The 57,671-nt window shown below is 60.0% G+C and carries 35 protein-coding genes, 2 rRNA genes and 1 riboswitch (1 of these 38 cut by a window edge); of the genes, 30 read left to right on the plus strand and 7 right to left on the minus strand.

Annotated features, from left to right (window positions below; all coding sequences use genetic code 11):
• Positions 1 to 44: 44 nt before the first annotated feature.
• The 3 genes from CJ178_RS29235 (at position 45) to CJ178_RS29245 (ending at position 5,074) form a co-directional block, all read left to right on the plus strand.
• Positions 45 to 3,177 (plus strand): 23S ribosomal RNA (locus tag CJ178_RS29235).
• Between the two features lie 141 nt (positions 3,178 to 3,318).
• Positions 3,319 to 3,435: ribosomal RNA gene (gene rrf / locus CJ178_RS29240) — 5S ribosomal RNA — on the plus strand.
• A 304-nt stretch (positions 3,436 to 3,739) separates the two neighbouring features.
• On the plus strand, positions 3,740 to 5,074 hold the full coding sequence (locus CJ178_RS29245) for a plasmid pRiA4b ORF-3 family protein (RefSeq protein WP_257013520.1): 1,335 nt from the start codon (positions 3,740 to 3,742) through the stop codon (positions 5,072 to 5,074).
• Positions 5,075 to 5,143: 69 nt separating this feature from the next.
• Here the strand turns inward: CJ178_RS29245 and CJ178_RS29250 are convergent, their stop codons facing one another.
• A complete protein-coding gene (locus CJ178_RS29250; protein ID WP_033235982.1) occupies positions 5,144 to 5,719 on the minus strand; it encodes a TerD family protein in 576 nt (191 codons plus the stop codon).
• Between the two features lie 112 nt (positions 5,720 to 5,831).
• Positions 5,832 to 9,059, minus strand: a complete 3,228-nt coding sequence (locus CJ178_RS29255) for a DEAD/DEAH box helicase (protein WP_095888560.1) — start codon at positions 9,057 to 9,059, stop codon at positions 5,832 to 5,834.
• A gap of 110 nt (positions 9,060 to 9,169) precedes the next feature.
• Between CJ178_RS29255 and CJ178_RS29260 the strand changes: the two genes are divergently transcribed.
• Entirely contained in the window at positions 9,170 to 10,264 is a 1,095-nt protein-coding gene (locus tag CJ178_RS29260; RefSeq protein ID WP_095888561.1) for an alpha/beta hydrolase, read from the plus strand.
• 120 nt (positions 10,265 to 10,384) lie between these two features.
• On the plus strand, positions 10,385 to 11,479 hold the full coding sequence (locus CJ178_RS29265) for an alpha/beta hydrolase (protein ID WP_095888562.1): 1,095 nt from the start codon (positions 10,385 to 10,387) through the stop codon (positions 11,477 to 11,479).
• Between the two features lie 58 nt (positions 11,480 to 11,537).
• On the opposite strand, the gene CJ178_RS29270 is transcribed toward CJ178_RS29265, so the two are convergent.
• Positions 11,538 to 12,908, minus strand: a complete 1,371-nt coding sequence (locus tag CJ178_RS29270; protein ID WP_033236112.1) for a dicarboxylate/amino acid:cation symporter — start codon at positions 12,906 to 12,908, stop codon at positions 11,538 to 11,540.
• Positions 12,909 to 13,227: 319 nt separating this feature from the next.
• Here CJ178_RS29270 and CJ178_RS29275 point away from each other — a divergent pair, with 319 nt between their 5' ends.
• Positions 13,228 to 14,145: a phosphodiesterase gene (locus tag CJ178_RS29275; protein ID WP_095888563.1), complete on the plus strand. Its 918-nt coding sequence runs from the start codon at positions 13,228 to 13,230 to the stop codon at positions 14,143 to 14,145.
• Positions 14,146 to 14,151: 6 nt separating this feature from the next.
• Here CJ178_RS29275 and CJ178_RS29280 read toward each other — a convergent pair whose 3' ends face one another.
• A complete protein-coding gene (locus tag CJ178_RS29280; protein ID WP_372472296.1) occupies positions 14,152 to 15,567 on the minus strand; it encodes a stealth family protein in 1,416 nt (471 codons plus the stop codon).
• A 535-nt stretch (positions 15,568 to 16,102) separates the two neighbouring features.
• Between CJ178_RS29280 and CJ178_RS29285 the strand changes: the two genes are divergently transcribed.
• The 16 genes from CJ178_RS29285 (at position 16,103) to CJ178_RS29360 (ending at position 41,877) form a co-directional block, all read left to right on the plus strand.
• A complete protein-coding gene (locus CJ178_RS29285) occupies positions 16,103 to 16,609 on the plus strand; it encodes a hypothetical protein (RefSeq protein ID WP_133637968.1) in 507 nt (168 codons plus the stop codon).
• Positions 16,610 to 16,614: 5 nt separating this feature from the next.
• Complete coding sequence (locus CJ178_RS29290) at positions 16,615 to 19,353, plus strand: vWA domain-containing protein (RefSeq protein ID WP_257013521.1); 2,739 nt, start codon at positions 16,615 to 16,617, stop codon at positions 19,351 to 19,353.
• 37 nt (positions 19,354 to 19,390) lie between these two features.
• Positions 19,391 to 22,963, plus strand: a complete 3,573-nt coding sequence (locus CJ178_RS29295; RefSeq protein ID WP_033235987.1) for a tubulin-like doman-containing protein — start codon at positions 19,391 to 19,393, stop codon at positions 22,961 to 22,963.
• Between the two features lies 1 nt (position 22,964).
• Entirely contained in the window at positions 22,965 to 25,700 is a 2,736-nt protein-coding gene (locus CJ178_RS29300; protein ID WP_033235988.1) for a hypothetical protein, read from the plus strand.
• Positions 25,701 to 25,715: 15 nt separating this feature from the next.
• The gene (locus CJ178_RS29305; protein WP_033235989.1) at positions 25,716 to 27,701 is read left to right on the plus strand and encodes a hypothetical protein; all 1,986 of its coding nucleotides are present in this window, start codon (positions 25,716 to 25,718) and stop codon (positions 27,699 to 27,701) included.
• Entirely contained in the window at positions 27,698 to 30,604 is a 2,907-nt protein-coding gene (locus CJ178_RS29310) for a GAP1-N2 domain-containing protein (RefSeq protein ID WP_051730664.1), read from the plus strand. Before CJ178_RS29305 ends, CJ178_RS29310 begins: the two co-directional genes overlap by 4 nt.
• On the plus strand, positions 30,604 to 31,608 hold the full coding sequence (locus tag CJ178_RS29315) for a hypothetical protein (protein ID WP_033235990.1): 1,005 nt from the start codon (positions 30,604 to 30,606) through the stop codon (positions 31,606 to 31,608). Before CJ178_RS29310 ends, CJ178_RS29315 begins: the two co-directional genes overlap by 1 nt.
• Positions 31,605 to 32,774 (plus strand): TRAFAC clade GTPase domain-containing protein, encoded by a 1,170-nt coding sequence (locus CJ178_RS29320; RefSeq protein ID WP_095888566.1) that lies wholly within the window; start codon positions 31,605 to 31,607, stop codon positions 32,772 to 32,774. The genes CJ178_RS29315 and CJ178_RS29320 overlap by 4 nt, the downstream gene beginning before the upstream one ends.
• Before the next feature lie 4 nt (positions 32,775 to 32,778).
• Positions 32,779 to 34,137 (plus strand): TerD family protein, encoded by a 1,359-nt coding sequence (locus CJ178_RS29325; protein ID WP_080711817.1) that lies wholly within the window; start codon positions 32,779 to 32,781, stop codon positions 34,135 to 34,137.
• The gene (locus tag CJ178_RS29330) at positions 34,134 to 34,748 is read left to right on the plus strand and encodes a hypothetical protein (protein WP_033235993.1); all 615 of its coding nucleotides are present in this window, start codon (positions 34,134 to 34,136) and stop codon (positions 34,746 to 34,748) included. The genes CJ178_RS29325 and CJ178_RS29330 overlap by 4 nt, the downstream gene beginning before the upstream one ends.
• Positions 34,749 to 34,785: 37 nt before the next feature.
• Complete coding sequence (locus CJ178_RS29335) at positions 34,786 to 36,408, plus strand: DUF4407 domain-containing protein (RefSeq protein WP_033235994.1); 1,623 nt, start codon at positions 34,786 to 34,788, stop codon at positions 36,406 to 36,408.
• Positions 36,405 to 36,989: a hypothetical protein gene (locus CJ178_RS29340; RefSeq protein WP_033235995.1), complete on the plus strand. Its 585-nt coding sequence runs from the start codon at positions 36,405 to 36,407 to the stop codon at positions 36,987 to 36,989. The genes CJ178_RS29335 and CJ178_RS29340 overlap by 4 nt, the downstream gene beginning before the upstream one ends.
• Positions 36,990 to 37,016: 27 nt before the next feature.
• Complete coding sequence (locus tag CJ178_RS29345) at positions 37,017 to 38,570, plus strand: hypothetical protein (RefSeq protein ID WP_095888567.1); 1,554 nt, start codon at positions 37,017 to 37,019, stop codon at positions 38,568 to 38,570.
• A gap of 164 nt (positions 38,571 to 38,734) precedes the next feature.
• A riboswitch (SAM riboswitch) is annotated at positions 38,735 to 38,848 on the plus strand.
• A gap of 89 nt (positions 38,849 to 38,937) precedes the next feature.
• Positions 38,938 to 40,164 carry an LLM class flavin-dependent oxidoreductase gene (locus tag CJ178_RS29350; protein ID WP_095888568.1) on the plus strand — a complete coding sequence of 409 codons (1,227 nt, stop codon included), beginning with the start codon at positions 38,938 to 38,940 and terminating at the stop codon, positions 40,162 to 40,164.
• Positions 40,165 to 40,183: 19 nt separating this feature from the next.
• The gene (locus CJ178_RS29355; RefSeq protein ID WP_095888569.1) at positions 40,184 to 41,551 is read left to right on the plus strand and encodes an NtaA/DmoA family FMN-dependent monooxygenase; all 1,368 of its coding nucleotides are present in this window, start codon (positions 40,184 to 40,186) and stop codon (positions 41,549 to 41,551) included.
• An 80-nt stretch (positions 41,552 to 41,631) separates the two neighbouring features.
• A complete protein-coding gene (locus tag CJ178_RS29360) occupies positions 41,632 to 41,877 on the plus strand; it encodes a hypothetical protein (RefSeq protein WP_095888570.1) in 246 nt (81 codons plus the stop codon).
• A gap of 3 nt (positions 41,878 to 41,880) precedes the next feature.
• Here CJ178_RS29360 and CJ178_RS29365 read toward each other — a convergent pair whose 3' ends face one another.
• Positions 41,881 to 42,306, minus strand: a complete 426-nt coding sequence (locus CJ178_RS29365; RefSeq protein WP_095888571.1) for a nuclear transport factor 2 family protein — start codon at positions 42,304 to 42,306, stop codon at positions 41,881 to 41,883.
• Positions 42,307 to 42,684: 378 nt separating this feature from the next.
• Between CJ178_RS29365 and CJ178_RS29370 the strand changes: the two genes are divergently transcribed.
• From CJ178_RS29370 to CJ178_RS29390, 5 genes are read left to right on the plus strand one after another with little or no spacing between them, the layout of a single operon-like run.
• Entirely contained in the window at positions 42,685 to 44,289 is a 1,605-nt protein-coding gene (locus CJ178_RS29370) for an ABC transporter substrate-binding protein (RefSeq protein WP_095888572.1), read from the plus strand.
• An 8-nt stretch (positions 44,290 to 44,297) separates the two neighbouring features.
• On the plus strand, positions 44,298 to 45,254 hold the full coding sequence (locus tag CJ178_RS29375; RefSeq protein WP_033236002.1) for an ABC transporter permease: 957 nt from the start codon (positions 44,298 to 44,300) through the stop codon (positions 45,252 to 45,254).
• Positions 45,254 to 46,108 (plus strand): ABC transporter permease, encoded by an 855-nt coding sequence (locus CJ178_RS29380; protein ID WP_095888573.1) that lies wholly within the window; start codon positions 45,254 to 45,256, stop codon positions 46,106 to 46,108. Before CJ178_RS29375 ends, CJ178_RS29380 begins: the two co-directional genes overlap by 1 nt.
• A gap of 33 nt (positions 46,109 to 46,141) precedes the next feature.
• Complete coding sequence (locus CJ178_RS29385) at positions 46,142 to 47,842, plus strand: ABC transporter ATP-binding protein (protein WP_095888574.1); 1,701 nt, start codon at positions 46,142 to 46,144, stop codon at positions 47,840 to 47,842.
• 54 nt (positions 47,843 to 47,896) lie between these two features.
• The gene (locus tag CJ178_RS29390) at positions 47,897 to 48,871 is read left to right on the plus strand and encodes a TauD/TfdA dioxygenase family protein (RefSeq protein ID WP_095888575.1); all 975 of its coding nucleotides are present in this window, start codon (positions 47,897 to 47,899) and stop codon (positions 48,869 to 48,871) included.
• Between the two features lie 994 nt (positions 48,872 to 49,865).
• Here CJ178_RS29390 and CJ178_RS29400 read toward each other — a convergent pair.
• On the minus strand, positions 49,866 to 50,867 hold the full coding sequence (locus CJ178_RS29400; RefSeq protein WP_033236007.1) for an MBL fold metallo-hydrolase: 1,002 nt from the start codon (positions 50,865 to 50,867) through the stop codon (positions 49,866 to 49,868).
• A gap of 300 nt (positions 50,868 to 51,167) precedes the next feature.
• Between CJ178_RS29400 and CJ178_RS29405 the strand changes: the two genes are divergently transcribed.
• The 3 genes from CJ178_RS29405 (at position 51,168) to CJ178_RS29415 (ending at position 55,558) form a co-directional block, all read left to right on the plus strand.
• Entirely contained in the window at positions 51,168 to 52,268 is a 1,101-nt protein-coding gene (locus CJ178_RS29405) for an LLM class flavin-dependent oxidoreductase (protein ID WP_095888577.1), read from the plus strand.
• A gap of 416 nt (positions 52,269 to 52,684) precedes the next feature.
• Positions 52,685 to 53,491, plus strand: a complete 807-nt coding sequence (locus CJ178_RS29410; protein WP_033236009.1) for a hypothetical protein — start codon at positions 52,685 to 52,687, stop codon at positions 53,489 to 53,491.
• Between the two features lie 162 nt (positions 53,492 to 53,653).
• Positions 53,654 to 55,558, plus strand: a complete 1,905-nt coding sequence (locus CJ178_RS29415; protein ID WP_095888742.1) for a TerD family protein — start codon at positions 53,654 to 53,656, stop codon at positions 55,556 to 55,558.
• Here CJ178_RS29415 and CJ178_RS29420 read toward each other — a convergent pair.
• Positions 55,534 to 57,671, minus strand: partial view of a helicase-related protein gene (locus CJ178_RS29420; RefSeq protein WP_095888578.1) — the 3' portion only. Its footprint extends 1,006 nt past the window's final position; the window shows 2,138 of its 3,144 coding nt (coding positions 1,007–3,144); its start codon lies beyond the right edge, outside the window; it ends in the stop codon at positions 55,534 to 55,536. The two genes, CJ178_RS29415 and CJ178_RS29420, sit on opposite strands and share 25 nt — an antisense overlap.

Raw genomic sequence — 57,671 nt, forward strand, 5'->3', positions numbered from 1 at the left:
TTGTGTGTTGTTTGAGAACTGCACAGTGGACGCGAGCATCTTTGTTGTAAGTAATGAAGAGCGTACGGTGGATGCCTTGGCACCAGGAGCCGATGAAGGACGTAGGAGGCTGCGATAAGCCTCGGGGAGCTGTCAACCGAGCTGTGATCCGAGGATGTCCGAATGGGGAAACCCAGCACGAGTGATGTCGTGTTACCCGCGCCTGAATATATAGGGCGTGTGGAGGGAACGTGGGGAAGTGAAACATCTCAGTACCCACAGGAAGAGAAAACAACCGTGATTCCGTGAGTAGTGGCGAGCGAAAGCGGAAGAGGCTAAACCATGGGTGTGTGATAGCCGGCAGGTGTTGCATTCGTGGGGTTGTGGGGTTCATTTTGTCAATGCTGCCGTGTTGGCCAACAGTAAGAAATCATGAGGTTAGTGGAAGTGGTCTGGAACGGCCTGTCGTAGAGGGTGAGAATCCCGTACACGAAAACTTTGTGACTGTTGTAATGGAAACCCAAGTAGCACCGGGCCCGTGAAATCTGGTGTGAATCTGTCGGGACCACCCGATAAGCCTGAATACTCCCTGGTGACCGATAGCGGACTAGTACCGTGAGGGAAAGGTGAAAAGTACCCCGGGAGGGGAGTGAAATAGTACCTGAAACCGTGCGCTTACAATCCGTCAGAGCCTTTGCACACTTCGGTGTGGGGGGTGATGGCGTGCCTTTTGAAGAATGAGCCTGCGAGTTAGTGGCATGTCGCGAGGTTAACCCGTGTGGGGTAGCCGTAGCGAAAGCGAGTCCGAATAGGGCGATCATAGTGGCATGCTCTAGACCCGAAGCGGAGTGATCTACCCATGGCCAGGTTGAAGCGACGGTAAGACGTCGTGGAGGACCGAACCCACTTAGGTTGAAAACTGAGGGGATGAGTTGTGGGTAGGGGTGAAAGGCCAATCAAACTCCGTGATAGCTGGTTCTCCCCGAAATGCATTTAGGTGCAGCGTCGCGTGTTTCTCACCGGAGGTAGAGCTACTGGATGGTCTAGGGGGCCCACAAGCTTACCGAAATCAGCCAAACTCCGAATGCCGGTGAGTGAGAGCGCGGCAGTGAGACTGCGGGCGATAAGGTTCGTAGTCGAGAGGGAAACAGCCCAGATCGCCAGCTAAGGTCCCTAAGCGTGTACTAAGTGGAAAAGGATGTGGGGTCGCGAAGACAACCAGGAGGTTGGCTTAGAAGCAGCCACCCTTGAAAGAGTGCGTAATAGCTCACTGGTCAAGTGATCCTGCGCCGACAATGTAGCGGGGCTCAAGTACACCACCGAAGCTGCGGCATTCACGCAATAGCCCCCAGTTGATCCAAGGATTTTCTGGCAGGTGTGTGGATGGGTAGGGGAGCGTCGTGTGGCCATGGAAGCGGCAGGGTGACCTAGCCGTGGAGGCCACACGAGTGAGAATGCAGGCATGAGTAGCGAAAGACGAGTGAGAAACTCGTCCGCCGAATGACCAAGGGTTCCTGGGCCAGGTTAATCCGCCCAGGGTGAGTCGGGACCTAAGACGAGGCCGACAGGCGTAGCCGATGGACAACGGGTTGATATTCCCGTACCCGTGTGAACGCGCCCATGGTGAATCAGTGATACTAACCGTCCTGAAGCCACGAGAAGACCTTCGGGTCTCGAGTTGGTGGATGCACGGGACCTGATCTGGTAGTAGCCAAGCGATGGGGTGACGCAGGAAGGTAGCTGGGCCGGTCAGTGGTAATACCGGTGTAAGCGTGTAGGGCGTGACCTAGGCAAATCCGGGTCGCATTAAGCCTGAGACGTGATGCGTAGCCGATTGAGGCGAATTCAGTGATCCTATGCTGCCGAGAAAAGCCTCTAGCGAGCTTTCACACGGCCCGTACCCCAAACCGACACAGGTGGTCAGGTAGAGAATACTAAGGCGATCGAGATAACTATGGTTAAGGAACTCGGCAAAATGCCCCCGTAACTTCGGGAGAAGGGGGGCCCTGTCTGGTGACGACATTTACTGTCTGAGCTGGGTGGGGCCGCAGAGACCAGTGAGAAGCGACTGTTTACTAAAAACACAGGTCCGTGCGAAGTCGTAAGACGATGTATACGGACTGACGCCTGCCCGGTGCTGGAAGGTTAAGAGGACCGGTTAGTTCTTCGGAGCGAAGCTGAGAATTTAAGCCCCAGTAAACGGCGGTGGTAACTATAACCATCCTAAGGTAGCGAAATTCCTTGTCGGGTAAGTTCCGACCTGCACGAATGGCGTAACGACTTCTCAGCTGTCTCAACCGTAGACTCGGCGAAATTGCATTACGAGTAAAGATGCTCGTTACGCGCGGCAGGACGAAAAGACCCCGGGACCTTCACTACAGCTTGGTATTGGTGTTCGGTTCGGTTTGTGTAGGATAGGTGGGAGACTGTGAAACGGTGACGCCAGTTATCGTGGAGTCGTTGTTGAAATACCACTCTGATCGAATTGGACCTCTAACCTCGGACCATGATCTGGTTCAGGGACAGTGCCTGGTGGGTAGTTTAACTGGGGCGGTTGCCTCCCAAAATGTAACGGAGGCGCCCAAAGGTTCCCTCAGCCTGGTTGGCAATCAGGTGTCGAGTGCAAGTGCACAAGGGAGCTTGACTGTGAGACTGACAGGTCGAGCAGGGACGAAAGTCGGGACTAGTGATCCGGCACCGGCAAGTGGAAGCGGTGTCGCTCAACGGATAAAAGGTACCCCGGGGATAACAGGCTGATCTTCCCCAAGAGTCCATATCGACGGGATGGTTTGGCACCTCGATGTCGGCTCGTCGCATCCTGGGGCTGGAGTAGGTCCCAAGGGTTGGGCTGTTCGCCCATTAAAGCGGCACGCGAGCTGGGTTTAGAACGTCGTGAGACAGTTCGGTCTCTATCCGCCGCGCGCGTAAGAAACTTGAGGAAGGCTGTCCCTAGTACGAGAGGACCGGGACGGACGAACCTCTGGTGTGCCAGTTGTTCCGCCAGGAGCACCGCTGGTTAGCTACGTTCGGAAGGGATAACCGCTGAAAGCATCTAAGCGGGAAGCCTGTTCCAAGATGAGGTTTCTCACCCCCTCGAGGGGGTAAGGCCCCCGGCAGACCACCGGGTTGATAGGCCAGAACTGGAAGTACAGTAATGTATGCAGGTGACTGGTACTAATAGGCCGAGGACTTACCACAAAGAAGCTACGCGTCCACTGTGCGGTATCTGAAACAACACACAGATACCTTGAATTCGATTCCCCATCATTCACCGACACTTGTCGGTGGGTGTGTGGAGGATCTGGTTCACGGTTAGTTACTGTGACAGTTTCATAGAGTTACGGCGGTCATAGCGAAGGGGAAACGCCCGGTCCCATTCCGAACCCGGAAGCTAAGCCCTTCAGCGCCGATGGTACTGCACTCGACAGGGTGTGGGAGAGTAGGACACCGCCGAACACAACTTGAGAAAGCCCCCCAACATTGTTGGGGGGTTTTTTCGTGTCCCCGAAACACCCCCGCGATCGAGCGAACGGTACACCCCTCGCCTCGGATCGACCGAACGTACCGTTCGCACCATCGCGGGCGGGTTAAAACTCCGCAAACAGGGTATGTAGCGACGACAAAACTCATGGGATGTCAGTAGTTCGTGGCATAGTGAACAGCTATGGTTGGCCTCCGCAACTCCAGTGGCTCGCACCTGCGACTTGTGCCGACAGGATTGGATCAGCAAGAACCCTCTGCTTCACAGCAGACTCCCGCTGTGCCCGAACATCCCTCGATGAACTCGCGTGGACAGCGCGGTTCATTGCCGGCAGGTCTACGAATCTCGATTCGGCTTGAAGAGGTGTCCACGCAGATATCGCGGCGGTTGATTGTCGATTCCGATTTCACGCTCGACGATTTCCATGCCGTAGTTCAACGGGCAATGGGTTGGCACGATATGCATGGACATTCGTGGCGGAAGATCGGCACACGGTTTCCTGGTGATTTTCTGGAATACACTCCGCGTAATCGTGTGGCTGATCGTCGTAGCCGCGGCCAGAGCGCAGTCGCCGAGAACGAGGTCCACGTTCACGAAGTTCTGATATCTCCCGGTGACATGATCCAGTACCGGTACGGACGAGCCGGTGCGTGGCGGCATTCTGTGACTCTCGAATCGGTTGACGACGAGGCCGCGGACAAACCCGCGGTGTGCATCGAAGGTGTTGGTGCGTGCCCGCCCGAAGAATGTGCGGGACCTGAAGAATTCGAGCAACTATTGCGGGTGCTGCTTTCCGAGGAATTGCGCTCTCGGGAGTGGACTCTGGAGTGGGCACAAACCGATTTCGAGCCGAATAAGTTTGTGTTGGAGGAGGTCAACGAGCGATTGGCTCGTTGTGTCGGAACGGTGGCGCGCGAGTCCGCTATCGCGTCGTTCCCACGCACCTTCGATATCTGGAATCTTTTCGAATTGCTCGCGCCGGCTAGCGCACCTGAGTTGCATGACGTCTTTGCGATGGCGCGACTCGATGATCGGTCCGAGTCTTCGTCGCAGATACGTGTTGCTGTGGGCGCGCGGCTTCAGATGTTGCTGACGTTGATCGGGGACGATGGAATCGATGTCGAGTCATTTCTGTCGACGGTCGATGCGGCGCTGGACCAGCCGGAACTCGAGCCGGTTAATCTTCCCAAGGCTCAGCGTTTGTTTGTGCTGCTCCGAAGCTGGGGTTTGGCCAGGAAGCTGAAGGGCCGGATTGTCCTGACTCGTCGTGGGCGTTCAGCGAGTGCAGATGCAGACGTGTTGTGGAATTGCATTGTCGACGGGGTTCCCGTTGCGTCGGCGGGACCTGCGCGGGCGATTGACCTTCTTGTCCTGCTCGCTGTTGCCGCGGGGCTGGAGCCGTCGGATCGACATCACCTTGTTGCGGGAACTCTTGGCCAGATCCGATCGTCCCCGGCGTTGGTTGCAGAGCCCGCGATTCCGGGCAAGTCTGCCGGCACCACGATCGAGGTTCTCGATCTGGTCGGCGCGATCGGATATGACCTGGTAGGGATGGTCTCGACGTCGGATATGCCCTGGGCGCAGTATCTTGCGCGGGCAGTCCTTCAGCGCTAAAAGTACCGCTGGAACGAACATGGGGTCCGAGCCTGAATCAGGCTCGGACCCCATGTTCGTGGCGCGATGTCAGATGTTGACGCCGTAGTCACGGGCGATGCCCGCTAGGCCTGACGCGTATCCCTGGCCGATTGCCCGGAACTTCCACTCGTTGTTGTGTCGGTACACCTCACCGAAGAGCATGGCTGTCTCTGTGGACGCATCTTCGGACAGGTCGTAGCGAGCAAGCTCTGATCCGGTGGAGAGGTCGACCACGCGAATGTAGGCATTGGTGACCTGGCCGAAGGATTGGAGGCGCGCGTCGGCGTCGTGGATCGATACCGGGAAGAAGATGTTGGTGACGTTGGGCGGTACCGCCGGGAGGTCGATGTTGATTACCTCGTCGTCTCCGTCGCCTTCGCCGGTGAGGTTGTCGCCGGTGTGCTCGATGGCACCGTCAGGGGACCGTAGGTTGTTGTAGAACACGAAGTGAAGATCGGAAAGTACCTTGCGTTCCGGGCCGGTGACCAACGCACTGGCATCAAGGTCGAAGTCAGCGCCACTGGTACTTCGTGCGTCCCATCCAAGTCCGACAGCGATTTTGGTCAGATTGGGTGCTGCTTTCGACAGAGATACGTTGCCGCCCTTGGCAAGTGTGACGCCCATTCAGGTTCCTCTCGTTCGAATGTGGTGATATCCGCATTCGTGAGTTCTGTGTTGTCCGTTCACAAATAACCATACCGTTCCCCGAGATTACGGGGTGGGACAAGCCTGGCGTTTACTCGAATAGCGAACGGATGTCTTCGGCGCCCAGAGTGGAACTGAGGAGCTCGTCGGAGTCCATCACGCTGGCGAACAGCGCGGATTTCTTGGCTTTGAGAGCCATCACCTTGTCTTCGATCGTGTCCTTGGCGATGAGGCGGTACACCATCACGTTCTTGGTTTGGCCGATGCGATGTGCTCGGTCCACGGCTTGAGCTTCGGTGGCGGGGTTCCACCACGGATCGAGAATGAAACAGTAGTCGGCCTCGGTGAGGTTGAGCCCGAAGCCACCTGCTTTGAGACTGATCAAAAACACTGGCGCAGCACCGGTTTTGAACTTTTCCAACACGTCGCCGCGGTCGCGCGTGTTGCCGTCGAGATAGCAGTGCTCAATGTTATCGGCGTGGAGGCGGCGGCGAACGGCGTTGAGGAAACCGGTGAACTGACTGAAGATCAAGGCGCGGTGTCCGCCGGCGATGACGTCGTCCAATTGCTCGAGAAGTGCGTCGACTTTGGCTGACGGGATCGTCGCGTGCTTGTCGTCGATCAGCGAGGCGTCGAGGCTGAGTTGGCGAAGTAGTGTCAGTGACGCGAGGATGGTGAAACGGTTCTTGTCGACGTCGGACAGCAAGCCGAGGATCTTCTGGCGTTCGCGTTGGAGATGCGTGTCGTAGAGCGCGCGATGCTTGGGGTAGAGGTCGATCTCGAGTACTTGTTCTTGCTTTGCCGGTAGGTCGCGAACCACCTGCTCCTTGGTGCGTCTGATCATCAACGGTTTGACACGTCGGCGCAGTTGTTCCAATCGCGCTGTGTCCCCGCCATTTTCGATCGGCCGACGGTACAGCTCGGTGAAGTGGGCGGAATTCGGAAAGAGTCCGGGAGCCGTGATCGCAAGCAGTGACCACAGTTCAGAAAGGTTGTTCTCCATAGGTGTGCCGGTGATGGCGAGTTTGAACGGCGTCTCGAGTTTTCGGGCGCACTGGTGGACTTTGGATTTGTGGTTCTTTGCGAACTGGGCTTCATCGAGGATGAGGCCCGACCAGCTGTTGGCAGAATAGGCGTCGGAGTCGAGGCGGAGCAACGCGTACGACGTGATGACGATGTCGGCGCCGATAATGATGTCGGTGAGATCGAGGTTCTGTCGTTTGAGTGTCCCGGTGACGATGACCGTACTGAGTTCTGGTGTGAATCTGGCTATTTCGGATTTCCAGTTGGAGACAACGCTGGTCGGGGCAACGATCAGAAAAGGTGGTGCCACCGGATCGGATTGGCGTGCACGGGCAATCATCGCCAGTGTTTGAAGCGTCTTGCCGAGCCCCATGTCGTCGGCCAGTATTCCGCCGAGTCCGTGTTCCAGAAGGAAATTGAGCCACCGGAATCCGTCGACCTGATAGGGACGCAGTGTGGCCAGCAATGTCGACGGGACATCCACGTGGTCGATGGAGGCATGGGTGAGCAACCCGTCGACCTGCTTTTTCCACTGCGCTGCTTGATGTTCGACGATTCCGAGCGACGTGAGATCGTCCCAGAGTCCGGCTTGGAACTTGCTGATTCGCAGCGGACCGTTTGGGCGGTCGAGGAGTGAGCGTGCTTCCGCGATGAGGCGTTGCAGTTCACGGAGTTCGGGTTTGTCGAGGCTGAAGTATGCGCCGTCGGGCAACAGCAGTTCGGTGGCGCCGATGCTGAGGGCGGCAAAGATGTCGGCAAAGGGCACTTCTTGGCCGTCTGCGTTGACGGTGACCCCGAGGTCGAACCAGTCCGATCCGGCGCTGTCCGGCGAAGCGCTGGTGGAGAGCCCGATGACAAGCGAATCATCGGTGGCGCGATAGTTGGCGGGTGTCCCGTCGATGGTGACGTCAGCGTCTGGATGGTCACGGAGCAATGGAAGGACATCGAGTGTGAATCGCATCGTGTCCAGACCCGCCAATGAACCGTGGACCAGTTCTCGCGTGTGTGGCCGAGTGGTGTCGGAGGGGCCGAACAGGGGGCTCACGGTGTCGAGGATGGATTGTTCCTTGGCGGGAGAGCGGCCGTCGAGTGACCCGGGATGTTCACCCACTTCTACGGTCAATCGATCGTTCCCGATGGTGTACTGCCACTCCCACGTCAGGTCAACACCATGATCATCGCCGTACTTCGCTCGCAGGTGAAGGACCGGACCGCTGATCTCGGGTGACGCGTACGAATTGTCGCTGGAGACGATGTCGGCAATTGAGCTGAGTCTGACCGCGAAGCGGGAGGTGAAGGTTTCGCGGTGTTCTGCCGGCACGTCGATGGCGTCGCCTGCGTTGATGAAGTCCTTGAGGGCGGGGGAGAGGGAGGTGTTCAGCGGTGCCAACCGGATTCTGCCGTCGTGGTCGACTGCGTAGATGCCGTGGACAGTGCTACCGATTGTTCCCCAGATCGGTGGGGTTGGCTCTGATGTTCTCTCGCCGTCGTTCGTGAAAAATGGGCGCGGTGTGACTTGAAGTCCGTTGTCCGGACCATGCGTCACGTCGATGCACACGTCCACTCCGTCATCGATCAATACTGGTCCGAGGCTCGGCTTGGCATGGAGGAGTGGGATGCCGGCATTGCGCGCCTCGGCGAGCAACGCCCACAGGCCGGGACTGGGGAAGTCCGCCAGATCGAAATCGGTGGCGTTGTAGTGGCGGTACGCCGTCCTGGCACTGATCAGTAGGTGGATGTCATTGAGTATCCGGATGTGTTGCGCCGGGTGTTGGTGGAAGCTGCCCAGCTTGTTCCACGCGAGGCCCCCGGAAATCCATCCCCGCGCGCCTGGTTGCACGGGTTTGACCAGTAGTTGGTTTCGTGGGCCGTTGGTGCGCAGGGTGAATTGAATGCCAAGATCACTGGCGCCTCGTTCGACAGGATTCGGCCGAAGTAACGCCCGGATCGAGTCTTCCCAGTTCTTGGGCGCCGGTGGTTGTGAGGACCTCGCCGCGGCAGCTATGACCAGGGCAGCGACGTGCTTACAGTTCATGCGCACCGGGCACGTGCAAATGCCCCGGAGGATCGTGGCGACGTTGGTGGTGTTGTTATGGGTGCGCCGGCTGAGGAAGACCGTAGATACGTACTCCTCGTTGCCGATTACCTCGCCTTCGAGAGTCTGGGTCGCCTCGTCCCACTCGAATTCGCGAACGGCTCCTTGGCGGAAATAGTCGAGTCCGCGTTGAAATGTGGTTGTGCCGACTACAGCGCGGATTTGGTCCAGGTCGAGGACTAGGACTGATTCCGGCTGCATCTTTCCACCCTAATCCGCGAGTCCGACACCGCTGTGAAACAGCGGTAATGACCGCCGATTTTAAACTGGACGGTATGTTCACTTTGTCGGATTAGAAATTGGGAGTCTGGATGAATGTCCATGTGAACACGCGTGCCCGGATTGGGAAGCTCGGGGCCGCGCTGATCGCGGCGTGTGTCGCGACCGCGCCGCTGGTCGGTGCCGGTACGGCCAACGCGCAGCAGAGCACCGGGAGTATCGGAAGTTTCGATTTCGGATCGAGCGTTCCCGAGATATTTCGGGATGATCCCGGACCGCTTCCAGTTCTGCGCGACGACATAGTGGCACCGGCAATTGTGGGTGAAGTGCACACCGGAGCGCAGGCGTCGCGCCTGACTGTTGCGTCGCCGGCCTTGAAGCGCGAGGTGGGTGTCGAGGTGCTACTTCCGGCCGACAACTCGGTTCCGCGCCCGACGCTCTACATGCTGCAGGGCGTCGACGGCGGTGAGGGCTCGAACGGCTGGGTGACCATGGGCGGCGCCCCCGCGTTTTTTGCTGACAAGAATGCCCATGTCGTCATGATCAACGGGGGATCAGCGAGCTTGTTCTCGGATTGGGAGAACGAGGATCCGGCGCTCGGATTGCACAAGTGGGAAACCTTCATCGCGAAGGAGTTGCCACCGTTGATCGATGCTCACTTCAGGACCAACGGCGTCAATGCAATCGCCGGGACGTCGATGGGTGCGCAGGGCGCGATGATGCTCGCTCATCGGTATCCGGATCTGTACCGCGGCGTCGCGGTGTTCAGCGGTTGCTATTCGACGATGGATACCTGGGGCCGAACCAGCGTGCAGGCGACGATTACCTCGCGCGGCGGTGATCCGGCCAATATGTGGGGAGAGCTCGGTGGGCCCGAGTGGGAAGCACATGATTCCGTGTTGAACGCAGAAAGCCTGCGCGGCAAGGAGATCTACATCTCCACTGCCAACGGCGCCCCCGGGGCGGATGAAACGCTGCAGACGCCGGAACTGCTCGAGCGGCTGGTTGTCGGCGGCGGGATCGAGGCTGCCGCAAAGGTGTGCACCAAGGTGTTCGATCAGCGATTGCGGTCACTCGATATCGAGGCCACCGTGGACTACGAGCCCAACGGCACCCATGCGTGGGCGTACTGGCGTGAGCGCTTGCCGAAGGCGTGGCCGACGTTGTCGAAGGCTCTGGGTGTCTGACGGTACGTGCGCAGCTGTCGTTTCGCCGCTGATCAGGCGTGGTGCGATGGGCCAGCGGGTGAGTGTGTCCGAATTACACGGTATCTTTCAAATGACTGTATTTAATTGTTTGGGAGCCTGATGTCGAAGTGCCTGACCCCGCTCACCCCCGTGAGGCGGGCGGGAATCGTTGTAACCACTGCGTGTGTGTTCGGACTGCAGGTGCTCGGTATCACTTCGGTAGGCGCGACGCCGATCTCCGACAGTCTCGAGACGTTGGAATACGGTTCGACTGTGCCCGGGTCCATGCAGGGCGACCCAGGGGCACCAGCACAACTGTTGGACGGCATTACGGCCCCCGCAATTGTCGGAGAGAACGTGACTGGACCGCAGTCCGTTCGGCTGACGGTGGCATCTCCTGCTTTGCGGCGTGACGTCGGCGTCGAAGTTATTCTTCCCGCGGACAACTCTGCGCCGAGACCTACCCTGTATCTCCTGGACGGTGCCGACGCTCAGGAGAAGTCCAGTGGGTGGGTGCGGTACGGCGTCGCGCCGGATTTCTTTGCCGACAAGAACGTCAACGTCGTGATGATCAACGGCGGCAAGGCCGGCATGTACACGGATTGGGAGAACGAGGATCCGGCACTTGGACTGCACAAGTGGGAAACGTTCATTGCGAAAGAGTTGCCCTCGCTCCTGAACGCGAGATTGAACACCAACGGCGTCAATGCAATTGCGGGCATTTCGATGGGCGCGCAGGGTGCGATGATGCTCGCCCACCGAAATCCGGGCCTGTACAAAGGTGTGGCGGGTTTCAGTGGGTGCTACTCGACCACGGACACCTGGGGGCGCGCCAGCATCCAATCGACGGTCACGTCGCGCGGCGGAAACACCGACAACATGTGGGGGATTCCGGGCGGGCCGGAATGGGAAGCGCACGATTCGCTCCTCAATGCCGAGCAACTCCGCGGAACGGAAATCTACTTGTCCGTCGCGACGGGCGTGGCGGGCGAGAACGAAAATTTGCGGACGCCTGACTTGGCCGATCGTCTGGTCGTCGGTGGCAGTATCGAGGCGGTTGCACACATGTGTACCAAGGCATTCGACCAGCGTCTCACCGCACTCGGTATCGATGCCACAATCGACTACGAACCGACCGGTACGCACTCGTGGCCGTACTGGCGTGAGCGTTTCCCCAAAGCGTGGCCAACTTTGGCCAAGGCGCTCGGTATCTGACCAGAAAAAATGTCCCCACACCGATCACGGTGCGGGGACATCTTTTGGTGTGGCCGAATTATGCGTCGACGAGTTCTTCGGCAAACGGATTACCGTTGCGAGGCGCGTTGAAGCGGGCCGTGTCGAGGATGCCTTCGCGCTTGGCCACGATCACCGGGACGAGTGCCTGCCCGGTGACGTTGACGGCCGTACGGCCCATGTCGACGATCGGTTCGACGGCAAGCAGCAGACCGACGCCGGCAAGTGGCAGTCCGAGTGTCGAGAGCGTCAGGGTGAGCATGACTGTTGCGCCGGTAGTTCCAGCGGTAGCGGCCGAACCGATAACCGACACGACAACGATCAAGAGGTAGTCGGTGAAGTTGAGCGGAACGTCGTAGAAGCCGGCAACAAAGATGGCGGCGATTGCGGGATAGATTGCGGCGCAACCGTCCATTTTCGTGGTGGCACCCAGCGGCACGGCAAACGACGCGTACTCGCGCGGCACGCCGAGATTGCGCTCGGTGACGCGTTCGGTCAGTGGGAGTGTGCCGATCGACGAGCGGGAAACGAAGCCGAGTTGAGTGGCAGGCCAGACGCCGGAGAAGAAGTTCCGAACCGAGAGGCCGTGTGCAGCAATGAGAGCCGGGTAGACGACAAAGAACACGATCGCCAGACCGATGTAGACCGCGGCGGTGAATACACCGAGCGATCCGATGGCGTCCCAGCCGTAGGTTGCGACGGCGGTGGCGATCAGGCCGGCGGTGCCGATCGGCGCGAGACGAATGATCCACCACAGCACCTTCTGGATGATTGCCAGGAGGGAAGCGTTGAACTCGAGGAACTTCTCTGCCTTGGCGCCGACCTTGAGCGCCGCGATTCCGATTGCCGCTGCGATGACAAGCAGTTGCAGAACATTGAAGCTCAGTGAGGTTGTCGCGACGCCTTCGGTGACTGACGTCTTGGCTCCCAGACCGAGGAAGTTGTTCGGCACCAGGCCCGTGATGAACGCCCACCACGATCCGGAGCTCTTCGGTTCCTTGGCAGATTCGACGGCAACGTCGGTACGTGAACCTGGATCGGTGATCAGGCCGACGACGATGCCGATGATGACCGCGATGAATGCCGTGATCGCGAACCACAACAGAGTCTGCACAGCCAATCGAGCGGCATTGGCAACCTGACGCAGGTTTGCGATGGAACTGACGATGGCGGTGAACACCAGCGGAATGACCGCGACCGTCAGCAGTTTGACGTAGCTGCTGCCGATGGTCTGGACAGTTCCGACGAGCCAGTTCACATTGCCGTCTGCGGCGTCAGGCATCGCGCGGGCAACCAGACCGAGAATGACACCGATAACCAGACCGGCAACAATCTGAGGTCCGAATGACGTTGCCCACGAGGGGAACCGGGTTTTTGATTCCGGCACGCCGGTAGAGGTGGAGCTGGGCATGACAATGCCTTTCAAAAAATTGAAGAGAGCGAAACGCGGCACGCCGTGAAGAAGTTCAGGCGGGGTTTCGTGAAAATGTTTCCTGGTACGCGTCTATCAGGCCGAGCGCGGACACATTGCGCTCGCCTGCAGGCGAAGGTCGACGTAGCGTCGAGAGGTCAGGAACAACACTGCGAAGACTCTACTCGTAGCTTCAACTACCGATGATTCCGGGCGGTCCATGGGTGTGCGTGAACGAGGGCCGGAGACTCGATGACTACTGTCGAGGTTCGGTAGGTGCACCGGTACCTGCGCGTCGGCTAGCGGAAGCGAGAGACCGATGAGCGTTCGACATGCCGAATATCCACGTCCAAAGCACTTCCTGGTGCATATAAGCGACACGCACCTCGTCGAGGGCGGGGACCTGTACGGCGCCGTCGACGCGACAGCTCGACTGCGGCAGATTCTTGCCGGCGTCGAGGCGTCAGGGGCGCGTCCGCGGGCGTTGGTGTTCACCGGCGATCTCACCGACAAAGGGGAGTCGGACGCGTACGAGACGCTGAAATCGATCGTGGAACCGGTGGCAGGCAGACTTGGTGCCGAGGTCGTCTGGGTGATGGGTAACCACGACGATCGGGAACACTTCCGGATGCGGTTGTTGAACGAGTCACCGTCGACCCGGTCGGTCGATCGGGTCTACGACATCGACGGCCTCCGCATCATCACGCTCGACTCCACTGTTCCCGGCCACCACTACGGATCGATCAGCGACGCCCAGTTGGATTGGCTGCGAACACAATTAGCGACTTCAGCGCCCGACGGAACGATTCTCGCCCTTCATCACCCGCCGATTCCCTGTATCCAGGATCTGGCTGTGCTGGTCGAACTACGAGATCAGCCGCGGTTGGCCGAAGTGCTCCGGGGAAGTGACGTGCGGGCAATTCTCGCGGGCCACCTGCATTACTCGACGACGGCGACGTTCGCGGGAATCCCCGTATCTGTGGCATCGTCGGCCTGCTACACCCAGGACCTCAACGTAGCGGTCGGCGGACAGCGTGGCCGAGACAGCGCACAAGGCTGCAATCTCGTCCACGTGTACGCCGACACGATTGTTCATTCGGTAGTGCCGCTCGAGCGCGACGACGTTGTCCGCGACGATACGGTGGGTGAGGCCGTCAGCGCCCGCGACGCTGCGGCGCGTCTGGCGGACGCAGGCATTCGCATCGGTGAGCACAGCGATATTGCCGTCGCGCAGTAGTATGCGTCAGGCCTCCCACGGCGCTTTGACGGGATAGTAGTTCTCGAGGAATTCGGTGACCTTACGGGTACGTAGTTCGAGATCGATTTCCGGTTCACTACCGTCGTTGAGGCAGAAGAAATCCATCGAACGGTCTTTGAGTAGTGAATTCATCTGTCGCAAACCGGCTTTGACAGTGGTGTCGACGTATTTGACGGTAGCCGACTTCTGTACGACGGAGCGGCCGCTCATCAGCGCGTAGTAGTGGTACAGCGAATTGGTGACCGAAATGTTGGTGCTTGCGCGGAAGGTACTCGCAGCGGTGGCCGCAAAATCGTCCGCGAATTCGCGTTCCATTTCCGCCATGACACTTTTGCGTAGCGGGGTGGCGGCATGCTCGAGGTGCCGAGTTGTCATCAATCCGAATCGCTCTTGTAGTAGACGTCGATTGACCCGAGCCGCATTCTCGAATCCGCTGCGATCGTCGTCGTTGTGTCCCAAACCTATTCGCGTATCCGCCTCGATGAACATGCTGATTCCACCGGGCGAGAAGAACATGTCGGGGCCGACGGATCTGCCGAAGAACATGTCGTCGTTCGAATAGAGGAAATGTTCGGAGAGTCCGGGGATGTGATGCAGTTGGCATTCGACCGCTTGAGAATTGTGAGTGGGCAGTACAGACGGGTCGGCAAAGAACTTTTCGCTGGGCATGAAAGTGACCCGAGGATCGTCGGCCAGCCATGCCGGACGATCGGAATCGGTGGCGACAAAGATTCTTCGGATCCACGGCGCATACATGTGCACGGACCGTAGTGCGTACTTCAATTCGTCGATTTGACGGAATCGTGCTGCGGATTCGTCACCTTCACCGACAATGTAGTTCTGCATCCGAAGTGCGCGTTGCGCCTGAAATTCCTCGGAAGAACCGTCCACCCAGGAAAAGACGAGGTCGATGTCGAAATTGATGTCGGAGGCATGGGCGGCAAACATGTTCTCGATCGTCGGCCACACACGGCCGAAACGCTCCACCGTTCCACGAACTGCTTCTTCCGGACGCACCGTCCGCCGGGTCAGTGAATTTTCGATGGGCAAAACGATCTCTGTGTCGGACATCGACCACAGTTCGATCTGAAGTCCGATATTCGCGCCGTAGTTGAGACCACTCGCCAGATGAACACGCGGCCGAAAAAGTCGAAAGATGCGGGCTTTTGGTGTGGTGGACAGTGCGCCGTCGGCTATCAAGAGCGCTGGACTCTTCTTCGCGTCGAGAGTCTTCGAATAGAAGGGTGTGTTCTGGCATCCGTCGATCAGCGCGCGGCGCAATTTCTTTCGGTTGGCCCAATTGACCGCGATGACTGCTCGTTCGTCGTTGCCGCGTACGAGGAGGTATTCGACACCGGCCGCGTCGAGAATATCGCGGATGAACAGCAGGTCCTCGATCATCGCTTCGAGCGGGGTTGTGGTGACGATAGGGAGGGCAAACCGATTCTTGAACCGCACAGTTTCCGGGCGGTCCTCCAATCGAGCGCGCACGGAGGACGAGACGGGTTTCACTGTGTCAGTGGTGTCCTGCTCCGGGGGTACGAAGTAGATGTCGTGCGGAGCGGGAGATTGTGTGATGACGTGCCTTTCGATGACAGGGCGCGCAGAGGCGGCGTGGTTCCAGTCTAGTCGGGGCGTCGCGTCGTTTTGCAGATCAGTACTCGAGGCAACGGGGGAGCGGGTCTTGAATGATGGGTCAGTGTGTGCTATCAGTGGCGAAATAGGCTAACTCCGTTATGTCGACTTGGCCCATTTTGAGGGCCAACGACGAAATTGTCCGACTCATGTGGTGATATGTGTTCGTGCAAGTCGGGGCGGGGAAGATCCATCAGTCCTAATTGCATATGTAGCAAAGACCCATGATCGACCGAAATACACAATTAAGTGCACTCCGAGTTCTGGTTACCGTTTTACATCCCATTGCAAGGAGCGTTCCTTGGTACGACCACCCGACCCATTCGACTTCAGTGACTATTCGCGCCCGCAGCCCGGACATGGCGGTCCACCTGATCCGGGAGTCGGGGATTTCACCCGGTCTTCAGGCGGATTCAATACGCCGCCGGCACCGAATCAGCATCCGGGAATGCCGACCGGTGATTCGTTCAGCGGGGCAGGCGCCAGCACTGTCGTTCAGGTACGCACTGCACCGACCGCATGGCTCGCCGCCGCAGGCGCGGTCGCGACGATCGGATTGATCGTGGCCGTTGTTGCCTTTGTAGTACTCGATTCGGGTCCGGTCGCAGTAGTCGCCTGGATTCTCGGTGGCCCAGTGGCAATTGGTTTGCTTGCGCTCTTTACGTATCGCGACACACAGGCGCGTGCCAGTGCGTTCTATACGGAGCCGCTGTGGGTGTCGTCGGTGACCCGTGTCGTACTCGCTATTTCATGCATTGCAGTGCTGATCAGTGCATGGAACATTGCTGATTGGATTGGACGACTGTGAGCAGAATGCGCATCGGTGCGCTCTTCGTTTTCGGAATTCTGATGCTCAATGCGGTCGGCGGATTAAGCGTGGCCACCGCACAGACGGCCGCGAATGCGGGTTCTGCCGTTAGTGACTTCGGTTCGTGCCTGGCGTCGCAGCAGACGGGAGATCTTCTTCTCCTCATTGACGAGTCCTCGAGTTTGCAGACCTCCGACCCGGACGCGGCGCGAGTGTCCGCGGCGAATTTCCTGCTGGATCGCCTTGCTGCTTTTGGTGAATCGGCAGCAGTCGACCTCAATGTCGCGATCGCGGGATTCTCGAGCGACTACACCGTCCATACCGAGTGGATTGCTCTGGATTCTGGGAGCGTGCCCACCCTCAAGAGCTCGATCGAACAGTTCCGTGGTCGGACAACTGGCGTCGACACCGACTACTGGGGTGCGATGAACGGTGCCCAGAACGATTTGAGAGACCGCCCGCAGAACGCCGACGGATCCAGTCGGTGCCAGGCAATTGCATGGTTCTCCGACGGGAAATTGGACTTCACCGAACGCGACGCCAGCAAGCCATACGCGCCGGGGATCGACTTGGGCTCGCCGGAAGGTGTCAAGCAGGTCGTCGCAGCTGCCACCGAGTCGATTTGCAGACCGGCGGGCATTGCAGATCAGGTCAGAAGTGCAGGAATCAAGATGTTCGGCATCGGTCTTGCGTCCGGAACCGCCGCTGCCGCCGACTTCGATCTGATGCATGCGATTACCTCCGGTGCATCTGGTGATGGCGCGTCGTGTGGCGCAGTACAGGCGCCATCCCCTGGGGAGTTCTTTCTCGCTCAGAACATCGACGATTTGTTGTTCGCGTTCGATTCCTTCAGTACCCCGGGGCAAGCGCCGCTCGAACGCGAGAGTGGTGTCTGCGTCCAACAGGTGTGTGAAGAAGGTAAGCATCGGTTTGTGCTGGACCGTTCGATCAGTGCCGTAAACGTGCTCGCGTTTGCCGACGCCGAAGGTCTGGTACCGACTGTGGTCGCCCCGAACGGTGCGCAATTGGCGTTGCCCTTGACCGCTCTGCGAACGGATTCTCGCGGACAGCTCGCCGGTATCGAGATCAACTACCGCTGGGAGTCACCGAATTCGGTGTCGTTCTCGATGTCGGATGCCGGCTCGGATCAGTGGCAGGGTGTGTGGGCGCTGGCATTCGTCGATCCGACAGGAGCCGCAGCACAAGCGCGATCGAAGTCGAACATCCACATCTCAGGCAATTTGTTCCCCGCATGGCTCGGCCAGAAAACAACCGCGGTTCACACGGGGGAGAAGACCAGTGCCATCGAACTCGGAATTGTGGGTGCAGATCGTGCGCCCATCGATCCAGCGTCGTTGCTGGGTACGGCCGTGCTCTCCGTCTCAGTCGTGGACTCGTCGGGGACAGTTCACGACGTGGCAGCTCCGTTGCCCAAGGATCGAATCGGCGAGTCGGTTGAACTCGATCTCACTGACGTGCCGCCGGGAGATGCGACGCTGCGCCTGACCCTGGATGTCACTACCGCGGACGCGACGCGTGTCGACGGTGGTGTCGAGCCGGGAACCGCGCTGACAGCTCAGTCGGTCGACATCGCGCTGCCGATTGCGCCGCCGATCGGTTACCCCTCGCTTCCCGCTCGCGTCGATTTCGGGACTCTCGAAGGCGCCGGTATTTTCGAGCGCGATCTAGATGTCACCGGGGCAGGATGTGTTCGATTGGACTCGGGTCAGTCGGTGTCATTCACCGGTTCGCCGGACGGAATCGGATCGGTGGCCCTGACTGGTCCGGCTGAAGAGGCTCAGTGTCTCGAATCGGGTGGGACTCTCCCGGTGTCGATCGACATCGAAAATGCCGTCAACGGAACGGTCAGCGGAACGATGTCGCTGCTCGTGTCGCCGGTTGGTGAGAGTGATCGCGAGATTTCGGTTCCGGTGCAGTTCACCGCGGACGTCCAGAAGCCTGTCGACACTGGCACGTTCTGGTTGACGCTGATCGTGGCGCTGTTGCTCGGTCCGGGCATCCCGCTCTTGCTTCTGTATGTCGGTAAGTGGTTGACCGCCAAGATTCCGCCGGGTGGGCTCAAGGCTCAGCAATTTCCCATCGAGATCCGAAATGGTGAGATTTTCCGCGACGGGCGCCCCTTCGGATTGCGCGACCGCGATCTTGTCGATTCGGTGCGGGGAATGCATGAAGCTACCCGGATCCTCGACGCAGCCGGCGTCGAATTACGAACTCATGTAGGACTTTCGCCCGTTGGAGCCGGATACGTGAGCGCGCGTCTGCCGGGGATGCTGGGGGCGTCGGGTTCGAAGCCGGCGACGGACAAGGCCGGTGACGCACAGCTTCCGTTGGCGGTGCACAACTCGTGGGCCGTGTTCCATGATCCGAACGGTTCGCCGGAGGTCGCGACCTTATTGCTGCTGATCAGTACGGATGCGGACAAAAATCGGGTGGAGCGGGTGCTCGACGATGCCCGGCGCAACGTGGCTAACGCGGTGTCCCAGCTGCGCGGGCGAGCCGTCGACACGTCGGGTGCAAGTGGGCCAAGTGATTCTGGCACGCCTCCTGGTTCACCGATAGTCGACCCCTTCGGTAACTCACAGGTAGGTGCTCAGTCAGGTGGTTACCCGGCAGAAGGATCGGCCTGGGCGCCGCCGGGGACTTCCGCAGGCACCGCGGATCCGTTTGCGCCTCCGAGCGGATTCGATCCGTTCGGGCCACCGGACAGCCGAGGCAGGCAATGACTTTCAGCGTAGGCATCGTTATTTGGAGAGGACCGGCATGAGGCGTTTTCTGGTAGTTGGTTGCGGCGGCTCGGGCGCTGTCACGTTGTCCTACATGATGGACCAGCTGCGATCGGACCTCGCGGCAGCCGGCGTCGAGAAGATCCCGTCCGGCTGGCAATTTGTGAGTCTCGATGTTCCGACCGCGCCCGAGACCGGGCCGGACGGACTGAACAACGTTCGTGATCAGGGTGGTACGTACTTCGGCAGTGGGCCGCAGGGTGATTCGTACGCAGTACTCGACAACGCGCTCTCCAATCAACTCGCAGCTCGACAGCAGTTGAGCTCGATCGCCACCTGGGCGCCGCGAGATCCGCGGAACGTACCTGTGCCGATTGGTTCGGGGGCCGGTCAGTTCCGTGCACTCGGACGGATGATCACACTGAGTAAGACGGCCGGTATCAGTGAAGTGCTGCAACGGGCTTGGGACGAATTGTTCACCGTCGCGACCGAGACCGAGATGCGGTCACTCGACATTCCCGGCGGTGGTTCCTTCGATCCGGGGGAAGCGCCGATAGTTCTGGTGGTGTCTTCGATGGCCGGGGGCGCCGGTGCGTCGATGGCGTTGGACATCTGCCGATTACTCACTCTCATACCGCGTTTGGATCCGAAGATGATGGGCGTGTTCATGGTTGCGCCCGATATTTTCGATGGATTGGGTAAGAGCGCTACCACTGGTGTCAGCGCCAACGCACTGGCGATGCTGGGTGAGATCGTCGCAAGTCAGATGGGTTCGGCGCGTGAACACGACGTCACCATCCTGAAGGCGCTGGGACAGCAGAATGGCGAAGGGGCAGAAGTGCCGTTCGCACGCGTATTCCCGGTTGGACGCCGTGTGGGTACCGAGGGTGCGCCGTTCGGTGACGGGTCGCAGAACGCGATCTATCGCGGGCTGGGGCGTGGGCTGTCGGGCTTGATGATGAGTGGCGCTGCAACTCGCCAATTCGTTCAGTACGACCTCACCAACGGTGGCGGTCTGGCGGGTCTACGCGAACACATCGGTTGGGGTGCAGGCGCCTGGGACAGCCTGCCGTGGGGCACTTTCGGATTCTCGAGCTTGAGTATGGGTCGTGACCGCTATGCGGAGTACGCTGCCCAGCGATTGGCTCGTAGTAGCGTCGACCGTCTGCTTGGCGGTCACCTGCAGCGCGGAAATCCGGCTTCGGATGAAGAACAGGTCAATGCCATTCTCGACAGCCAGTGGCCGTCGATTCTGGCGCGGGTCGGCCTGGCTGATCGCAATGCCGCGGGTGGAGCTTTACCGGCTAATGTCGGCGGGTGGATCACCGGAACGGTTCTGCCATGGGACGAGATCGGGCGTATGTCGCGTCAGATCGTCGAGACACAGCTCCGTCCGTATATCCCGTCCGGCGACGGAATGAACGCGAAACAGTGGGTTCCTGATGTCCAACAAGCGATCCGCGGTCGTGGCCCCGCCCTGCGTGGCGCGTCGGACAGCGCAGCTCTCCTGCACGCTTTCGGTTGGCAGGATCGCATCGTATACAACATCGAGTCTATGGTGGCCGAGGCTGTAGCCAGCCTCGGGTTGCCTTATGCCACAGCAATTGTCAATCGCTTATCGGCATATCTGCGGGATGTCATCCGTCCGGCGGCAGAGGACCTGGCGAAGTTGGCGCCTGCAGATATTACGGCGCCGACACCTGGCGTCACCGGAACGTTGGCCAGCCTCAACGGAACGATTCCGATGAGCGGTGCCGTCATCGACTCGGTTGTGGCCGAGTACCAGAACAACATCAATCGGCAGATCTACTCGACCCTTTCGGGCAAGGTGCGCGACATCGTCGCTGCCTTGGTGCCGGAAATCTTGACGCCGTTGTTGGCTGCGCTCAACGAATCTCAGACCGTTCTTCGGATTGCCAGCAAGACGCCCGCAATCGACGTCGGTTTGGCGCGGTTGGAGACAGACCAGTATGCAGCCTGGCCGTCGGATGGGGCAGAACGCGTTCCGCAGCGTTTCGCGGAGGCCAACAACGAGGTGATGCTGACACCGTCAGCGGAGTTCCTCGCGCAGTATCGCAGTGATCTGCCGATGGCAGTAGCGGAGGATTCGTCCGTGCCTCCGCCATTCGATTCGGCCGTGCAGATCGCATCACAACGAGTTGTCACAGGTCTCTGGCCCACAACCGACGGATCACGCGCGCCGGGACAGGTCGTGCCACTGATCGAACGAACGGCGACGTGGCGGTCGAAGGCATTTCCGGTCAACCCCTCGACCAACGAGGCACTGATCCCGTCGGCTGCTCGTTACGACGTTCATCTGCGCGCGGGTGAATTGCTTGACCGTGCCAGGGCGTACGTCTCACGAACCGGTGAGTCTTTCGACCGGTTCTGCAAGGTGACGTTGAGGGATTACATCGTGGCGTCGGGAGCTCCAGAATACGAACTGCAACAGCGTACTTCGCTGCTGCTCTCGAAGTTCGGCGAGGCGTTGTCGCTAGCTCGCCCACTCGCGAGTGTCAATCAGCAGGCGATGGAGGCATTGCATCCGGGTCAGCAGATCGCATACCGATACAAGTTCTCGGCGGTGCCTTTCCTGAATCTTCCGGTATCGGAACTTCTGGCACAGTCGATCAGCCACAATCCCAAGATCGATCGTGAGACCGGTGACGGTTTCGGGCGACTGCTCACCGACGAGGGCGGACTCAAACGCCTGGACATCTTCGGTTCGTATCCGAACTATTCGCCGCTCGCCTACGATTCCGTGCTCAAACCCGCTGCGAAGCAATGGGCGGATTCCACTCCGTCACAGCAGGAGGCATTCTGGTCGATGCGACGGTCGCGCCCACTCGCTGCGTCGCTACCTATGCACGAGAACGAGCGTCGCGCCATGACGGCCGGGTGGTTCCTCGGACTGGTACTCGGACGGATTCGGATTCCAGCCCCGCCGTTCCTGGAACCGGTGCGAGTCTGGTCGGCGGCAGAGAGCGCGTGGCTTGATTTCCCGAATCCGTTGCTTACTCCGCCTGGTCGCTTCGGTGCCAACAACGACTGGTTGCCTGCAGTGCTCGAATCGGTTCTGCTGGCGATGGCTCAGTCTCATCAACAGCCGGTCATGTCCTCGATGCATCCGTACCGAGCGCTCCGCTCGATTTACGATGCGACACTGGAAGATCCGGCACGTGGAATCAATGAGATCTCGGCGAAGTCGGCGTTGACCGAGTGGTTGCGCACCGGTGACACGCAAACCGGATGGCCGTCAGCCATTCCGGATTCGGACGGTGTGTCCACGATCGAGGAGCGCAGCGCCAAGACCGTAGAGTGGCTGGAACGTTTGAATACGTTTGTGGGCCATCACTACCTGGCTCCAGGTCAGGATGGAGCGTCAGGTGGCGGAACCTTCTCGCAGATTACCTCGCGAGGGCAGGCATCCAAGACGCCGATATTCCGTGACCTTGCACCTGACGTGTTCTGGGCCACTGCCGAGCTGTCGGTGATGGTCAAGGAATGCGAGGAAACCGCTCTGCGCCCCGTGCAAAGTAGCTTCCCCACAATGCCTTCAGCTGGATTCGGAGACAACGACATCGTGATTCCCGACCTAGGACAGTTCTGACATGAGTGTGTTGACGGTTTTCCTCGCGGCTCCCGGACCGGCAGACGGTGTGCGGGACGTCCTGACCGACCTTTCCTCGGCTGGGCTACTCGACCCATTCCTGTGGATCGACGAGCGTGACGTGGCCTCGGGCCTGTCGGCTGTGAGCGCTACCGCCGTCGATGGCGGCGAAGTATCCACTGTCGCACTGCAGAACGTGTTGGCTTCGACCCGGGTCACTCGCGTGCGGCTCTGTGTTCTGGTCCCGTTTATCGAGGGGGCTCAGTCAGTTCGCGTCGAATCCGAACGAGCGATCGCGGATATGCTCGTCGCAAATTCGGGTAGCGCACAGCTCGTCCGGCTCCGGACGATCCTGACTCGGGGTGGGTCTACGGCACCGGCGTCGGCAGTTCCGGCATTGGCGGGCTGGCACAATCTCTTGATTGCACCGGAAGATTCCAACGGTCCGGGTATGGGCCATGTTTCGCTCGCTGCCACCACCGATGCTGTCGTGATCGGGCGAAACGCGGCGCCGGTCGTGGCCGGTGTTGTCGGACTGTGGTCGCATGCTGCGCACACACCTTTTGACGATCTGCACGTAGTTCCCGGTGACGCGATTCGACTAGTGCGTTCCTTCTATCGTCGGCTCGAAACATCCGGGGCGGAGCATGATCTGCGTGAGCAGGTTCTCGATATCGGTGGACCGCTTCCCTTGCCGCTCGATGCCGGCGGAAGTGTGGTCTACGTCGAAGACGTTCCACTTGCTACCGGAACCATGGCCCAGAACCTGTGGGGCAAGCACCGTGGAATGCTGATCGGGTCGCGAGTGCCGATGCCGGCGGTTGGGGGTTCGCAAGCGATTGGCCTATGGCGGGCGCTGGTGATGTTCTTCAGCTTCATCGGTTCCGCTCTCCGCAATGCCCCGATGGCGTTCTACAACCGGGTATCGAGGGGTGTCTCGGGCGCTGTGGCGTCGACTCTCAACGCCGCGGTTTTCGGCACTGATTCTTCGGCGTACACAATCGTCGTCAACGGAGTCGGACCGGACGGGCGTTCGGTGAAGTGGTCAGAATTCACGGCCGCGTCGCATCAGATGATGACGGCATTGGATTCGGGAACCGAGAGCCGCCATCACGCCGCGTCCACCGATCTGTCCCGACTGTGGAGCGATTACTCAGCCGGCGCACTCACTTTGGCAGATGCAGGGGAGCGTTCACAGGGTCTACCTCCGGTTCAGGTCGGTGCAAATCGAGCGGTGATTCGGATCGCCGGTGACATCGTTCCAGGCAAGGCTCAGCGGTTCACGGACGTCCCGGGAATCATTGCCGCCAGTACGGGCGTGTCCGGGCTCGATGCACATGATGTTCTTGCGATTTCCGATTTTCGGGCTCAGTTGCGTGAACTCGAACAAGACCAGGTCCTAGGACTGGAAGCGCGTCGCACTGTGGGCGCGGTGGACGCCTGGGGGCAGACCATTCGTCGTTCCTACGGATTTGCGTTCGGCCAGCTTCTCGCCGAAGGAATGCATTCGACACGCTCCGAAGTGAGTGCGCTGCTTGGGAAGTTACGTGCTCATTCGGGGTTCGAAGATCAGTCGGAGGGTATTCGGAACCGTCAGCGGGGGCTGGCGCGGTGGGCTCAGATCATCACTCTCCTGGCAGTGCTGATCATCGGAGCTGCTGGCTACCTGACATACCGCGACATTATGGTGTGGTGGCATTGCGCCGTGATCGTCGTTGTGGCGATCGCGGTGTGGTTCGTGAGTTTGTTCATCCTGTTCACCCGAAGTCAGCAAGAGTTGTTCCAGCTGATCAACCGGCAGCGAAGAGCCGCCGGTGAATTGGAAGCCGATCAGGCGAATCTGAGGACGGCACTGCGCGATCTGGATAGGTTGTCTGCGGCGTACCGTCAGCATGTCTCGTGGAGTGCGGCGTTGGGGACGTTCTTGGCGGAGCCGCTCGGAAAGGCACCTCAGCGCTCGGGTTCCACTCGCCAGGTCGAATGGGGGCTTCCGCGTTCGGCTGCCATCGGATCGGCACGTCCGGAGCCGGGCCGGATTCTCGAGGTTGCGGAACGGCTGCGCAGCGAATTGTTCACGGTGGGCTGGATGTCGTCACCTTGGGACGAATTGACGCGTGCCGCAGGCGATCATCTAGGGGCTTTGGGACTGGACGTGCGGCAGAGTCCAGAGTTGCTCTACACCAAGCAAGGGTGGGGATCTGGCTCGGCGCTCGACGTGTGGTCGGACAAGCTGGCTGACGGAGAAATCGCTCTCGACGGCGCCGACGTTGTCTGGGAGAGGGCTCTCGCGGAGCTAGGAGGATCCAAGGTTTCGTTGCTCACGGAATTGGTGTCTTCGGTCGAGGTTCGGGATCTGGGACAGTCGCGTGTGCTGACTCTCGACGGATTCATGGCAGGCGTCGGTGCTGCGGGTGAGATTGCGCAGAGCGGGCACTTCGACAGGACTCTGTTGACCGATCTCGCAGTGACCAGTGGACGTGCGGCTGTGTGTGGAGGCCGAGCGGATCAGGTCCGCCTCGGACTGGGGTTGCTGTCGGTGACCACCCAGTTCAGCGAAGGCCTTGCCCGCGAGGAACTTCAGTTCGGCGGTGAAACGTCGGCGATCGTGGACGAGCATTCGTTCGAAATTCCGGTATCGCCGGACGCCGGCGCCCTCGGTGGTTTCGGAAAACAGTCCTCGGTGGCACCCGTTTCCGATCCATTCCGTGCGCCGTCCATCGACGGCATGAACTTCTGAAAGAGACGTTGAGCGATGAGCGCACAGGTACTCGAGGCACTTCAGCAATGGCGATCGGGCGCGATTGCCGCCGACCAACTGCAGATCGGCGTGATCAAGGATGCGCATCTCACGCAGATTGCGCGATCAAATCGTAGAACGAGCGCAGAAATCGAATCGATGCTGCCGCGCACAGCCAGGCCGATGGCCGGGCACATTGCGAATGTCATTGCCGGACTGGGTGAGAAGGCTTCGGATCCGGCCGCGCCGAGAACAACTCCGGCCGACGCGGCGATTGTCGAGGACGTTGCGGTCTCACAGTCACCGGTTGCGGCAAATTTGGTAGATCTGAGCACCGACGATTTCTGCGAGTTCGACTATTCGACGGACGGAAACAGCGACACCAAGCTGACGGCGAAGAAGTCGCAGGGTGGACACCGCATCGAGTGGGAAGCACACGCTGCCGGCTCCGGCGCTGTTGTCCTCTATCGCGTCGTCTCAAGCGAGGAACATCCGGCATACAAGCCGGAGGTGGGTGAGCTACTCGGCGTCACGACGGATACGTCGTTGACTGATCTCCGTGGGCCGAGTTCGGCGGTGCGATTCGTTCAGGTGTGGTGCCACGTCGGGCGAACAATCGACGATGCGGCTTCTGAACAGCCAATTCTCCTCGGTACCGCTCAGATCATTAGTCCTGTAGTCGATTTGGCTATCTCGGAGGACGAGGGCACCGTCATCGGCCGTTGGGACACCTGGCCAGGAGTCAAGGTCGTCCGCGTGATGCGGTTGGCGATTGCGGGTGGTCCAGGTGCCGGTGGTCAGGTTCGAATCCATCCCGACGATGACAATCTCGGCGGTTTCGTGGATTCGAGCGCGGAGCGTGGTCAGCGCTATCTCTATCGCGCGATCTGCGAGGTGCCAGTAGGCAATGGAACCGAACTCTCGCCACCCGTCGAAGAAGTAGTGCAAGTCTCAGTCGTATTGTCTCCTGTGCACGATCTGTCGGTTGATACCTACGGTGACGCCGATGAGCCACGATTCGACCTGCGGTGGACTAGTCCACCGGTCGGTAAGGTTGTCATCTACCGGACAGAAAGCGGACCGAAACCCGGTATCGAGGAGTCGGTTCTGGCAGAAGGCGCGTTGGAAGCGTCCGGCGGACTGCCGAATGATGCCCGCCTGATTCATCCGATCAAGGGCGCTCAGACCGGGAACTGCCTGATGGCCGGGGTGTCGTGGCCACGAGGGTGGACACGCGCCTACTTCACGCCGGTGACGACGCTCGACAATACGGTTCAGGTCGGGAAGACGGTATCGGCTACCCGTCCGTTGGGTGCGGTTCGGCATCTGCGTGTTGTAGAGCGATGCGCAGAACAACTTCTCACGTTCGCCTGGCCCGACGGCGCAGCTGCCATCGAGGTATATGTCAGCACCCGCGACATGGATTCGGCGAGTGCATTGGCTCAGCCTGCGGGGCACGAGATTTCGAGGAGCAAGTACGAGCGGGACGGTGGGCTGCATTTCCCGGCGCAGTTGCCGGCTATCGGTTGCTCGGTGCATGTGGTCCCCGTGTCGTACACCGCAGGAGCCAAGGTGCTCGGTGCTCCGAGTGTCGTGGATTATCCGGGATTGTTGCGCGTTCAGTACGACGTGGCGCTGCGTGATGCTGGTTCCACCGTCGACATAACTCTTGCGCCGGAACGTGATACGAACGGTTCCCCGCCGTTTGTGTTGGTGTACAACGCACATCGTCTGCCTCTGAGCTCGACGGACGGAATTGCGGTGGATGTATGGTCGGCTGGATCCGAAGCCAACGGGCGTTCGAAGCAGTTTCAGCCTCACCAACTCAGTCGAGCAGATCGAGCAGCGACGTGGAGTGCTGATGTACGGGGGCTCTGTGGATACATCCGCCTGTTCGCCGACCTCCGTCCGAGCCATCGAAGCACCTTCGCCCTGATCGATCCGTCTGTCGAGAAGCTCTGGGTCGACAACAGAGATCCGTCCGCCGGGCAGGCGGGATGAGTAGTGACTTCTTCTCCGGGAGCGATTTTCCGACGGTAGTCATCGCACGCGCGGACATTGCCGCACCTCGGTATGGCCAGTTGACGTACACGTCGTTCGACCGGCCAAGCGTCGGCCGCGGGCAGGTGCTCGGCGGCTGGCAGGTGAAAGATCTCGCAGGCGATCTGGACGAAAACGAGCAGGAGGCCGTGCGCGCGGGCGTCAACACTCGACTCGAGCCAGTTGTTGCGCCCCCACAGTTTCCAACGCAAGAACAGATCGATTCACGGCCGCGCCGGTTGCACTACGGACCTTTGCCGGCAGGTGCCGTTGCGTATTGGCATTCCGCACCGGCCGGTTCCGATGCTTCGGGTCGCCCCGGCAATGTGTTCGTCCACGCACTCGTAGATCGAACGCCGGATCTTCCGCCACTGCGTCGACCGATTTCCCTGTGGCACTCGACCGGGTGGCTGACGCCGTACGGGGCCGATGTGGTTGCCGGTTCGACATTGGGCGCTACTGCGGATTTCCCCGAGGGCAAATCGGTGGCGCTGTCGCAGATCGTGAACTTCGTCCTCGATCCCGAGGTCTGGAGGATCGGTGTGTTGTGTGTTCTGCTCGATGCGGTCAATCACGCAATGCACCACGGCGGCACGGTGATTCTCGGGGTTGAAGGTCCTGACCGCGGCGCACAGTGGATCGGCGCGGTGAGTGCGCTGATGTCATCGTCGGCGGCATCCCACTTCTACTTCTCTACCTACGAACGCAGACCCAGCGCGGAGGATATCGACGCCCTGAATGCGCATGTGGTGTGTGTGCCGATCGAGGATCTGGCCGACTTGGAACTGCCGGAGAACACGGTTGTACTCAGCGAAGTCGAAACTCCGTCCCTCGGCGAACTGGGCGCCGCCGACGGATCGAATCACGAATCGCATCGAACCGAGCGCAACGCCGAGGTTCAGGTATCGGAATGGTCGGTTCTGGCTCAGACGGTTCTCCTCGATGCTGAGACCGCACTCGGTGCGTTGGGGCAGCTCGACGAGATTGCGAAAACCGATCCCGTTCGCGGCGCCGAAATCGCTTGGCCTCTTGCTGCGCTCGTGTCCGAGAACAACAGTTTCAGTGATGCACACGTCGAAGCGCGAAGAGTGCTCGACGGTGCCCCCAAGCCGCTGCGACGGATTCAGCTGCCGGAACCGGCGGCGGCGCTAGCAGTATCCGTTGCTCGCGCACCCGGGCATGTACCTGGAGCGACGGAGTCGGGAGAACCGAATCTGCACAATATTCTTGCGATGCCGATCTCCACTCCTGCCGAGATCGACGCGCGGTGGACTGCGTTCCTGCACTTCGTCCGTAACAATCCGGGCTGGTCGATGGGATCCGGCACCCAACTCAAGTTGTTCGGCAACTTCGAATCGCACCCCTCACGGCGGCTTTTGGCGAATGTTCAGAAGACAGCGGAAGATTTCTTCGACCGCCTCGAGGGCAAGGATTCACCGGCCGATTCGGATACACCATTCCTCGTCGAGGTCGAAATACTTCGGTTTGCAGATCTGATCATGCACTCCGGCCGCGTGGATGACGCGATCGTCAACGTCGTCCAGAAACTTGTCGACCTGGCGGTAGTGCCGCTTCTCTTGGACGATTCCGTGGCACCGCGGTTCGTGCGCGATGTTTTGTCGGTCGAGGCTCCGCTGAGGGCGCTGCTCCGGAGCTGCCTTACCGATGGCACGGGTGCGGCGTACTTAGTCAGTCGCCCGCTGGGTAGTCGTGTGCCCAAGGCGGTCATTGAATGGATGCTGCCAGTCGACGACCTTCCCACCGACGGGAGTATCCGGGAGAACGCAGAGGTAGTGGCAGAGTCCAGTGTGGCACTGGCTTCTGATCTGGTGATTCGGATGCTCGACAATTCTGATGAGCATGAGCTGAACGGGTGGGGACAGTTTGTGCCGCAGGCGTTGTGGCGGGTTCTGTGGGAGGCGCACAACGGCGGATTTGTGGTCGGTGATGCCAGCAAGCTTCTCACCTCGACGCACATACCGGAAGAAGATCTCGAAGAATTGGCTTGGCGCTTTCCCGGCATCATCCCGCCGAGATTTCTTCAACGAATAGTTCTGTCACACACTGGTGATCAAGGTTCGGTCGATCTTGCTCGGTCTGCGGCTCATTTGCTGACGACCCAAGCCGATACGCGCCGCGACGGCAGCGTGATTGTGACGCCTCCCAATCAGCGCAAGGATGACTGTGCCGTGGCGTGGGCACGGTTGCGCTCTAGCGGCCGGTGGGCAGAGTTCGGTGCAGAGTTGCAGTTCGAGGTAACTCGGATGCGACCCGCTCTCGTCGACTTTTGCCGAATGAGCGCTGCGGAGATCGCTGCGCTGACCGGCGACATGGTCGATCGAATGATGTTGTTGCTCTTCGCTTCCCGATGGGCTCGGGACAGATACGCTGCGCCATTTGTTCCGTTTGTAGGTGCCGCTCAGGCGGATGCTTTGAGACGGTCGGTCCTCGGATCGAGCGACTATGTCGGTGTCAATATCACTGAACTGATCACCTCGCGGATCATCGATCGTGAATGGCTCCTGGCGACAGTCATGCTCATGACGAGCGGCGCGCCGCGAAGTAAGCGGCTCAAAGCTGATGTGCTGACCCGCGTAGGTCTCGGTGCCGACAACGGGAACGGTCTTCTCGAATCACTGGCACGGGAATCGCTGTCGGATCTCCGGGGCTTCGACCGAGAGGGTCCGTCTCCGATCGCCGACATGTTCCGCGACGAAGTGCGGCGTCGGCGCATCGTGGATTCACAGGCCGTGATCGATCAGTATCGGCCGCACGCCTGGAGTTGGTTCGATCATCTCGCGGTGGCAACACGTGCATCGAAGGAATATCAAAAGTTGTTCAATTTGGGAAAGAGGAAGCGCTGATGCCCGCTTATGTGCTCGATGGAGCTGGGAGAGTAGATCTTCCGCGCCGACCGTTGGCCGTCAGCGCCGACGCCGGTGGAGTGGGCGTCGAGCTGTCCGCGACTGCGCAGCACGGTGAGTCGACGGGCGCTGTGCATCCACGTCCGGGTCTGATGATTCTTCCTCGGATCGCGGACGTGACCACTGTGTCGGCAAGGCCTGCCAATGGGCAGATCGCGTTTCCTCAGGGAACGGTCCTGCGAGTCACGATCGGGGTCGACAGTCAGAACGATCTCGACCCGGATCGAGCGGAGCTTCGCCCGATGGACGTGTCGGGACTGCACCGTGCCGATTTGGCGACGATCACCCCTGGTGCCCAGTCGCTCGAGATCGCTGCGCGCAGAACAGAAGTTGACGTCGCGCTCGGCGAGCTGGCATCAGTTGCTCGGTCGAGTGCCCGCGGAATTCTGCGCACCGATCGGCTTCGCGACGCAGATTGCTACTCGGTCGGCATCGATATCGACAGTTCCATGTCGATGGTGCATCGATTCGATGACTCGAGCGTTGCAACAGTCGTGGATCTGTTGGCGGGGGTGTCCACGGTGCTCGGCGACGCTGCACCGACTGTGTCGGTGCTCGGCGCCCGATCGACTCCGGTACCTGAGTGCGCGCTGCGGGATCTGAAGCCTGTGGTTCAGGGCGTTCTGGACTCAGCCTCGATGGGTGTGGGCTTTCAGTCTGTGCCGTCCATGCCCGCGGCCGCCACGTCGAGGCACATCAATTACACGATCACTGACGCGGTACCGGCTGATTTTGTTGCGGGGGTATCGAATTCGTCGACTATTCGCCAGTTGGTAGTGCTGTCGGATGTGGCACCGGCATCAATTCCGGCGGGTACGTACTGCGCTGTCATCTCTCCGCGCTCGGTGGCGAATCTCGAGGCCGACTCGAGTGAACTGTCTCGGATCGTTTCGCAGTTACTGTCTCCTGTTGTGTCCGACTCGACCACCGGTGGTTTCTCGTGAGTAAGTGCCCGCGCTGTTTCGTCAGCCTGACCTCTGATCATTTTGCCTGGACACAAGCGTCGGGTACGACAACCGAGGCCGATCCTGTTGCAAGCGCGTATCACGGTGGTCAGGTGCTCTCGCGCAAGATCGTCGAGTTGCGCCGACCGGTGGATGCACACGCTGGCTGGGCACCGCCGCCGCAACACGCAGAACTCGAGCTGGGTGGACCTGTTCGCGAAGTGTGCCCGACCTGCCATTACGTCCTTGTGGACGGTTGGCGCAACGCACAGGTCACCTGCATCGCTATGGCGGGAGCGCGGGCCACGGGTAAGACCGTGTACATCGCGGTGTTGATCAAGCAGTTGCAATTGCTGGGTGAGAGTTGGGGTGCCGTTGTCGAACCCTTCGACAGCACCACTGAGGCGACATACCGCGACCATTACGAGACCCCGCTGTACGAGGCCCGAGGAATTCTCGAGGCGACGCCCGCTGCGCACACCGGGAATCCCTATCAACGCGAACCCCTGATCTTCAGCCTTGGTCATTGGAACAACGTCTCGCAGATTCTCGTGATCCGTGACGTCGCGGGTGAGGACTTGGAGAACCCGGAAAACGCGCGGGCTCCCTGGTTGCAGTTCTTTGCGCACGCGGACGGCGTGCTCTTCATGTTCGATCCGTTGAAAGTCGAATCGGTCACCAACCAACTACACGATTTGGTGCCGACGCAGGAACGGGTCGGCGGAGATCCCCGAACAGTGCTGCGCACGGTCCTCGGCATCATCGGGTTGGGAACACCCAACCTCGCCATAATCTTGTCCAAATTTGATGCACTGCAGTCACTTCAGAGCGTCGAAGGAAGCGATTGGAGTCGGATCATGTCGAACCCAGGCGCCGCGTTCTCCCGGGATTTCAGCTTGCGATCGGCGCCCTATCACGACGGTGATGGTCAGCTTCTCAACCAAGAAGTCCGTAGTCTCCTCAAGAAGCTGGACGCAACTCCGATGGTGATGTCGGTGGACCAGCCGCATACCGGACGCCCACTGCCCAACCGATACTTCGCGGTATCGGCGTTGGGTGAATCCCCGGTAGGGGATCGCCTGCACGCCAGTGGGATCACGCCCTTCAGATGTCTCGATCCGGTTCGTTGGGTGCTCGCAACCCGTAGCGTGTGGCACTGGCAGTGACGTCATGACTCACTCGGTTCCGGGGGCGGGTATGGAAGCGCGGGCGGAGATCCTCGATTTCCTGCTCGAATCAGGCACCTGGCGAACAGGATTGCTCAGTCTGCTCCTCGATGGGGTAGGTGCGGCGATCGATGGCGGTCCTGTTGTTGTCCTCGGAGTAGCTGACGAGCGCGTGGGGCGGCTATGGTTCGGCGCAGTGTCGATGCTGTGCGCACCCAGCGGCTCGGAAGTAATCCGGTACCAGCACGCGGAAGGCCGCGAACAGGTTCGCGAGGGCGCACACCTGATCACGGTGTCCATGGCAAATCTGTACTTGTGGGCTGGATCCGGTGGTGTGGTGATCGGAGAGGACGACAACTGCAGTCTGGGGGAGATGTCGGTCGACCCGCATCAGAGCGAGCGAGGGACGTCGGTCGCTGTCACGCACTGGTCGCTCCTGGCTGAGGCGGTACTCGTTGACTCTGCGACAGCGCTCGCGGCATTCGAACTGCAGGAGTCGATAGACAAGAAATTTGCGACCGGAACGCTGCATCGGTTGTGGCCCTTGGCGATGACAGTGGCGTCTAGGCCGGACATGCACGAATCGATGAGCACGGCCGCAGAGGTTATCCGAGAGCACTCACCCTGGGAGCTGGTCGAGCAGGGCGAACTGTTCAACCTTGCCGTCGGTACTGTCGCGGGCGGTTGCGGCCGCGACGCGGCTGTAGAGTGGCGTGATCGCTTGACTGCGGGTCCTGCCCCTGAGCCTGCCCTACACGTCCCAGATCCGTTGATCCGATTGCCGGAACCAGCGCAGGCCCCCACCCCGAATCCTGTTGTGGCTCAGCCGGAAATTCGAACCTTGCTGATGGGTGAAGCGGCAGATCTTTCCCCCGACACTGTGCGATTGGGATGCTCTGTGTCGTGGACGCAGCCGATGTCGAATCAGTTGGAGGTTGATCTTGTGGCCTTCCTGCTCGATGAGAACCGCACAGTCAGCACCGACGAGGATTTTGTCTTCTACAACTCCGCGGTGGGAGGCGCAGGCGCGGTTGCGCTGTCCGTGCTGACACCTGAGGCGCAGCGCGTCGACATCGATTTCGGTGGGTTGGCCGCGCGGTATCACCGCGTTGCCTTGGGGGTCGTCATCACGGGGCCCGGGTCGTTCAGTCAGCTGAATCCTCTGCGAATGGTCCTGACCGACAATGAAGTTCCGATCGCCGATTCGATCTGTACGCACGGCACCACTGAACAGGCGATGATCGTGGGCGAGTTCTACATGCGGGCAGGTCGTTGGCGAGCGCGATCAGTTTGGCAAGGATACGACGGCGGCCTCGCGGAGTTGGCGACGTCGTACGGCGTTGTCGTGGACGGCCCAGGGTGATCGATCTTGCTAGCCGCCGCATCGTCGATGTACGAGGTCACCTGACCGATCCTTACGCTGCGTCGTTGTTGGTGGTGACGATGATGCCGGTCCTTTCGGCGATAGCGTTCGGGTCGATCCTGTGGCGTCCGCTCGGGTACGTCGTCGCGGTTGCCTCACTCTTCTACGTGCAGAGATTGCACCGCTGGATCGGATCTGGATTGCGAGGCATCAGTTCGGGGGTGCCGAATAGTCGGATATACCGCGCTACAACCTATCTCGTGATCGTTCTTTTCTCCGCGATGCTGTCTATCCCCGTCGTACAAGTCTTCTTTCGAGGTGATCTCGCGGCGATGGCCGCTCCGACGGTGGTGGCGGAAATGACGGACGGTTGGCAAGGGGCGACGGCGCCGGAAGCGATCTTCGGATCCACACCCTCGTGGCCGTCGTACGCGCCATGCCAGTTCGTTCAAGGATGGACCGGACCCACCGTAGCGAACTCGTGTTACTCGGCAGTGGGGTACCTGCGGATGTGGCAGATGCCCACCGCGTTACCGATGTTGTGTTCTCTCACCATGATTTACATCCTCTTTCCCCTCACCCTGGCCAGATTCGGTCGGTTGAACAAATAGCCTTCGACTTCCCTCGAAGGCATTGAAATGGATCGGTATGACGAAGAAGTATTATCTTGCGCGCCTGGCGGGCTCACGCGTCGATGTTCTGGAGAGACTTCCAGGCTCGGTCGCCAAGCAGACGGCAATGGGTTCGGTTCTGCTGACGACGGCTGGTTTTGCTACAATCTCGGCCGCCTACGCATTGTCGATCACAGGGATTGCAACAGGCTGGGCCGCCATCGCCGGTGGTCTGGTGTGGGGTCTCGCGATTCTCAACCTCGACAGGTTGTTGGTGATCGGACTCTCCGGCGAAAAGAGTATTCGACGCAGTGTAATGATGGCGTTGCCGCGAGTGTTCTTGGCGATTGTCATCGGATTCGTCATATCGACGCCGTTGATGCTCAAGGTTTTCGAGAGTGAAATCGAGACACAGCTCAACCGCAATATCCTTGCATCGCAGGAGCAGTTGAGGACCGACCTCAAGGACTCGACGTTGAGTTCCGACCTCACCGAGGCGGAAACCGAGTTGGCTCAGATGCGTGCGTTGATCAACGCCGGCCCCACAGCAGACCCGGCAGCCAACCCGGAAGTTGGACTGGTCCAGACCGAGATCGAAAAGCTCGAGGCGACGGCAGCGAAACAAAAAGCTGATTACGACGCCGCAATGACCAGGGCGCTCGAGGAAGAGGAAGGCACGGCCGGTACCGGCGTGCCGGGCTGTGCTGCGCTGTGTGTCGAGAAGAAGCGGCTTGCAGGCGAGGCAGAGAAACTATGGCAGGGAACGCTCGAGCAGATCAGGGCGAAGGAAGCCGAAAAGGCGACTGTCGTAGCCACACTCAAGGACGTTCTGCTGCAGGAGAGTGAGAAAGCCGTCGCCGACGCGGAACGTGATTTGCCTGCCGTCGAGCAGAATGTCGAGACATTGCGCGCCCAAGTTGACGGCGCCCAGAACGGGTCGTACGCGCTAGAGCAGGCCAACAAGGGAATCATCGCGCGACTCAAGGCGCTCAACGACCTCACGGAGGGCGACGGGACAGCGGGCATGGCCCACCTGGCGGTTTCCGTTCTGTTCATGCTGATGGAACTCCTTCCGGTCCTCTTCAAGGTGATGGCCAACGCGGGCACCCGCACGCCGTACGACGAGCTGGTCGAAGCCTTCGAGGAGGAAGAGAAGCGAGATGCGACGGAGGAAATCGATACCCGCAAACGGGTGTCGGAGTTCCGCCGAGATGCCGAGTTCGACGCCGAGCAGGACCGCATCAGCAAGCAGCAGGAAACAGTACTCAAGGTCAATGAGACTGTGGTTGCGCACCAATCCGAGGTAGTCGACGAAGCACTCGAGCAATGGAGTCGGCATGCAAAACGTGTGTCGACCGAACGTCTACGTGAATGGGAACGTGGTCTGATCGCTGAGGCCCGCGTAAGTCCCGACAGCGGGGCGAGGGACGTGGAGACCCGTCGACCGGAGCCGGTACCGACGTCAAGGTCGTCAGCGCCTGGTGTGGTATTGGACAAGCCGCGAAACCCGGTGACGGCTCCGTATATCGGCGGAGGGTATCCGCAGAGTCCGGCCACAGGCAGCGCGCCCGCCGGCCCGTTGCCGCATTGGATGTCCGAGACGACCTGGGCCGACGGGCCGGCTTCACACCTGCAGCCACCGGAGTCGATGCAGCAATGAGCACCGAGCTCGAGATCGAGCGGATTGTTCGCTCGCACATCGACGTTCGTGTTGTGGTCGACGACGACGCGAAGGAGCTGGCTCGGGATCTTCTCGAACAGCTGACGCAGTGGATAGCCGACGAATGTGCACGGCGCCCGATCCTCTCGGACATGTTTGCTGCCAGCGTCACTCACGTCGGTGGACATGTGTCCTTCAACAGCCTGGTCGACTGTGCCCACGGCAAAGTGGGTCGGCCGTTCCTGGAGCGACCTTCTCGAACCGTGGTGTCGGTGGTTGTCGGTTCGGCTGCGGCCATCCTCGCTCAACCAGGCAGCACTGAAATCTCCACGGCACCTGCGATGTTGGTGTGGCTGATCGGGGATGATGCGACGTCAGCGTTGCTGAAGGTGCACGATCGGATGGGGCCGAGAGGTCGTAGGACGGTCGCTGACAGCTCGCTGACGCCGGAGCTCTTTCTCACTACCTGTCAGACGGTCGTGCGAGGAGTACTCGAACGCCCGGGGGAATGGTGCGGCGAATTAGTCGGAAGTGTAGGCGTGAGCGCAGCGATGCGAGGTGTGGGATATGCGGTGTCGTAACGGTGTGCAATTCCTGGTGGGGCGGACATGAGCGTTGATGTCACTGCCCTGAGCATTCTCCGCGATGTTGAATCACCAGAAGGTCTTCCGGCCTTCGAGGTGAAGTCTCCGAAGGGCGTCGGACGTGGCTTCCGCTCTCTCTTCCGCACGTTCGAGGACGCGAGCGACGTTGTTGCCGCAAATGTGCGCTGGCTGATCGATTTTCGTGCGCATCTGACTCCTGAGGATCGCTCGACGCTCGACGCGTCATTTCTGTGGCCGCTCGAACTTGTCGAGTCGGACGGCGTCGCCGTGGGATATTTGACCGGTGTGGTTCCGGCGCGATTCGAGGAGCGAGTGCAGACACCCCATTCGGGGGTCGTGACGGTAGCTCGAACTTTGGACTGGCTGAACAATCCCGCGCACGCAAGGGATGTGGGTGCATCGGTGATTGTCGAACCGGATGACATTATCGTGCGCTCGGCTTACTGTGCTCAGATCGCGCGCGCGACGGCGTTCCTCCATTCTCGAGGCGTCGTGTTCGGCGATATCGGGCCCTTGCGCGTGGTCACGAGCGATTCACCCATCGACGTTGTGATGATCGGTTCCGAGTTCATGCACGCCGCCGAGTCTCCGTGGCGTGGACCCGGAGTGCATTCGCACGGGATGACACCACCGGAATGTGTTGACGAGGCGAGAGTTCAAGACGTCGGCACTGATCTCTTCAAACTGGCGTTGATATTTCGCGACGTACTCGGTGCGGCGCCGGCGAAGGCGTCGGAGATTTCGTCGTTGGCGGGTTTGGTCGGACGCGTTGACCACCGTGGAATCGAGATGTTCGAGCGGGGGCTGGGGTCGGATCCGGGAGCGCGCCCGTCGGCCGTCGAGTGGTACGCGTATCTGTACTCGGAGACCATCGCGCATTCGGCTCCGCCGGTGATCGAGATGTTCGGTGCGGTTCCTGAACACGGGATTCGAAATCAATCCATCGAATTCACCTGGAACGTCCAGGGACACCGCAGGCTGAACCTCGAAACGCCGTGGGGCGAGGTTCAAGAACTCGACATCAGTGCGTCGAGGTACAGAGTGACGTTGAAACAGTCCGGGCAGTTCCGTTTGATCGCGTCTAATCCGAGTGGAACTACCGAGCGGCCCAGCGACATCGTGTATGCCTTCGATCCTCCCGCTGTGCGTTTCGTCGAGGTTCCCGAGTTGGGCGGGGTTGCGCAGGCTATGACCGGTCTTGATTCGACGGTGCTGTCCGACCGAGTGGTGCAAGGACCCGAGTTCAATTGGCTGTATGGCAGTTTCGACGCAATTGCATCGCCGGAGTTGCCACCGCTACCGGAGCTTCCGCAGTTCGATTCCCCGGGTGTGCCACTGCACCAAATTGATTGGACGGCGCTGACATCGATTATCAACGATACGATGCGGGCGGCCGATGCCGAGGTACGTCAGGGAGCGCTCGGCCGCGGGAACATCGTGGACAGGGCCGGATTGCTAGTTTCCCGCGTGCGATTGCGCACCGATCGGGTTACCAGCGGCCTTCGTCGATCGCGAACTCGTCGGAGTAGCTCGAAGCGCCGCTCCGACGAGTCGTAGCTGTGTCGAGGTAGACGTCCCTTGTATGTCCCGATCTAGGTTTTTGAATCTTTGAGAATGAAAAGATTCGGCGGGGTGTTGTGGCAGGTGGTTCATGGTTTCTGCCCTCTGGTGGCAATTCGGGTCGATCGTGGGCGGGCTGCGGAACCGATACCGTCACGGTAGGTGCAGAGTTCCAGCGACAAGGACCGGCTAGCTGGACGGCAACCCTTCATGCCGATGGGGTGCCCCGGGATCACACCTGGCGACACGCGTGGTGTGTGTCGCAAGCGGCAGTTGCGGCACTACCCGTCAGTGAAAGAGGGCTGACGGTTCTGCGGCCGGCACTGTGCGCTCCCGAGTAGTCCTCGAACAGGAGTAGAAGCCGATGACCTCCACCCTTCCCATCCACCTCGCCGTAGCGCTTGACGGCGCCGGCTGGCACCCGGCGGCCTGGCGAGAACCCCATTCGCGTCCGAGCGAGCTGTTCACCGCGTCGTACTGGACCGATCTCGTTACTACAGCCGAACGCGGTCTGCTCGACTTCGTGAGTATCGAGGACAGCCTCTCCGTGCCGGGCAACCCGTTCGAGCCCGTCGGTGACGCGGTCGATCGTGTGCGCGCTCGACTGGACGCGCATCTCGTGGCGGCCAGGCTGGCACCGGTGACGCGCAATATCGGATTGGTTCCGACGATCACCACGACGCATACCGAGCCGTTCCATGTCTCCAAAGCTGTTGCAACGCTCGACTACACGTCGCGAGGTCGCGCGGGGTGGCAGGTGAAAGTCTCAGCGTCCGAAGCGGAGGCCACCCATTTCGGGCGGCGCGATATCCCCGCGTTGACCGAAGATGATCGGGCATTGCTGGTATCAGGCAACCTTCCCGATTTCGTACGGGATCTGTTCGAAGAGTCGGCTGAGGCCGTCGATGTGGTTCGGCGCCTCTGGGACAGCTGGGAGGATGACGCCGAAATTCGTGACGTGGAGCGTCGACGGTTCATCGATCGAGACAAGTTGCATTACATCGACTTCGAGGGCAAGTACCTATCCGTGCGTGGACCGTCGGTCACTCCGCGGCCGCCGCAGGGGCAGCCACTTGTCGCAGCTTTGGCGCACCAGCGCGTTCCGTACGAGCTGGCTGCTCGAACAGCCGATCTGGTTTTTGTGACTCCTCTCGACGATGGTCAGGTGCCCTCGATTCTCGCCGAAGTGCGTGCGGCGCAGGAACGGGTTGAGCGCTCGGGCGAACCGCTCCGGGTATACGGCGACATTGTTGTGTTCTTCGATGCGGCAGGGGAATCGGGTCGAGAACGACTCGACCGCCTGGACAATGCGTCGGGTACCCCGTACCGCTCTGATGCACTGATCTTCACCGGCACGCCGGCTGAATTGGCCGATCACCTTCTCCGCTGGCAGCAGTTGGGGATCGAGGGCTTTCGTTTGCGACCCGGTGTTGCCGTGGACGATCTTGACACGATTGTGAATGACCTGGTACCAGAACTGCAGAAGCGCAACGTATTCCGTACAGCGTATCCAGATACGAATCTCCGCGGACTTCTCGGATTGCCGATCCACGTCCCCAACCGCTACGCCGCCGGCACTCCGGCTGCCTGAACAGACGAGGAATACTTTCATGAGTAGTCAGCAGCGTAAGCAGGTCATCTTGGGGGCCTACCTGGGCGGCGTCAACCATCACACGGCGTGGTGGGATCCGCAGGCGGGCAGCCAGATCGAATTCGACTCCTTCGAACACACCGCTAGAACCGCCGAGCGCGGAAAATTCGACTTCTTCTTCCTGGCAGAAGGACTGGCACTTCGCGAACGCGCGGGACAGATCTTCGATCAGGACATCATCGGCAGGCCGGATACCTTCACGGTGCTCGCCTCATTGGCGGCAGTAACCGAACACCTCGGATTGGCCGGCACCATCAACTCGACGTTCAACGAGCCGTACGAATTGGCCAGACAGTTCGCGACACTTGATCAACTGTCCGGTGGCCGTGCGGCCTGGAACGTCGTGACGTCGTTCGATGCCTTCACCGGGCAGAACTTCCGTCGCGGCGGCTACCTCGATCGCGCGCAGCGGTACGAGCGCGCCGAGGAAACCGTCGCACTCGTCCGTGAAATCTGGGATTCGTGGCGAAGTGACGACATCGTCGCAGACAAGGATTCCGGTCGTTTCCTCGCGCGAGCAGATGCTGGTGAATTCGCTTTCCACGGATCACAATTCGATGTGAACGGTCGGTTCACTGTTCCGCGCAGTCTGCAGGGTCGCCCGGTCATTCTTCAAGCTGGTGTCTCGCCGCAGGGGCGGGACTTTGCGGCCGGCAATGCCGACGCGATCTTCTCGCCGTACGGGCAACTGCCTGAGGCGTCGGACTTCTATCGGGACATCAAGGCCCGTGCTGTTGCAGCCGGGCGTGATCCGGGTGACATCAAGATTCTGCCGTCGGCGAGCTTTGTGCTCGGCACGTCCGAGGCTGATGCTATCGAGAAGTACCGTGACATTCGCGATCAGCAAGTAACAGGCCAGACTGCGTTGATCCTGCTCGAGCAGATCTGGAATCTCGATCTTTCGGGTTACGACCCGGAAGGACCGCTACCTGATATCGCACCGGATCCCGAAGCATCCCCGATCATTCAAGGACGGGCATTCATCCATCAGGACCGATTCGAGACCGTCGCGAAGTTGCGCGCTGTGGCCGAGAACAAGAAGCTGAATCTGCGTGAGGTCGTGATCGATCAGTTCGAGCGCGGGCCGATAGTCGGTACTGCGCAACAGATTGCCGAAAAGATCGATTCGTTTGTGCAGAACGACGGTTCGGATGGATTCATCCTCGGTTCGCACCTTGTGCCAACAGGATTGGACGAGTTTGTCGACGACGTAGTACCGCTGCTGCAGGATCGTGGTGTTCTGCGCGCCGACTACGAAGGAACGACGCTACGAGACAACCTTGGTCTGGCAATTCCGGCTGATCGTGCTCTTGTGGCGCCGCGATGACATGGGCGAGTAGCGCGTGGGGATCGGGGTACTCCGAAAACGTCGGCACCTAACGTCGACAGTCCTGGAGGAGGAAGACCATGCGTGTGAAAAGCCTGGTCGGAGCCGGCGCAGTGGCAGTTGCCCTGGTTGCCGGTCCCCTTGCCCAAACGTCTGCCCAAGCGTCCGCGGAAGGCTTTGTGGCTCCGGGCTCGGATAGCCTGCCAGACTCGCTGACCTGCGAGAGCGTCTTCGACGCCTTGGAGGATCAGAGTCCGGAGTGGACGGAGGAGGGGATCGACCAGGTCGAAGACTGGTGCGAGTCGATCACCGGTGAAGAGGACTGACCGTCAGCCGCGCGCTATGACGCGTCGTGAGAGTCGCCAGCGGCCGTCCTCCAGCTCGAACTCGTCTGCGTAACTTCCGACGCCACTGAGGCGAGGCGCCGTGGCGGTGTCGACGTAAAACGTCCACACCGCTTCGGCGCGGGCCGTGGTGTCCGACGTGACCTCGACGGCGACTGCGGTGGTCACGTGGCGGGTGAAGGTTCCCGGTCCCTGAATTCCCGCAGCACGGCGTTCGCGCATACCGGCAGCGATTTCCTCGCGGCCGCGTCGTACCTGGAGCGGCAACCCGCGGTCGGGGTTGGCCGGCATTGTCCATTCGGCCTGTTGAGTGAATTGTTCGACGTAATCGTCGACTGCTCCCGTATCGGCGAGGTGAGCGATCCGCGCGAGTGCGGTTCGGATCTGCTCGGCTGGGCTTTCGGGCTGCATCTGTCTCCTTGGTATTAGGGCGGACCTTCCGGACGCTACCGCGGTGAGCTGGGAATAGTAGGTCCGGTCTCGTTGAGCGGTCACAAAATTCGTGAGTTCGGATCACCGTGAGTCCAACTATTTCCCCAACATAAGGGGAAATGATTAAGTGTGTTCACGAAGGCAAGTGCCTTGAATCTGACCGGAAGGTTTACCGTGTCCGTCCCTCTGCGATGTCTGCGCTGACTTCTTCAGCGCCACACCGGCTGGTGTAGCCCTCATTGCCCACTGAACTTCACGGTTCGGGTTCTTCGAGGCCACCAGGACGACCACTTTCCCTTTTGCGTGCCGCGCTCAGCGCGCGTTGCTGCGCACCCTCATACGAAGGACCACACCTCCGTGAACTCGTCATTTCCGACGGCTGGGCTTGATCGCCGTGCCTTTTTCCGTGGCAGCGCTATTGCCGCATTCGCAATTCTTGGTACCGGATCGCTCGCTGCGTGCTCCTCTGCCGTTGGTGAACAGCGTTCCGATGCAGGGGAATCGGTGGAACCAGTGCGCGGCGGCACGCTCACCCTGGCAATTCCGGACGATGTCAGCCCATCTGCTCTTTTGACCAGCACAACAATTGCAGGCACTACCATCTCCGGGCTTGTCTTCGAGACATTGACCCGCTACCCGATCGATTCCGTAGTGCCGCAACCTCTTCTCGCCAAGGACTGGAAGCTCTCGGACGACGGTCTGACGTTGACACTGAATCTGCGCGACGACGTCACCTTCCACACCGGCCGCCCGTTCACCTCTGCGGATGCGGAGTTTTCGCTGCGTACGTACGCCGATCCCAAGTTCTCCGCGCAGCTGCGCAGCACAGCAGCCGCCATCACCGGCTACGACTCCTCGGATCCGAAAAAACTGGTGCTGACGCTCGCGCACCGAACCGGAAACATCTTCGACCTCCTGGATCTGGCGCCGATCTTCGACTCGGAGACCTTCGACAAGGCGGTCAGCGGTGAATCCTTCATCGGGACAGGACCGTTCGTCTTCGCCTCGCGCACCCCGAACAGCTCGATCTCCTTCGATCGCAATCCGAACTACTGGGTTGCTGAGCGTCCCGTCCTCGACCGCGTCGAGGCTCGTATCGTCCCCGATTCACAAGCCCGTCTGACGTCTCTCAAATCAGGTCAGGTTGCGCTCGTCGCCCCGGGATCGTTGACCTTCCGTGATTCTCAGACAGTTGGCAAGACAAGCGGTTTCGCAACTTCAGCTCTCGACGGGGCGGAACTGCAGACGTATCTGGGCGCCAACGTCACGGCTGAGGGATTGACCGATGTACGAACCCGGAAAGCCGTGGCGTATGCCATCGATCGGGATCGCATCATGAGTGAGGTGTACCGCGACGCCGGCTACGCCGTGAACCTGCCGTGGCCGAAGTCGTCGCCCGCATACGACGCGGCCAAGAACTCCACGTATACGCGTGACGTTGCCAAGGCTCGGTCACTGGTGAGTGAGGTGGGAACACTGCCGACCATTCCGTTGACGTACACGGGTGCCAGCCCGGACTTCGAAGCGGCAGCTCAGATCGTGCAGGCCAATCTTGCTGAAGCGGGAATTCGCGTCGAGTTGGACCCAGTCGAGGCGACCATCTTCTTCAAGCAGTTGATCGGCGCAGAGTTCAAGGGGCTGTGGCTGACCAGTCACACCTTTGCGCAGTATGTTCCGTCGACGCTGACCGTCAGCGCCTACCCTTTCAATGCCGCGCACAATGCGTCGAAGTTCAGTTCCCCGGCATATTCTGCCGCTGCTGATTCAGCGTGGCAGGTGCCCGACGGCTCGAGCGACGCTGCAAAGAAGCTGTACGCGGACCTCGGCACCCAACTGTTGGAAGAGCTGTTCCTGATCGAGATCGGTGTGGTGGTTCCGCAGGTATCGGCTGCTTCCACCGTGCATGATCTTGCGTGGACCAAGGGCCGTCAGCCGCAGTTCGCCAACACCTTCCTGGCCTAGGGGAGAACATGTTTCGCTATGTTGTCGGCCGACTGCCGTCGGCGGTGGTAGTTCTCTTTCTTGCGTCGTTGTTGATTTTCTCGGTAATGCGACTGGTTCCCGGTGATCCGGCCTTGGCGCTGGCCGGTCCCGATGCCACGCCGGAAGCGATTGAGGCGATTCGTCATTCGCTGGGTCTCGACAAGTCGGTCCCCGCTCAGTACCTGTCGTGGATCGGCGACGTTCTGACATTGGATCTGGGTCGGTCGTTTGTCCTCGGTGGTCAGATCTCGGATCTAGTGCTGGCCGGGTTGGGCAATACGGCGGTGCTTGCCGGCAGCGCGTTGCTGTTAGCGGTAACGTTGAGCCTGATTCTCAGTGTGGCCGTGGTGGTCTGGCCGAAGAAGTGGCTGACCAGTGTGGTGAACGTGCTCAACACGCTCTCTGTTGCGCTGCCCAATTTTGTAACGGGTGTTCTACTGGTCCTGGTGTTCGCGGTGCTGATCCCGGTGCTGCCTTCCGGTGGTGTTCCTCCGGGCGGGTACCTGGCTCGCCCCGACATCACGCTGCAGTATTTGGTGCTTCCGGCACTGTGCTTGGCCTTGCCGGTCACAGCCGCTCTGACCAGATTTCTCTCGGAGGCCCTGCGCACCGAGATGGCGCAGCAGTATGTGATCACCGCTCAGGCTGCGGGAGTCACGCGCTGGAACCTGGTGACCCGTAGCGCTTTACGCAACGCGCTGCCGACCATGTTGACTGTCCTCGGAATTCAGACCGGGCATCTCCTTGGTGGAGCCGTGCTGGTCGAGGCCATCTTTGCCTGGCCGGGAATCGGTCAACTGATTCAGCAGGGAATCGGTCGGCGCGACTACCCGGTGGTGCAGGTGCTTCTGCTGCTCTCAGTCACGATCTTCGTGCTGATTCAACTGCTGACAGACATCGTGCACGCCTACCTCGATCCGCGTATCCGCATTGGAGGACAGTAATGACTGTCGTTGATCAACGCCAGGACACGCAGACTCGACGTTCGCGCCCGGTACGTGACGCACTGACTCACGGCCAGGGACTTGCGGGTGTCCTGATCGTGCTGGTCATCGCAGCGGCGGGCATCGCGGCACCGCTGTTGACGAACTACGGACCCAACGAACAGATCGAGGGCGCAAACCTGTTGGGCGCCAGCGCACAACACTGGTTCGGCACTGATCAGGTGAACCGCGACGTCTTCACTCGCTCGCTGTACGGCATCCGCATCAACCTGGTTATCGTGCTTGTTGCGGTGCCGTTGGGTGCGATCATCGGTTCACTTGCCGGTTTGATCTCGAGCATAAACCCGGTTGCCGATGTCATCGCGCAACGAATCTTTGATGTGATCCTTGCTTTTCCGCTGCTGATTCTCGCGATCACGCTGGTGGCGATTACCGGTCCCGGTATCTTTCCGGTGGTCGCGGTGATCGTGGCCGCCGAGATCCCTATGTTCGGGCGTCTCGTACGTACCAGTGTGCTCAAAGTTCGTGAGCTACCGTTCGTGGAATCGGCCGAAGTGATCGGGGCCGGCCGTTGGTGGGTACTGCGTAAACATGTGCTGCCCAACGTGGTCGAACCGTTGAGCGTGCAGATCGCCCTGTCGATGTCGGTGGCCGTATTTGCCGAAAGTGCGATGAGCTTCCTGGGTATCGGTGTGCGACCGCCGGATCCGTCACTGGGGTCCATCATCTCCGACGCCATCCCCAATCTCGACGTCAATCCCGCTTACGCCGTCGGGCCGCTGATCATCGTCTCCGCCTTGGTCTTGAGCTTCCTCCTGATCGCCCAGGCGCTCGGCAAAGCCCGTCGGATCTGACGCCGCTTTAACGACCACTTCAAGGACACAAGCATGAACGCAGTAAAGCAGCAGGCGGTCCTCGCCATCGAGGATCTGGTGATCCGGTTCGGTACCGCGGATAGCCGACGTGAATCAACCACCGTTGTCGATCAGGTGAATCTCGAAGTGGCACAGGGTGAAATTCTGGCACTGGTCGGAGAATCCGGATCGGGTAAGTCGCTCACAGCGCGTGCAGTCCTCGGCTTGCTGCCGGAAGGGGCTCAGGCAAGCGGCTCGATCGAACTCGGCGGTCAGCAGGTTCTCGGAGCTGACGAGGCAACCTTGAACAAGGTGCGCGGCACCCGCGCCGCAATGGTGTTTCAGGAACCCCAGACCGCACTCAACCCCGTCCAGAAGGTGGGGTGGCAGATTGCTCAGGTTCTGCGGGCGCACGGCAAGATATCCCGTGCCGACGCTCGGGCCCGCGCCGTCGAACTGCTGCGGATGGTGGAGATTCCGGAACCGGAGCGTCGGGTCGATTGGTATCCGCATCAGCTGTCGGGCGGCCAGAAGCAGCGCGTAGTTATTGCGCTGGCTCTGTCGGGTTCGCCGGATCTGCTGATCGCAGATGAGCCGACGACTGCGCTCGATGTGACGGTGCAGGCCGAAATCCTGCAGTTGTTGCGGGATCTGCGCGATCGGTCGGGGACGGCGATTCTGTTGATCACACACAACATGGGAGTCGTTGCGGATATCGCCGATCGCGTGCTGGTGATGAAATCCGGTCAGGTGGTGGAACAGCAGTCGGTTTTCGATCTGTTTGCGTCACCGCGGGCGAGCTACACGCAGGCTCTGCTGGCAGCGGTGCCTCGGCTGCCGGAAGCCGAGCACGCCAAACCAGCAGTTGCGCTGGTCGATGATGTCGAGCGCGCGCTCACCGAGCCCATTCTCCGGTTCGACGACGTCTCGATCGTGTACCCGGCCCGTCTGGGTAACAAGGCGTTTCGGGCTGTTGATCAGGTGAGCCTGAGTGTGCGGCCTGGTGAAGTAGTGGGTCTGGTCGGTGAGTCGGGCTCGGGGAAAACAACTCTCGGGCGCAGCGCGCTGGGTGTCATTCGGGCCAGCAGTGGCACCGTGAGCTTCGACGGAACCGACCTGGGCACGATATCCGCAGCGAATCTTCGAGGTCTGCGTAAGGGTATGGCACTTGTCCATCAGGATCCGGCGGCGTCACTCGATCCCCGGCGGACCGTCGGGCAGAGCATCGGTGAACCCCTCGAAGTCCACCGCTTTGCTACCGGGGCCCTGCTTCGGAACAAGGTCGAGGAGTTGCTCGAATCCGTTCGTCTCCCCAAGTCATTTGCTCACCGGGCACCGGGAGAGTTGTCCGGTGGTCAGCGCCAGCGGGTGGCGCTGGCGCGAGCACTCGCACTCGGGCCACGACTGTTGGTTGCCGACGAGCCGACCAGTGCGCTCGACGTTTCAGTCCAAGCCGACGTTCTTTCACTATTTGCCGACCTACGAGAGGAATACAAGTTCGCATGCCTGTTCATCAGCCACGACTTGGCCGTCGTCCATCAGGTGGCCGACCGGGTAGCGGTGCTGCGCAGCGGGGAATTGGTCGAAGAGGGCCCCGCTGCGGAGGTATTCAGCTCACCGCGCCAGGACTACACCAGGAGATTGGTTGCAGCGGTGCCGCTTCCGGATCCGCTGCGCCAGCGCGAAGGACGGGGAACTACTCGAGTGGAGCCAAGCCTGACTGTTGCTGTCTGACCGGTCCGCTCGCACGACACACAACCCTTCACTCTCACTTCACAGGAGAATTTCATGTCTATCACCGAACTCGAACGCGTCGCACTCACCCCTGAAGAGATCTACGCCGCAGGCGGAATCACCGTCCACAAGGTGGGTGAGCTGATCGGCGCCCGTATCGACGGCGTTCATCTCTCGGGTGATCTGTCCGCGGAGGCCGCGTACGCAATCAACTACGCTCTCGCCGCCCATAAGGTTGTTTTCTTCCGCGGGCAGCAGCATCTGGACGACGTGTCGCAGTACGAATTTGCCGGCACGCTCGGCACGCAGACCACCACCCACCCGACGCTGAAGTCTGCCGACAACAAGCTGTTGGTTATCGACGGTGCGGCCAGCAGCTGGCACACCGACGTCACATTCATCGACCGTATCCCGAAGGCATCGATCCTGCGCCCCACCACAATTCCCGAGTACGGCGGAGCAACAACGTGGGCGTCCACGACCGCCGCCTACAACCAGCTCCCGCATTCGCTCAAGGTTCTGGTCGAGAACCTACGGGCCGTGCACACCAATGCGTACGACTACTCCGAAGCGTACGACAAGGTGAAGCAGGGCGAGGGCGAGCGTCAGACCAACTACGGAGAGTTCACTCGCGAGATCTACGAAACGGAGCACCCGGTGGTTCGCATCCACCCGGCAACCGGGGAGAAGACCCTGCTTCTGGGTCACTTCGTGAAGGAGTTCGTCGGGCTCAAACCGTCGGAGTCGGTTGCGCTGTTCCAGCTACTGCAGGCACGAGTTATCAAGTTGGAAAACACAGTTCGTTGGGCCTGGGAGGCGGGAGATCTGGCGATCTGGGACAACCAGGCTACCCAGCACTACGGCGTCTCCGATTACGGAACCCAGGCGCGCAGCGTGCACCGGGTGACGTTGGCCGGCGACGTGCCGGTGGATGTCCACGGTGAATCCAGCCGCATCATCAAGGGTGACGCATCCGAGTTCTCGATCGTCGCGGACATCGAGCGGCTCCCCGGGTTTGCCGCGAACTGATCTGATGTAGCGCGTCTGACAACGTAGCGCGTTTGGTGGCCGATTGTGCGGTCACCAAACGCGCTCGTCGAGTTCAGGGGGCAGCTCGAACATATTTCCCCACGAGTGGTGGCACTTAAGGCAACTCCATTGGGGAGTGTTCGGGCCTACGACGCAACCGGTGACCGAGATCCAGGGTCTTACGTTGTGGAGATAGGCCGGCATTCCCGGGGAACAGCGCGAGGTCCAGCGAGCCCGGCACTGCGGGCATGGCGGGTGTGTCGAGACCATGTATTCAACAAGGTTCGTGTAAGCGGATGACGCAATTCTGCCCGCGCATTTTCGGCACAGAACGGCCGGACAGTCGTCTCCGGGCTCGAATTGTCTGAAGCTGTGCGACGCCGAGTGAAAATGCATCGAATCCCCGGCTGTGAACTTATTCAAACGCAGCGGCGCATCACAGGCGGTGCATGAGCCGCAGCTGCCGAGTAGGGCCCGGGCGTGGGCAGCGGTTGACGTTGGGTCCGTGGTGTCGATTTCGAAGGAATCGAGACCGACGGCGGAGTGGAGCGCCCACAGGATGCGGTCACCGAGTGCGTCGTCGATTTGACCTGTCTCGCTGGGGAATTGGATTGACATTGCCTTTTCGATGTCCGGAACCAGCGGAAGTCGAGAGAAAGTGTCGTAGTTTTCGCTCACTTCCAGGCGAGCCATGCCGTCGGCGAACGGCGCTGTCAGGGTTTCCGCGCAAAGGACAGTTCGGGGATCGGTGTCCAAGACGGTGATCAGGACGTCGCCGGCAGCCATGTGACCGTGAAAGCTCCACGGATCGACTTTCGCCTTGGGTTCGAGAAATGCTACCGCGGCGTCGAGCCAGGGTGTACCGAGAGCGATAAATACGTGCTGACCTGCGCTGCGCGTAATCATCTGCGAAGTATTGCACTGGGTGCCGACAGGGCTCGGCTATCGAGACACTGGTCAGGGCCGGCTGTGCTGTCGGCCCTGACCAGTCATTTTAGTACGTACGGGCGAACAGTGCCGGTTCCGTATCGGAAACCTGCGTAACCTGCTCGCGCGCAACCAGATGACGCAAATGTGCGGCACCCTCGGACAGTGCCATGGTCTTGCCCAGCGGAGAGATATCCGACCACGGCTTGTACCACTTCATATGTGCCGCAACATCCCACACGGTCAGCTTCTGATCGCCGAATGCCTCGAGCAGATGATCCAGGCGTTCTTCGTGGTGCTCGATCAGCTCACCCGCGCGACCACCCACGCTGTCGATGGGGATGCCGTGTGCGCCGAGTCCACGCGTGATGTCCATGGTCTGGACGCGTCGTAGAGACGCGAAGAAATCGGCCAGGGCGTCGCGTTCCTCGAGGGGGTACGTGAAGTTGCCGACGTGCGGCGTTGTCTTCTGCAGGACGTGGTCGCCGGTGAACATGACGTTTGCGTCGTCGAGATAGAAGCAGACATGCCCGGGGGTATGGCCTGGTGTGTAGACAACGCGGAGTCCGCGACCGGTGAGGCTGATGATCTCGTTGTCCGAGAGGATCCTGTCGGGAGCGGAGTCCGCGCTCGTCGGCGGGTTTCCGTCGGCTGCCTGCCGGAATGCTTCGCGATCGGCCTCAGGGGCTCCGGCCTTGGCCATATTGGACAGCTGGTAGGCCATCCACTCTTCGCCCTTGCTGCTGGCCATCTTGTTGAACAGGTCGTGATCGTCCTCATGCATCGCGATCCAGGCACCCGACGCCTCACGCACGCGACCACACAACCCGGTGTGATCCGGATGGAAATGGGTCACAACAACGCCTTCGATATCGGTGACCGAATGACCGATCTCCGCCAACCCGGCATTGAGGCCCTGCCAGCCGTTGTCGTCGTCCCAACCCGCATCAACCAGGATCAGGCCGTTCGGGGACTCCATCGCGTACACCAGCGTTGCACCGAGTGGGTTGTCGGTGATGGGCACCGGAATCTGGAATATGCCATCGCCGATGGCAGCTGCACCGTTCATCTGTAGTACCTCGTTTACCGATTAAGGAATCTGTTTCTATGTCCTTCATGTTTACCGTGCGCTCGATTAGCCCGTGACGCAGGTCCTACCTGGCGGGAATGTGTGACCGTCGGAGTGCATTTCGGATCGGCGAGAGTTTAACCTTCCTGCTTGTCGGTATTTGTGGAGAACTGTTGAAGCAGTGCATGTTTCGTTGTTCTTCCGGCTTGAGGGTTGCGCTGCCACGGCGGTTCGCTGGAGGCAAGCGAACTAGCGTGTCGAGGGACAGGCGCCGTGCGGCGGTCTCGAGAAAGACGGGTCATGCGTTTTCAGGTTCTGGACATCATCTTCAACCCACCCCATCCAGTGACCGGAGAGGAAGTAGCACCCTCTGACCGACTCAATCGCGTGGTCGAACTCGCCGTTCTCGCCGAAGAGCTGGGCATCGACTCCTTCTCGGTGGGGGAGCGTCACGCCGGCCCGGTGCTGTCCTCTGCACCGACGGTTATCTTGGGTGCAATTGCGCAGGCCACAGATCGAATTCTGCTCTCGACAGGCGTCACCGTCCTGTCGTTGCTGGACCCGATTCGGGTGGCCGAGGACTTCGGAACCATCGACCAGCTCAGCCGCGGGCGCCTCGAAATCGTGATCGGCAAGGGAAACGAGGTGCTGCAGTACCCGCTGCTCGGACTCGATATCTCCAAGCAGTACGAATACCTGACCGAGAACTACGAACTCCTCAAACTGCTGATCAGCGAGGAAAACGTCAAGTGGGTGGGTACCCACCGGCCCTCCCTCGAGGACGCAACGACGCTACCGCGTCCGTACGACGGGCCCTTCCGCATCTGGCACGGGTCCGCGACCTCCTTCGAGGCAGTGGAGCTTGCAGCGAAGTGGGGAGATCCCATCGTCACGGCCAATGCACTCCAGCCCCGCGAGAACTACAAGGTGCTCATCGACCACTACCGCGAGCAGTATCTCGCTCACGGCCACGATCCATCCCGTGCGTACGTCGGCTCCGGCTCGGGTGGGCTGTTCCTCGCTGACACGACAGAACAAGCCGTCGAGGAATTCCGTCCCCTCTACGAGGGCGCTGTCGCGCAGCAAGACAAGCGGAAGCACGACCCGAAAGCGGTCGGTAAGTCCACGAGCTTCCGGACCATCGAGGAAGCCGTCGACCGTGGCCCCGCTTTGGTGGGCTCCTCGGAGCGTGTCGCCGAGAAGATCCTGGACTACTACGAGAGTTACGGTCACGACTTCCAGTCCGTGTCCGTCAATCACGTCCTCGACTTCGAGCAGCAGAAGGACACGTTGCGTCGCTTTGCCGAAGAAGTGATTCCCCTCGTGAAGGCGGAAGTGTCGACCAACCTGTGGAGCGTCGGCGACGAGGATCGGGCGAAGGGTTTCACCGCAGTCGACTGAGCACGTGAGCGTAGTCAGGTCCGACGCTGCGACGAGTCACAGCCTGCAGTAGCTTATTACCGACATCGTGGTCGGTTTTACACTGCAATGAAAGTTCTGTGTGTGGGAGTAGTGCGTTGACGTTGGGTGTGAACTCGCTACCCGCGACAGAACTGTCGGACACGCCATTGGTGTTCCGGCTGATGGATCAACTCCTGTAGTAGCTGCATTGCACCGACACAGCATCGTTGGGTAGCGGCGCCGGAGGTTAGGCGCAGACCGAGGGTGTTCGACCCGCACGACCTTTTCAAGGTTGGTGCGGTAGGAGTCTGGACTGAGAAATCAGCGGAACGTGCTCACCTCGAAATTGAGTGCATTCCGCTGATTTCGCTTTACGCTTGGGCGTCTTGATTCTTCCCCGGCATTGGAGACAAACAGTGATCGACTTCCAGCTGAATACCGACGAATACACGCTTTATCAAGCATTGCCTGAGGACGGATCTGCCCAGGGGAACATCACTACCCGAAAAGCGCTACGTTGGAGGAAGGCAAAATACTGGGAAACCCGTGAAGGGTTGATCCGAAAACAGGCCGCGATTGCGGGGCTTGGGGGTGGGGGAACCCTGCGCCGCGCGCCAGACCAGGTAGACGGAACTGAACTTGTAGGCCAGGTCGTTGAATCGGTTGGCGGGGTCCGGATTCCCCCACGGGTCAGAGAGCGTCACTTGTATGGCCCGCTCGTCGATACGCTGCGTGAATCATGGAGTAGAGAGACTCGATCGAATTCGATAGTTGTCGAAGACACCTCGGACCAAGGGAGGCGCATCACGGGTGGTCGATGGACTCGCCCTGACATTGTTGCTATCAATCTGAAGGAGTACGACTATCTTCCAGGCAAGTATATCGAAGTAGTCTCATTTGAGGTCAAGCCTGCTGATCAGATTAATGTGACGGCCGTTTACGAGGCGCTGGCTCACAGGAGAAGCGCTACCCATGCCTACGTATTGCTGCATATTCCACAGGTGCGCAGGGATTCCTTGGCAGATGACTTGTTGTCAGTGCGAAGTGTTGCAGCGGAGCACGGAGTCGGTGTCATAACTTTCGGAGAACAAGATAACTACGACACATGGTCGATCCTGGAAGTTGCGCTCCGTGTCGAAACCACGCCGGAACGATTGAACGACTTCATCGAGACTCAGCTGTCGTCTGACTCCAAACGCAAGATTGCGATGAGTGTTCGTTAGTTCAGTTTGAGGGGACTGATTCGAACGTTTCGAGAGGTTTTCGATCGGTCCAACAGACTGTCAGTGCTTCGTAATACGATTTGTCAGACAGTTCGGGAATGATGTCGATGACAATCGACCGCCGAGCCGATCGTTTTCATGGTTTCTGATGGAGGAATTTCGATGACTAGTGCGTTGAGCCACGCCGAGACGCTTCGACTGCCTGCGGACCACCGCTGGGTCGTTCTCGACGTCGAGACGTCAGGGATGCGGTCGGCATCGCACCGTGTACTCAGTATCGCCGCATTAGTACTGCGTGAGGACGGTTCCGTAGAGCGTCAGTTCTCGACTCTGCTCAATCCGGGATGCGATCCGGGGCCCGTCCACGTTCACAACCTGACTCCCGATCGCTTGGCTGGTGCGCCGCGTTTCGAAGACATTGCTGAGGAATTCGCCGACTTGCTCTCGGGCCGGACCATGGTGGCGCACAACGCGTCGTTCGACTACGGCTTCCTCGACGCAGAGTTTCAACGTGCCGGTTTCGGTACCCCGATCGAGAAGCGACTGTGCACGTTGGCGCTCTCGCGGCGCTTGGAGCTCGATGTGCCCAATCATCGGCTCGCAACGTTGGCTGAGTACTGGAAGATCGAGCAGCTCAACGCGCATGACGCGTACGACGATGCTCGCGTACTCGTCGAGGTTTTCGGGCGGAGCGCATCACTTGCTGACACTCTGCAACTTCCACTTCCGGTAGTCGGCTGTAAGGACCGCCGGGTCACGGCTCACCCACAACAGATCAAGCGCGTACCGTCGTCATTCGCGAATCCTGGACGTCTCGATCTGACGCGTGGGCTGGTCCAGGGCATGAAGGTAGTAATCAGCGGTCCGACCCGTACACCTCGGATTTCGCTGGCAGCCCGCCTCACAGACGCGGGTTTCGACGTAATGAACACCGTGAGCCGACAGACGAGTGTTGTGGTGTGCGACAACGCCGCATCACAGAGCGGGAAAGTGCGAAAGGCCGCATCCGACGGGATTCCCATCATCTCGGAGCAGCAGCTCGAAGACTTGTTGGTCCGTTCGGTGCCCGGTGAGATCAAGAACGAGGGTGCCCCGGCGGTGGTGTCCACGGTCGTTCCAGAGCCTGAAACGGCGACGGTGCCTGTGGTTATCGAGGTCGAGCGTGGGGCGGTCCTAGTGCCGGAGATTGTCGTACCTGCGCAACCTCGTCCCGTCATCCGTCCATCGACCATCGCGACGGCATCGCCACTTGCGAATCGAAAGGCAAAAGCGTGGCAGGGACGCCGTGTTCTGATTCTCGGCGGCAGTCATCTCGACGGCGTGATTATGCGGTCGCGCATCCTGCAGCTCGGTGCTCGTCCGTCACTCAACTTCACAACCGCGGTCACCGAAGTTTTGGTGTTGGAGGGCGGTGAATCCGACAAGCGAATGGCACGGGTGATCGAACGAGGGCTTCCACAGATCAAGGAATCCGATGTTAACGAGTCCCTGGTTTCAGGCGCTGTTCCGGCGCACATGAAGCTCGAATCGCGCTTGTCTGCACCGATTTTGATGCGCGGTGAGGTCGTCGATCTTCCTGCAACTCAGTCGTCGTGGTCGATCAACGTTGCGTGGCGGGCAGAGAACGTTGGAGACGAATTCGACGTCGATGTGGTTGCCTTTCTCTTGGACGGAACCAACAAGGTCGATTCGGATCAGGATTTCGTTTTCTACAACAACACCGTGGATGAGGATGGGGCGGTCGAGCTTTCCGTCGACGGTGACAGTGAGCAGAGTGTCCGCGCAGATCTCGATGCTCTGCCTGCGGAATGTCAACGTGTTGTCATCGCAGCAGCAGTCGACGGCGACAAGACCTTCGGCGACATAGGAGCAGTCTCAGTCAGCATTGATGGTCCCGACGGAACATTTGCCACATTTGTACTCGATCTCGGAACGGTCGAACGAACCATGGTTCTCGCCGAGATCTACCGCCGCGGAGATGTTTGGCGCCTTCGGGCGGTAGGTCAGGGGCATAACCACGGACTTGGCGCTATGGCTGTCGGCTACGGTGTCGAGGTGGACGACTGACCTCGATTTCTCTCTCTAAAAGGTGGAGTGAGGTCCAGCCGCATGGCGGCCGCTGCTTCTGCGTCGACATCCCGATGCTGGAGTAGTTCGATTAGGTCTTCTTGTCGGGGTTGCCCAAAAGCCAGGCGGTAGAGGGCAACTCCGGCTTTGGATTTCTCCAGTCGAGGGCCGTCGATGCTCAACTCATAGGGCATCAGTTCGCGAATCACCTTGTGAGATCCAGAGTAGATCCAATCCGGTACCAGTCCGCCGAGATCTTCGTCCGGGATGGCGTACGCGGCCGTCCAGGGGTGGACGTCGTGAGCGCCCAAAATGCTGATCCGGTGGCGCTCGACTAGGTTGCGCCGCACAGCATGGCCACGGAACCGGTTGACGCGACCGTCGCGTTGTTCGAAGTCAACGGGGTTCGACGGTGTATTCCAATGCACCACATGGTGACACCAAGGGTGGAAGTCGATTCCCTCCTGGCCGGCGCTGGTCGAGATCACGATGAACGGCCAGAACGGACTGTTGAATGCATGGCGAATGTGGGCCGGCCGCGACGACTCGTCGCTGTCCGATTTCCCGCCGTACTGAACGGCAAGGTGGGTCCGGAAGCGGATGTCGTCGGCTTCGTCGACTGGGTCATGCGAAAGACTCTGGCCGACTCGAAGTGACATTGCCTCGGCTGCAGAATTGGCGATTACGTAGAGCTGATCGACGTCGAGAGGCTCGCTCTCGTGGGTCGGCGTCAGTTGCCCGAGATACTCGTCGAGGACTGCCTGGAGATTGCCGTCGGCGCAGTACTGCAGAACTTGTCGCCAATACGGTAAGTCAGGGTAGAGCTGTCGCAGTAGCACTGCAGATTGCCAACGATTGAACGTTGATCGAAGTCCCGACGCGATAGTGGCAGCGGCTCCCCAGATGTCGCCATCAGCAACATCCGGGGCAATGCGCAATCGTTTCAGCGACCGCCACGCGCAGTTCGCCGGAGAGTGTGCCGCCAGTTTGGCGGTCACCTCCACGAGGTCGGGCGGGATCCGACCGTCGGTCAGCGTTGTAGTGGTCTCGGCGAGGGTCAGGAATGGATCGAGATTAGTTGCCTCGTCAGTCGCCTCGGCATCTGAGTCATGATGCGACTGTAGGACATTGCGTAGCCATCCTTGATCGTGCGAGCTGAAATCGAACACGTCGAAATGCTCACGATCGATGTGGATTGGCCATGACCAGTAGAAGTGTTGTGCCCCAGTCGCAGTGGAAGTCTCGCGATCATGAGGAATAGTCGACTGAAGGCGCTCTGCCACTGTGGTTTCGAAAGACGCGGTATTAACCGGGTCGACGTGGTCTCGAGCAAGTGCCAGTGGATCCGACATCGCTGCGAGGTGTGGCATTGGCCAGAACAAGGCAAGCGTGGTCATCTGTGGATTGGAACCGCTGTATTCGAGCGGTGAACCGATGGCCCGGAGGCTACCCGAATCATTGGGGACGATTGAAGAATGTCCTTGCATCAAACGATGTTCCGCGTGATAGCTCAGAACCGAAGCGACGGCCGGGGGCGTTGACGACCAGCTGGAGAACACGAGACGCTTGGTGATTTGCGCCAGATGTGGATCGGCAAATGGACCGTTGGGCGTCAGGTACGGAAGGCTGGGCGGGATCCACAGCAGTTTCTCCCAGCCTTTATCGACGGTTCCGTCGCGGAAACTTCGAGTTCGAGCGTTGCCCGCTTCGATCGCACCAAACTTTCTGACAGCAGCGGTGTCGATGCGGCTGATGTCCAGTAGTCGCGACTCGTCATTACTAGCGGTTGCAGCGTACTTCCGGCCGAATTGGTAGTTACTCATGAAGTTGATGAAGTAGGGAACGGACTTCCAGTAGTCCACACTGAACTGGGCCTCGAGTTCCCTGGCGAGGCGACGCAGGGCCGCGTAGCCGAGTAGTTCTCGAGGTTCGATTCCGGTGATCGTGGACAGTTGTTCTCGAACGATCGTGCTATCTGAATCTGCCGGGCGTTCCACTCGACACATCAAGGACAAGAGAAGGTTTCGTAGATCTGTCATAGTCTGCGTGGCTTCTCGATCCTCGACTACGGCAGATCGGAACTGTTCGAGCAGTGTCATGATGTCACTGGATT

The organism is Rhodococcus sp. ACPA4 (assembly GCF_002300185.1).
Taxonomy (GTDB): Bacteria; Actinomycetota; Actinomycetes; order Mycobacteriales; family Mycobacteriaceae; genus Rhodococcus_F; species Rhodococcus_F globerula.

What these genes read in the sequence shown, in the direction of transcription:
- CJ178_RS29250 (WP_033235982.1), bottom strand. Translation starts at nt 5,719, where the DNA reads ATGGGCGTCACACTTGCCAAGGGCGGCAACGTATCTCTGTCGAAAGCA.
- CJ178_RS29255 (WP_095888560.1), bottom strand. Translation starts at nt 9,059, where the DNA reads ATGCAGCCGGAATCAGTCCTAGTCCTCGACCTGGACCAAATCCGCGCT.
- CJ178_RS29260 (WP_095888561.1), top strand. Translation starts at nt 9,170, where the DNA reads ATGAATGTCCATGTGAACACGCGTGCCCGGATTGGGAAGCTCGGGGCC.
- CJ178_RS29265 (WP_095888562.1), top strand. Translation starts at nt 10,385, where the DNA reads ATGTCGAAGTGCCTGACCCCGCTCACCCCCGTGAGGCGGGCGGGAATC.
- CJ178_RS29270 (WP_033236112.1), bottom strand. Translation starts at nt 12,908, where the DNA reads ATGCCCAGCTCCACCTCTACCGGCGTGCCGGAATCAAAAACCCGGTTC.
- CJ178_RS29275 (WP_095888563.1), top strand. Translation starts at nt 13,228, where the DNA reads ATGAGCGTTCGACATGCCGAATATCCACGTCCAAAGCACTTCCTGGTG.
- CJ178_RS29280 (WP_372472296.1), bottom strand. Translation starts at nt 15,567, where the DNA reads ATGATCGAGGACCTGCTGTTCATCCGCGATATTCTCGACGCGGCCGGT.
- CJ178_RS29290 (WP_257013521.1), top strand. Translation starts at nt 16,615, where the DNA reads ATGCGCATCGGTGCGCTCTTCGTTTTCGGAATTCTGATGCTCAATGCG.
- CJ178_RS29295 (WP_033235987.1), top strand. Translation starts at nt 19,391, where the DNA reads ATGAGGCGTTTTCTGGTAGTTGGTTGCGGCGGCTCGGGCGCTGTCACG.
- CJ178_RS29300 (WP_033235988.1), top strand. Translation starts at nt 22,965, where the DNA reads ATGAGTGTGTTGACGGTTTTCCTCGCGGCTCCCGGACCGGCAGACGGT.
- CJ178_RS29305 (WP_033235989.1), top strand. Translation starts at nt 25,716, where the DNA reads ATGAGCGCACAGGTACTCGAGGCACTTCAGCAATGGCGATCGGGCGCG.
- CJ178_RS29310 (WP_051730664.1), top strand. Translation starts at nt 27,698, where the DNA reads ATGAGTAGTGACTTCTTCTCCGGGAGCGATTTTCCGACGGTAGTCATC.
- CJ178_RS29315 (WP_033235990.1), top strand. Translation starts at nt 30,604, where the DNA reads ATGCCCGCTTATGTGCTCGATGGAGCTGGGAGAGTAGATCTTCCGCGC.
- CJ178_RS29325 (WP_080711817.1), top strand. Translation starts at nt 32,779, where the DNA reads ATGACTCACTCGGTTCCGGGGGCGGGTATGGAAGCGCGGGCGGAGATC.
- CJ178_RS29335 (WP_033235994.1), top strand. Translation starts at nt 34,786, where the DNA reads ATGACGAAGAAGTATTATCTTGCGCGCCTGGCGGGCTCACGCGTCGAT.
- CJ178_RS29340 (WP_033235995.1), top strand. Translation starts at nt 36,405, where the DNA reads ATGAGCACCGAGCTCGAGATCGAGCGGATTGTTCGCTCGCACATCGAC.
- CJ178_RS29345 (WP_095888567.1), top strand. Translation starts at nt 37,017, where the DNA reads ATGAGCGTTGATGTCACTGCCCTGAGCATTCTCCGCGATGTTGAATCA.
- CJ178_RS29350 (WP_095888568.1), top strand. Translation starts at nt 38,938, where the DNA reads ATGACCTCCACCCTTCCCATCCACCTCGCCGTAGCGCTTGACGGCGCC.
- CJ178_RS29355 (WP_095888569.1), top strand. Translation starts at nt 40,184, where the DNA reads ATGAGTAGTCAGCAGCGTAAGCAGGTCATCTTGGGGGCCTACCTGGGC.
- CJ178_RS29360 (WP_095888570.1), top strand. Translation starts at nt 41,632, where the DNA reads ATGCGTGTGAAAAGCCTGGTCGGAGCCGGCGCAGTGGCAGTTGCCCTG.
- CJ178_RS29365 (WP_095888571.1), bottom strand. Translation starts at nt 42,306, where the DNA reads ATGCAGCCCGAAAGCCCAGCCGAGCAGATCCGAACCGCACTCGCGCGG.
- CJ178_RS29375 (WP_033236002.1), top strand. Translation starts at nt 44,298, where the DNA reads ATGTTTCGCTATGTTGTCGGCCGACTGCCGTCGGCGGTGGTAGTTCTC.
- CJ178_RS29380 (WP_095888573.1), top strand. Translation starts at nt 45,254, where the DNA reads ATGACTGTCGTTGATCAACGCCAGGACACGCAGACTCGACGTTCGCGC.
- CJ178_RS29385 (WP_095888574.1), top strand. Translation starts at nt 46,142, where the DNA reads ATGAACGCAGTAAAGCAGCAGGCGGTCCTCGCCATCGAGGATCTGGTG.
- CJ178_RS29390 (WP_095888575.1), top strand. Translation starts at nt 47,897, where the DNA reads ATGTCTATCACCGAACTCGAACGCGTCGCACTCACCCCTGAAGAGATC.
- CJ178_RS29400 (WP_033236007.1), bottom strand. Translation starts at nt 50,867, where the DNA reads ATGAACGGTGCAGCTGCCATCGGCGATGGCATATTCCAGATTCCGGTG.
- CJ178_RS29405 (WP_095888577.1), top strand. Translation starts at nt 51,168, where the DNA reads ATGCGTTTTCAGGTTCTGGACATCATCTTCAACCCACCCCATCCAGTG.
- CJ178_RS29415 (WP_095888742.1), top strand. Translation starts at nt 53,654, where the DNA reads ATGACTAGTGCGTTGAGCCACGCCGAGACGCTTCGACTGCCTGCGGAC.